Annotated in this window: 51 protein-coding genes, 1 tRNA gene and 3 rRNA genes (2 of these 55 cut by a window edge); 35 read left to right on the top strand and 20 right to left on the bottom strand. The window is 55.0% G+C overall.

Annotated elements, in window-relative coordinates:
• From AC4PCC_RS21010 to uvrD, 7 genes are all read left to right on the top strand, one after another.
• A protein-coding gene (locus AC4PCC_RS21010; RefSeq protein ID WP_492125834.1) for a class I adenylate cyclase crosses the window boundary here: on the top strand, nucleotides 1-1,860 show its 3' portion. 696 nt of this gene lie to the left of the window's left edge; the window shows 1,860 of its 2,556 coding nt (coding positions 697-2,556); its start codon lies off the left edge, out of view; the stop codon is at nucleotides 1,858-1,860.
• A gap of 114 nt (nucleotides 1,861-1,974) precedes the next feature.
• Nucleotides 1,975-2,208 (top strand): LPS translocon maturation chaperone LptM, encoded by a 234-nt coding sequence (gene lptM / locus AC4PCC_RS21005; RefSeq protein WP_492125833.1) that lies wholly within the window; start codon nucleotides 1,975-1,977, stop codon nucleotides 2,206-2,208.
• A 27-nt stretch (nucleotides 2,209-2,235) separates the two neighbouring features.
• Entirely contained in the window at nucleotides 2,236-3,060 is an 825-nt protein-coding gene (dapF, locus tag AC4PCC_RS21000; RefSeq protein ID WP_492125832.1) for a diaminopimelate epimerase, read from the top strand.
• A complete protein-coding gene (locus AC4PCC_RS20995) occupies nucleotides 3,057-3,764 on the top strand; it encodes a DUF484 domain-containing protein (RefSeq protein WP_492125831.1) in 708 nt (235 codons plus the stop codon). Before dapF ends, AC4PCC_RS20995 begins: the two co-directional genes overlap by 4 nt.
• Nucleotides 3,761-4,669 (top strand): tyrosine recombinase XerC, encoded by a 909-nt coding sequence (gene xerC / locus AC4PCC_RS20990; protein ID WP_492125830.1) that lies wholly within the window; start codon nucleotides 3,761-3,763, stop codon nucleotides 4,667-4,669. Before AC4PCC_RS20995 ends, xerC begins: the two co-directional genes overlap by 4 nt.
• A complete protein-coding gene (yigB, locus tag AC4PCC_RS20985) occupies nucleotides 4,669-5,385 on the top strand; it encodes a 5-amino-6-(5-phospho-D-ribitylamino)uracil phosphatase YigB (RefSeq protein ID WP_492125829.1) in 717 nt (238 codons plus the stop codon). Before xerC ends, yigB begins: the two co-directional genes overlap by 1 nt.
• A gap of 62 nt (nucleotides 5,386-5,447) precedes the next feature.
• Nucleotides 5,448-7,610 carry a DNA helicase II gene (uvrD, locus tag AC4PCC_RS20980; protein ID WP_067709743.1) on the top strand — a complete coding sequence of 721 codons (2,163 nt, stop codon included), beginning with the start codon at nucleotides 5,448-5,450 and terminating at the stop codon, nucleotides 7,608-7,610.
• 158 nt (nucleotides 7,611-7,768) lie between these two features.
• Here the strand turns inward: uvrD and AC4PCC_RS20975 are convergent, their stop codons facing one another.
• Complete coding sequence (locus AC4PCC_RS20975) at nucleotides 7,769-8,242, bottom strand: WbuC family cupin fold metalloprotein (RefSeq protein ID WP_492125828.1); 474 nt, start codon at nucleotides 8,240-8,242, stop codon at nucleotides 7,769-7,771.
• A gap of 91 nt (nucleotides 8,243-8,333) precedes the next feature.
• Between AC4PCC_RS20975 and ysgD the strand changes: the two genes are divergently transcribed.
• Together ysgD and corA are read left to right on the top strand one after the other, a co-directional pair.
• Nucleotides 8,334-8,390, top strand: a complete 57-nt coding sequence (gene ysgD, locus AC4PCC_RS20970) for a YsgD/CorL family protein (RefSeq protein WP_369815727.1) — start codon at nucleotides 8,334-8,336, stop codon at nucleotides 8,388-8,390.
• Nucleotides 8,391-8,533: 143 nt separating this feature from the next.
• On the top strand, nucleotides 8,534-9,487 hold the full coding sequence (gene corA / locus AC4PCC_RS20965) for a magnesium/cobalt transporter CorA (RefSeq protein ID WP_492125827.1): 954 nt from the start codon (nucleotides 8,534-8,536) through the stop codon (nucleotides 9,485-9,487).
• Between the two features lie 51 nt (nucleotides 9,488-9,538).
• On the opposite strand, the gene rarD is transcribed toward corA, so the two are convergent.
• Both rarD and AC4PCC_RS20955 read right to left on the bottom strand, forming a co-directional pair.
• A complete protein-coding gene (gene rarD, locus AC4PCC_RS20960) occupies nucleotides 9,539-10,438 on the bottom strand; it encodes an EamA family transporter RarD (RefSeq protein WP_492125826.1) in 900 nt (299 codons plus the stop codon).
• 82 nt (nucleotides 10,439-10,520) lie between these two features.
• Nucleotides 10,521-10,994 carry a thioesterase family protein gene (locus tag AC4PCC_RS20955; RefSeq protein WP_492125825.1) on the bottom strand — a complete coding sequence of 158 codons (474 nt, stop codon included), beginning with the start codon at nucleotides 10,992-10,994 and terminating at the stop codon, nucleotides 10,521-10,523.
• 172 nt (nucleotides 10,995-11,166) lie between these two features.
• Here AC4PCC_RS20955 and pldA point away from each other — a divergent pair, with 172 nt between their 5' ends.
• Nucleotides 11,167-12,045 (top strand): phospholipase A, encoded by an 879-nt coding sequence (gene pldA, locus AC4PCC_RS20950; protein WP_492125824.1) that lies wholly within the window; start codon nucleotides 11,167-11,169, stop codon nucleotides 12,043-12,045.
• A gap of 57 nt (nucleotides 12,046-12,102) precedes the next feature.
• Entirely contained in the window at nucleotides 12,103-13,929 is a 1,827-nt protein-coding gene (recQ, locus tag AC4PCC_RS20945) for an ATP-dependent DNA helicase RecQ (protein ID WP_067709755.1), read from the top strand.
• 60 nt (nucleotides 13,930-13,989) lie between these two features.
• Here the strand turns inward: recQ and rhtB are convergent, their stop codons facing one another.
• On the bottom strand, nucleotides 13,990-14,613 hold the full coding sequence (rhtB, locus tag AC4PCC_RS20940) for a homoserine/homoserine lactone efflux protein (protein ID WP_492125823.1): 624 nt from the start codon (nucleotides 14,611-14,613) through the stop codon (nucleotides 13,990-13,992).
• Nucleotides 14,614-14,727: 114 nt separating this feature from the next.
• On the opposite strand from rhtB, the gene pldB reads away from it, so the two are divergent.
• Nucleotides 14,728-15,720, top strand: a complete 993-nt coding sequence (gene pldB, locus AC4PCC_RS20935; protein WP_492125822.1) for a lysophospholipase L2 — start codon at nucleotides 14,728-14,730, stop codon at nucleotides 15,718-15,720.
• A 69-nt stretch (nucleotides 15,721-15,789) separates the two neighbouring features.
• Nucleotides 15,790-16,590: a sugar/pyridoxal phosphate phosphatase YigL gene (gene yigL / locus AC4PCC_RS20930; protein WP_492125821.1), complete on the top strand. Its 801-nt coding sequence runs from the start codon at nucleotides 15,790-15,792 to the stop codon at nucleotides 16,588-16,590.
• Nucleotides 16,591-16,646: 56 nt separating this feature from the next.
• On the opposite strand, the gene glpQ is transcribed toward yigL, so the two are convergent.
• Together glpQ and glpT are read right to left on the bottom strand one after the other, a co-directional pair.
• Complete coding sequence (gene glpQ / locus AC4PCC_RS20925; RefSeq protein WP_492125820.1) at nucleotides 16,647-17,696, bottom strand: glycerophosphodiester phosphodiesterase; 1,050 nt, start codon at nucleotides 17,694-17,696, stop codon at nucleotides 16,647-16,649.
• Nucleotides 17,697-17,714: 18 nt separating this feature from the next.
• On the bottom strand, nucleotides 17,715-19,064 hold the full coding sequence (gene glpT / locus AC4PCC_RS20920) for a glycerol-3-phosphate transporter (protein ID WP_492125819.1): 1,350 nt from the start codon (nucleotides 19,062-19,064) through the stop codon (nucleotides 17,715-17,717).
• Nucleotides 19,065-19,465: 401 nt separating this feature from the next.
• Between glpT and AC4PCC_RS20915 the strand changes: the two genes are divergently transcribed.
• The gene (locus AC4PCC_RS20915) at nucleotides 19,466-20,320 is read left to right on the top strand and encodes a carboxylate/amino acid/amine transporter (RefSeq protein WP_345829798.1); all 855 of its coding nucleotides are present in this window, start codon (nucleotides 19,466-19,468) and stop codon (nucleotides 20,318-20,320) included.
• A 65-nt stretch (nucleotides 20,321-20,385) separates the two neighbouring features.
• Here the strand turns inward: AC4PCC_RS20915 and AC4PCC_RS20910 are convergent, their stop codons facing one another.
• The 6 genes from AC4PCC_RS20910 to metR form a co-directional block, all read right to left on the bottom strand.
• Nucleotides 20,386-20,631: a hypothetical protein gene (locus AC4PCC_RS20910; protein WP_067709771.1), complete on the bottom strand. Its 246-nt coding sequence runs from the start codon at nucleotides 20,629-20,631 to the stop codon at nucleotides 20,386-20,388.
• A gap of 335 nt (nucleotides 20,632-20,966) precedes the next feature.
• A protein-coding gene (locus AC4PCC_RS20905; RefSeq protein WP_492125818.1) for an IS3 family transposase occupies nucleotides 20,967-22,171 on the bottom strand; the annotation gives its coding sequence in 2 pieces (ribosomal slippage) (nucleotides 20,967-21,844 and nucleotides 21,844-22,171; 1,206 coding nt in all).
• Between the two features lie 418 nt (nucleotides 22,172-22,589).
• Nucleotides 22,590-22,928 (bottom strand): type II toxin-antitoxin system RelE/ParE family toxin, encoded by a 339-nt coding sequence (locus tag AC4PCC_RS20900; protein ID WP_492125817.1) that lies wholly within the window; start codon nucleotides 22,926-22,928, stop codon nucleotides 22,590-22,592.
• Between the two features lie 14 nt (nucleotides 22,929-22,942).
• Complete coding sequence (locus tag AC4PCC_RS20895; protein ID WP_492125816.1) at nucleotides 22,943-23,212, bottom strand: hypothetical protein; 270 nt, start codon at nucleotides 23,210-23,212, stop codon at nucleotides 22,943-22,945.
• Between the two features lie 525 nt (nucleotides 23,213-23,737).
• Nucleotides 23,738-24,208, bottom strand: a complete 471-nt coding sequence (locus tag AC4PCC_RS20890; RefSeq protein ID WP_492125815.1) for a YehS family protein — start codon at nucleotides 24,206-24,208, stop codon at nucleotides 23,738-23,740.
• A gap of 153 nt (nucleotides 24,209-24,361) precedes the next feature.
• Nucleotides 24,362-25,303: an HTH-type transcriptional regulator MetR gene (gene metR / locus AC4PCC_RS20885; RefSeq protein ID WP_492125814.1), complete on the bottom strand. Its 942-nt coding sequence runs from the start codon at nucleotides 25,301-25,303 to the stop codon at nucleotides 24,362-24,364.
• Between the two features lie 135 nt (nucleotides 25,304-25,438).
• Here metR and metE point away from each other — a divergent pair, with 135 nt between their 5' ends.
• Complete coding sequence (gene metE, locus AC4PCC_RS20880; protein ID WP_492125813.1) at nucleotides 25,439-27,709, top strand: 5-methyltetrahydropteroyltriglutamate--homocysteine S-methyltransferase; 2,271 nt, start codon at nucleotides 25,439-25,441, stop codon at nucleotides 27,707-27,709.
• Between the two features lie 115 nt (nucleotides 27,710-27,824).
• On the opposite strand, the gene AC4PCC_RS20875 is transcribed toward metE, so the two are convergent.
• Entirely contained in the window at nucleotides 27,825-28,652 is an 828-nt protein-coding gene (locus AC4PCC_RS20875; RefSeq protein ID WP_492125812.1) for a dienelactone hydrolase family protein, read from the bottom strand.
• A 286-nt stretch (nucleotides 28,653-28,938) separates the two neighbouring features.
• On the opposite strand from AC4PCC_RS20875, the gene udp reads away from it, so the two are divergent.
• From udp to tatD, 9 genes are all read left to right on the top strand, one after another.
• Nucleotides 28,939-29,700: a uridine phosphorylase gene (udp, locus tag AC4PCC_RS20870; RefSeq protein WP_492125811.1), complete on the top strand. Its 762-nt coding sequence runs from the start codon at nucleotides 28,939-28,941 to the stop codon at nucleotides 29,698-29,700.
• A gap of 71 nt (nucleotides 29,701-29,771) precedes the next feature.
• Nucleotides 29,772-31,307 carry a DNA recombination protein RmuC gene (gene rmuC / locus AC4PCC_RS20865; RefSeq protein WP_492125810.1) on the top strand — a complete coding sequence of 512 codons (1,536 nt, stop codon included), beginning with the start codon at nucleotides 29,772-29,774 and terminating at the stop codon, nucleotides 31,305-31,307.
• A 76-nt stretch (nucleotides 31,308-31,383) separates the two neighbouring features.
• The gene (gene ubiE, locus AC4PCC_RS20860) at nucleotides 31,384-32,139 is read left to right on the top strand and encodes a bifunctional demethylmenaquinone methyltransferase/2-methoxy-6-polyprenyl-1,4-benzoquinol methylase UbiE (protein WP_416249956.1); all 756 of its coding nucleotides are present in this window, start codon (nucleotides 31,384-31,386) and stop codon (nucleotides 32,137-32,139) included.
• A gap of 12 nt (nucleotides 32,140-32,151) precedes the next feature.
• Nucleotides 32,152-32,757 carry a ubiquinone biosynthesis protein UbiJ gene (gene ubiJ / locus AC4PCC_RS20855; RefSeq protein ID WP_492125809.1) on the top strand — a complete coding sequence of 202 codons (606 nt, stop codon included), beginning with the start codon at nucleotides 32,152-32,154 and terminating at the stop codon, nucleotides 32,755-32,757.
• The gene (gene ubiB, locus AC4PCC_RS20850) at nucleotides 32,754-34,391 is read left to right on the top strand and encodes a ubiquinone biosynthesis regulatory protein kinase UbiB (protein WP_492125808.1); all 1,638 of its coding nucleotides are present in this window, start codon (nucleotides 32,754-32,756) and stop codon (nucleotides 34,389-34,391) included. Before ubiJ ends, ubiB begins: the two co-directional genes overlap by 4 nt.
• A gap of 110 nt (nucleotides 34,392-34,501) precedes the next feature.
• Nucleotides 34,502-34,753, top strand: a complete 252-nt coding sequence (gene tatA / locus AC4PCC_RS20845; protein WP_416249953.1) for a Sec-independent protein translocase subunit TatA — start codon at nucleotides 34,502-34,504, stop codon at nucleotides 34,751-34,753.
• Between the two features lie 3 nt (nucleotides 34,754-34,756).
• The gene (gene tatB / locus AC4PCC_RS20840) at nucleotides 34,757-35,461 is read left to right on the top strand and encodes a Sec-independent protein translocase protein TatB (RefSeq protein ID WP_492125807.1); all 705 of its coding nucleotides are present in this window, start codon (nucleotides 34,757-34,759) and stop codon (nucleotides 35,459-35,461) included.
• Between the two features lie 2 nt (nucleotides 35,462-35,463).
• Nucleotides 35,464-36,222 carry a Sec-independent protein translocase subunit TatC gene (tatC, locus tag AC4PCC_RS20835; protein WP_067709801.1) on the top strand — a complete coding sequence of 253 codons (759 nt, stop codon included), beginning with the start codon at nucleotides 35,464-35,466 and terminating at the stop codon, nucleotides 36,220-36,222.
• Between the two features lie 82 nt (nucleotides 36,223-36,304).
• The gene (gene tatD / locus AC4PCC_RS20830; RefSeq protein ID WP_492125806.1) at nucleotides 36,305-37,090 is read left to right on the top strand and encodes a 3'-5' ssDNA/RNA exonuclease TatD; all 786 of its coding nucleotides are present in this window, start codon (nucleotides 36,305-36,307) and stop codon (nucleotides 37,088-37,090) included.
• A gap of 91 nt (nucleotides 37,091-37,181) precedes the next feature.
• On the opposite strand, the gene rfaH is transcribed toward tatD, so the two are convergent.
• Entirely contained in the window at nucleotides 37,182-37,670 is a 489-nt protein-coding gene (gene rfaH, locus AC4PCC_RS20825) for a transcription/translation regulatory transformer protein RfaH (RefSeq protein WP_067709806.1), read from the bottom strand.
• A gap of 325 nt (nucleotides 37,671-37,995) precedes the next feature.
• Between rfaH and ubiD the strand changes: the two genes are divergently transcribed.
• Together ubiD and fre are read left to right on the top strand one after the other, a co-directional pair.
• On the top strand, nucleotides 37,996-39,498 hold the full coding sequence (gene ubiD, locus AC4PCC_RS20820; protein ID WP_492125805.1) for a 4-hydroxy-3-polyprenylbenzoate decarboxylase: 1,503 nt from the start codon (nucleotides 37,996-37,998) through the stop codon (nucleotides 39,496-39,498).
• A 23-nt stretch (nucleotides 39,499-39,521) separates the two neighbouring features.
• Nucleotides 39,522-40,223, top strand: a complete 702-nt coding sequence (gene fre, locus AC4PCC_RS20815; RefSeq protein WP_492125804.1) for an NAD(P)H-flavin reductase — start codon at nucleotides 39,522-39,524, stop codon at nucleotides 40,221-40,223.
• A gap of 109 nt (nucleotides 40,224-40,332) precedes the next feature.
• Here fre and fadA read toward each other — a convergent pair whose 3' ends face one another.
• Together fadA and fadB are read right to left on the bottom strand one after the other, a co-directional pair.
• On the bottom strand, nucleotides 40,333-41,496 hold the full coding sequence (fadA, locus tag AC4PCC_RS20810) for an acetyl-CoA C-acyltransferase FadA (protein ID WP_067709813.1): 1,164 nt from the start codon (nucleotides 41,494-41,496) through the stop codon (nucleotides 40,333-40,335).
• Between the two features lie 10 nt (nucleotides 41,497-41,506).
• Entirely contained in the window at nucleotides 41,507-43,693 is a 2,187-nt protein-coding gene (gene fadB, locus AC4PCC_RS20805) for a fatty acid oxidation complex subunit alpha FadB (protein ID WP_492125803.1), read from the bottom strand.
• A gap of 186 nt (nucleotides 43,694-43,879) precedes the next feature.
• Here fadB and pepQ point away from each other — a divergent pair, with 186 nt between their 5' ends.
• From pepQ to AC4PCC_RS20760, 9 genes are all read left to right on the top strand, one after another.
• Nucleotides 43,880-45,211 carry a Xaa-Pro dipeptidase gene (gene pepQ / locus AC4PCC_RS20800; RefSeq protein ID WP_492125802.1) on the top strand — a complete coding sequence of 444 codons (1,332 nt, stop codon included), beginning with the start codon at nucleotides 43,880-43,882 and terminating at the stop codon, nucleotides 45,209-45,211.
• Nucleotides 45,211-45,822 carry an IMPACT family protein gene (locus tag AC4PCC_RS20795; protein ID WP_492125801.1) on the top strand — a complete coding sequence of 204 codons (612 nt, stop codon included), beginning with the start codon at nucleotides 45,211-45,213 and terminating at the stop codon, nucleotides 45,820-45,822. The genes pepQ and AC4PCC_RS20795 overlap by 1 nt, the downstream gene beginning before the upstream one ends.
• Before the next feature lie 30 nt (nucleotides 45,823-45,852).
• The gene (gene trkH / locus AC4PCC_RS20790; protein WP_067709823.1) at nucleotides 45,853-47,304 is read left to right on the top strand and encodes a Trk system potassium transporter TrkH; all 1,452 of its coding nucleotides are present in this window, start codon (nucleotides 45,853-45,855) and stop codon (nucleotides 47,302-47,304) included.
• A 17-nt stretch (nucleotides 47,305-47,321) separates the two neighbouring features.
• The gene (gene hemG / locus AC4PCC_RS20785) at nucleotides 47,322-47,855 is read left to right on the top strand and encodes a menaquinone-dependent protoporphyrinogen IX dehydrogenase (protein ID WP_492125800.1); all 534 of its coding nucleotides are present in this window, start codon (nucleotides 47,322-47,324) and stop codon (nucleotides 47,853-47,855) included.
• A gap of 412 nt (nucleotides 47,856-48,267) precedes the next feature.
• Nucleotides 48,268-49,809: ribosomal RNA gene (locus AC4PCC_RS20780) — 16S ribosomal RNA — on the top strand.
• A gap of 69 nt (nucleotides 49,810-49,878) precedes the next feature.
• Nucleotides 49,879-49,954 (top strand) — tRNA-Glu (locus tag AC4PCC_RS20775).
• A gap of 343 nt (nucleotides 49,955-50,297) precedes the next feature.
• A 23S ribosomal RNA gene (locus AC4PCC_RS20770) occupies nucleotides 50,298-53,202 on the top strand.
• 299 nt (nucleotides 53,203-53,501) lie between these two features.
• Nucleotides 53,502-53,617 (top strand): 5S ribosomal RNA (gene rrf, locus AC4PCC_RS20765).
• Together the 16S, 23S and 5S rRNA genes with 1 tRNA gene alongside form the textbook arrangement of a ribosomal RNA operon.
• A gap of 135 nt (nucleotides 53,618-53,752) precedes the next feature.
• Nucleotides 53,753-54,961: an IS256 family transposase gene (locus tag AC4PCC_RS20760; protein WP_492125799.1), complete on the top strand. Its 1,209-nt coding sequence runs from the start codon at nucleotides 53,753-53,755 to the stop codon at nucleotides 54,959-54,961.
• 310 nt (nucleotides 54,962-55,271) lie between these two features.
• On the opposite strand, the gene AC4PCC_RS20755 is transcribed toward AC4PCC_RS20760, so the two are convergent.
• The 4 genes in view from AC4PCC_RS20755 to AC4PCC_RS20740 are tightly spaced (at most 13 nt apart) and all read right to left on the bottom strand, a layout consistent with a single transcriptional unit that may run on beyond the window.
• Complete coding sequence (locus AC4PCC_RS20755; protein ID WP_492125798.1) at nucleotides 55,272-55,781, bottom strand: hypothetical protein; 510 nt, start codon at nucleotides 55,779-55,781, stop codon at nucleotides 55,272-55,274.
• Nucleotides 55,782-55,794: 13 nt separating this feature from the next.
• A complete protein-coding gene (locus AC4PCC_RS20750; protein ID WP_492125797.1) occupies nucleotides 55,795-56,685 on the bottom strand; it encodes a hypothetical protein in 891 nt (296 codons plus the stop codon).
• 3 nt (nucleotides 56,686-56,688) lie between these two features.
• On the bottom strand, nucleotides 56,689-57,405 hold the full coding sequence (locus AC4PCC_RS20745) for a hypothetical protein (RefSeq protein WP_492125796.1): 717 nt from the start codon (nucleotides 57,403-57,405) through the stop codon (nucleotides 56,689-56,691).
• A protein-coding gene (locus tag AC4PCC_RS20740; protein ID WP_492125795.1) for a TcfC E-set like domain-containing protein crosses the window boundary here: on the bottom strand, nucleotides 57,392-57,671 show its final stretch. It continues 2,285 nt past the right edge of the window; only the last 280 of its 2,565 coding nucleotides appear in the window; the start codon falls outside the window, past its right edge; the stop codon is at nucleotides 57,392-57,394. The genes AC4PCC_RS20745 and AC4PCC_RS20740 overlap by 14 nt, the downstream gene beginning before the upstream one ends.

Here is a 57,671-nt window from a genome sequence, read left to right as displayed (position 1 = left end):
GGTGGTCTGGGCACGCTGTCGGCGGAAGAGTATTTTGGTGCCAGCCTGTGGCAGCTCTATAAAAGCATTGATTCCCCGTATAAAGCCGTGCTGAAAACGCTGCTGCTGGAAGCCTACTCCTGGGAGTATCCGGCGACCCGGCTGCTGGCGATGGATATTAAGCAGCGTCTGCATGATGGCGAAATCGTCTCTTACGGGCTTGATCCCTACTGCATGATGCTGGAAAGGGTCACGCAATACCTCACCAAAATTGATGATACTGCCAGGCTGGACCTGGTGCGCCGCTGCTTTTACCTGAAGGTGTGCGAAAAGCTCTCCATTGAGGGAGAGCAGTCCGGCTGGCGGCGCGAGATCCTGAGCCAGCTGGTGAAGGAGTGGGGCTGGGACGATGCGCGTCTGGAAATCCTTGATAACCGCGCCAACTGGAAAATTGGCCGCGTGCGCGAGGCTCATAACGAACTGCTGGATGCGATGATGCAGAGCTATCGCAACCTGATTCGCTTTGCGCGGCGCAATAACCTGAGCGTTAGCGCCAGCCCGCAGGATATCGGCGTCCTGACGCGTAAGCTCTATGCGGCTTTTGAAGCGCTGCCCGGCAAGGTGACGCTGCTCAACCCGCAGATTTCGCCCGACCTTTCCGAAGCGCATTTGACCTTTATTCACGTGCCTAACGGGCGCGCCAATCGTGCTGGCTGGTATCTCTACAATCAGTCGCCGGATATGCAGTCTATTATCAGCCACCAGCCGCTGGAATATAACCGCTACCTCAACAAACTGGTGGCCTGGGCATGGTTTAACGGTCTGCTGACCCGCAATACGCGGCTGCACATTAAAGGCAATGCCGTATGCGATCTGGCGCGACTGCAGGAGCTGGTGGCGGATGTCTCCCATCACTTCCCGCTGCGCCTGCCGTCCCCTTCGGCGAAAGCGCTCTACAGTCCCTGCGAGATTCGCCATCTGGCGATTATCGTGAATCTGGAATATGACCCGACCGCCGCGTTCCGTAATCAGGTGGTGCATTTCGACTTCCGCAAGCTCGACGTGTTTAGCTTCGGCCAGCAGCAGCAGTGTTTAATTGGCAGTATCGATCTGCTCTATCGCAACTCGTGGAATGAGGTGCGTACGCTGCACTTTAACGGCGAGCAGGCGATGATTGAGGCGCTGAAAACCATTCTGGGCAAAATGCATCAGGATGCCGCCCCGCCGGATGCGGTGGAGGTCTTCTGCTACAGCCAGCACCTCAGGGGGCTGATCCGCACCCGCATTCAGCAGCTGGTATCGGAATGTATTGAGCTGCGTCTTTCCAGTACGCGTCAGGAACCGGGCCGCTTCAAGGCCGTCCGCGTGGCAGGCCAGACGTGGGGGCTGTTCTTCGAGCGCATGAGTGTCTCGGTGCAAAAGCTGGAAAATGCGGTGGAGTTCTATGGCGCCATCTCCAACAACAAGCTGCACGGCCTGTCTATTAAGGTGGAAACGGATCAGTCGCGCCTGCCCTCGGTGGTGAATGGCTATGCCAGCGAAGGCATCATTCAGTTCTTCTTTGAGGACACCAAAGACGACCATGGATTCAACATCTATATTCTGGATGAAACCAACCGGGTCGAGATTTACCACCACTGTGAAGGCAGCAAAGAGGAGCTGGTGCGCGATGTCAGTCGCTTCTACTCCTCTTCACACGATCGCTTCACCTACGGTTCCAGCTTTATCAATTTCAATCTGCCGCAGTTTTATCAGATTGTGCAGGTCGACGATCGTTTTCAGGTGATCCCCTTCCGCAGTCAGACCCTGGCGCAGCTCTGCGCCAACGTATCAGATAATGCCTCCGGCGGGGATTACGCCCAGCACATTCAGATGCACTAAGCCAAACCTGCTTCGCTTCGCCAATTGAGAAACAGGATCACCATTTCAGTTGCTTTTAGCACTTCACCTGCGATGATAGACATCCAACAGGCACTGATAACGAGCAGAATAAGCATGAACAAAGTGATTTGCCGGATGGCGCTGGTGCTGGCTGTGGCCAGCCTGACGGGATGTGGACTAAAAGGGCCACTCTACTTTCCTCCTCAGGAACAGCCAAAAAAGCAAACCAGCGCAAGCGACTATAAGCCAACCCGCGCCGATGCGCAGAAGCAGACAACCACCACCGACCCGACGCAGACCAGTACGTCGTCAGAGACCATTGAATCGGGCACGACGTCGGCTCAGTAAACTATGACATATTCGTCGGAGCAGAAAATGCAGTTCTCGAAGATGCACGGTCTGGGCAATGACTTTATGGTGGTCGATGCCGTTACACAAAACGTCTATTTCTCGCCCGAGCTGATCCGGCGTCTGGCCGATCGTCATCTGGGGATCGGTTTTGATCAGCTGCTGATCGTTGAACCGCCCTACGATCCCGATCTGGATTTCCACTATCGCATTTTCAACGCTGACGGCAGTGAAGTCGCCCAGTGTGGCAATGGCGCGCGCTGTTTTGCCCGCTTTGTTCGCCTGAAGGGGCTGACCAATAAAAAAGATATCCAGGTCAGTACGCAGTCAGGGCGCATGGTGCTCAGCGTGACCCAGGATGAGCGGGTCTGCGTGAATATGGGTGAACCCAACTTTGAGCCCCATCAGGTGCCTTTTCGCGCCAATAAAGCCGAAATTCTCTACCTGATGCGCACGGCCGAGCAGACGGTGATGTGCGGCGTGGTGTCGATGGGAAATCCTCACTGCGTGCTCCAGGTCGACAGCGTTAAAACCGCGCAGGTCGCGATACTGGGGCCGGTGCTCGAAAGCCACGAGCGTTTTCCCGAGCGGGTTAACGTCGGCTTTATGGAGATTGTTGACAGCGGGCATATCCGCCTGCGCGTCTATGAGCGCGGCGCGGGTGAGACGCAGGCCTGCGGCAGCGGCGCCTGTGCGGCCGTGGCGGTTGGCATCCAGCAGGCGCTGCTGGCAGAACAGGTTCGGGTCGATCTGCCCGGCGGCAGCTTAAATATTACCTGGAAAGGTCCCGGTCATCCGCTCTATATGACCGGCCCTGCCACTCACGTTTATGACGGGCTTATCCACTTATGAAAAATGTCGGGGAACAACAGGTTACCAGCGAACTGATGCTGGACGATCGTGCCGTTAGCGATTACCTGCTGCAAAATCCGGACTTCTTTATACGCAATGCGCGGCAGGTTGAGCAGATGCTGGTGCCTCACCCCGTACGCGGCAGCGTATCCCTGGTGGAATGGCAGCTGGGCCGTCAGCGGCATCATATCAGCCAGCTGGAAGAAGAGATCACCCTGCTGATGGAGCAGGCCAGCGCCAATCAGCAGCTGTTCGATCGTCTGCTGACGCTTCAGGCCCGTCTGGCCTCTGCCCCCAACCTGCATGAGATGCTTAACCGCCTGCATCGCTGGGCGCGCGAACTGGGACTGGCCGGGGCGAATGTGCGTCTGTTCAGCGAAAAGTGGCGCATAGGCGCACCTTCAGATTTTACCCAGCTTGCGCTGTCACGCCAGGCGTTTGAACCCGTTCGTATTCAGCGGCTCGGCAATAAGCAGCACTTCTTAGGCAGCCTGAATGGCCCCGAACTGCTGCTGCTGCTGCCGCAGGCGAAGGCGATTGGCTCGGTTGCCCTGTCGCTGATGGGCGAGCAGGGCGATCTGGGCGTACTCATTTTCAGCAGCCGCGACACCCAACACTACCAGTCCGGCATGGGGACGGTACTGCTCCAGCACCTCTCCCTGATGCTGCCCGAACTGCTGGCGCGGTGGGTTGAGCGCGTATGAGTAGCGATGCGCCTCTACTTAACGCCGTAGAGGGCTTTCTGCGTTATCTTAAGGTTGAACGCCAGCTAAGTCCGCTGACGCAAATCAACTACCAGCGCCAGCTGGCCGCCTGCATCGCCCTGCTGGAAGAGATGAAACTGCCCGACTGGCAGCAGCTTGATGCCGCCCGGGTTCGTTCACTGGCGGCCCGCAGCCGCCGCGCCGGTTTAAAGCCTGCCAGCCTGGCGCTGCGCCTCTCCGCGCTGCGCAGCTTTCTCGACTGGCTGGTCGCGCAGGGGGTGATAAAAGCCAACCCGGCAAAAGGCGTTGCGACACCGCGCGCGCCGCGCCACCTGCCTAAGAATATTGACGTGGACGATGTAAATCGCCTGCTGGAGATCGACATTAACGATCCGCTGGCGGTGCGCGATCGGGCCATGCTGGAGATCATGTACGGCGCCGGGCTTCGTCTCTCTGAACTGGTCGGGATCGACACCGGCCATCTTGATCTGGCATCGGGTGAAGTCTGGGTGGTGGGCAAGGGCAGTAAAGAGCGCCGCCTGCCCATAGGCCGGACGGCGGTAATCTGGATGGAACACTGGCTGGCGCTGCGCGAACTCTTTGCCCCCGAAGACGGCGCGGTCTTCCTGTCAAAGCAGGGCAAGCGCATCTCGACGCGCAACGTGCAGAAGCGTTTTGCCGAATGGGGCGTAAAGCAGGGCCTCTCCAGCCATATTCATCCACACAAGCTGCGCCACTCCTTTGCGACCCATATGCTGGAGTCCAGCGGCGATCTGCGCGCCGTCCAGGAGCTGCTGGGGCACGCCAACCTGAGCACGACGCAAATCTATACCCATCTCGACTTCCAACATCTGGCGTCGGTCTACGATGCTGCCCATCCCCGTGCGAAACGAGGAAAATCCTGATGCACTTTTACCGCCCGCTGCGACCTGTGGCGGCGATGTCGTTCGATCTCGACGACACGCTGTACGATAATCACCCGGTTATCCGTCGTACGACCCAGGAATCCCACGCTTTTTTACAGCAGTATCATCCCGCGCTTAACGGGTTTAGCGTAGAGAACTACCAGCAGCTGCGCGACAGCCTGCGCGAGCAGGAGCCGGACATCTATCATGACGTCAGCGAATGGCGTCGTCGCGCCATTGAGCTGGCGATGCGCCAGGCAGGGCTGAGCGACAGCGAAGCGGATAAGGGATCGCGGGTGGTGATGACGCATTTCACCCACTGGCGAAATCAGATTGCGGTGCCGGATGAAACCCACACCACGCTTGCCGCACTGGCGGAAAAGCTGCCGCTGATAGCGATCACCAACGGCAATGCCGATCCGCATCTGTTTGGCCTGGAAGACTATTTTACCTTTATTTTGCGAGCTGGCCCGCACGGGCGCGCCAAGCCGTACCAGGACATGTATCACCTGGCTGCAGAAAGGCTTAATCTGCCGCTGGAAAGCATTTTGCACGTGGGTGACGACCTGACCACGGACGTGGCGGGCGCGGTGCGCAGCGGCATGCAGGCCTGCTGGATTAACCTGCGCGGCGGCAATCTGATGCATATTGATGACGCCCGCCTGCTGCCCACGCTGGAAATTTCACGGTTGGCATCGCTGACCACGCTGATATAATATGCTGGTTAAATATCCAGTGGGGCGCGTGGCGCTCCTTTTCTCTTTTTCTGGTGGTGCCTGTGGACGTTTCTGAGTTGCTGGACAGTTTGAATGACAAACAACGCGAGGCCGTTGCCGCGCCGCGCAGCAACTTACTGGTGCTGGCGGGGGCAGGCAGCGGTAAAACCCGCGTGCTGGTGCACCGCATCGCCTGGCTGATGGCGGTGGAGAACTGCTCTCCCTATTCAATCATGGCGGTGACCTTCACCAACAAAGCGGCAGCCGAAATGCGCCACCGCATCGAACAGCTGATTGGCACCAGCCAGGGCGGTATGTGGATCGGCACCTTCCACGGCCTGGCGCACCGCCTGCTGCGCGCTCACCACCTGGATGCCAGTCTGCCGCAGGACTTCCAGATCCTCGACAGCGAGGATCAGATGCGCCTGCTCAAGCGTCTGATCAAGGCGATGAATCTGGACGAAAAGCAGTGGCCTGCCCGTCAGGGGATGTGGTACATCAACGGCAAAAAAGATGAAGGGCTGCGACCAAAGCATATTGAAAGCTACGGGAATCCGGTTGAACAGACCTGGCTGCGCATCTACCAGGCCTATCAGGAAGCCTGCGATCGGGCAGGATTGGTGGACTTTGCCGAACTGCTGCTGCGGGCGCATGAGCTGTGGCTCAACAAGCCGCATATCCTCAATCACTACCGCGAGCGCTTTACCAATATTCTGGTGGACGAATTCCAGGATACCAACAATATCCAGTATGCCTGGATACGCATGCTGGCGGGCGATACCGGCAAAGTGATTATCGTGGGTGACGACGATCAGTCGATCTACGGCTGGCGCGGCGCGCAGGTTGAGAATATCCAGCGCTTCCTCAACGACTTCCCGGGCGCGGAAACAATCCGCCTTGAGCAGAACTACCGCTCGACCAATAATATACTGAAGGCAGCCAATGCCCTGATCGCCAACAATACCGGTCGGCTGGGCAAAGAGCTGTGGACCGACGACAGCGACGGTGAGCCGATTGCCCTCTACTGCGCCTTTAACGAGCTGGATGAAGCCCGCTTTGTAGTCAACCGCATCAAGGTATGGATGGAAAACGGCGGTGCGCTGAACGACTGCGCCATTCTCTATCGCAGTAACGCCCAGTCGCGCGTACTGGAAGAAGCCCTGCTGCAAACCAGCATGCCCTACCGGATTTATGGCGGAATGCGCTTCTTTGAACGTCAGGAAATCAAAGACTCGCTGGCCTATCTGCGGCTGATCGCTAACCGTAATGACGATGCGGCCTTTGAGCGCGTGGTGAACACGCCAACGCGCGGCATTGGCGATCGTACACTTGATGTTGTCAGGCAGACCGCCCGTGAACGGCAGTTAACGCTGTGGCAGAGTACGCGCGCGCTGTTGCAGGAGAAAGCGCTGGCCGGACGCGCCGCCTCGGCGTTACAGCGCTTCAGCGAGCTGGTGGATTCGCTGGCCCAGGAAACCAGCGAGCTGCCGCTGCACGTTCAAACCGACCGGGTGATTAAAGATTCGGGCCTGTGGTTAATGTACGAACAGGAGAAGGGCGAAAAAGGCCAGGCGCGAGTTGAGAACCTTGAGGAACTGGTCAACGCCACCCGGCAGTACAGCTATCAGGATGAAGATGAGGATCTGATGCCGCTACAGGCTTTTCTCTCGCATGCCGCGCTGGAGGCGGGCGAAGGTCAGGCAGATAAATGGCAGGACGCGGTGCAGCTGATGACCATGCATGCCGCGAAGGGCCTGGAGTTTATGCAGGTGTTTATCGTCGGCATGGAAGAGGGCATGTTCCCCAGCCAGATGTCGCTGGAAGAGGGCGGCAGGCTGGAAGAGGAGCGTCGGCTGGCCTACGTCGGCGTCACGCGCGCCATGCAGAAACTGACGCTGACCTTTGCGGAAACCCGCCGCCTGTACGGTAAAGAGGTTTTCCACCGTCCCTCTCGCTTCGTTGGCGAACTGCCTGAGGAGTGTGTGGAAGAGGTTCGCCTGCGCGCCAGTATCAGCCGTCCGGTCAGCCATCAGCGCATGGGGACGCCGGTCACGCAAAATGACAGCGGGTTTGCCCTGGGCCAGCGGGTACGCCACGCTAAGTTTGGTGAAGGAACCATCGTCAACCTGGAAGGCAGCGGCGATCACAGCCGTCTCCAGGTGGCGTTTCAGGGGCAGGGTATTAAGTGGCTGGTGGCCGCCTATGCGAAGCTGGAAACGGTCTGAGTTACACGTTTCCTTTGCCTTCTACGCTTTAACGGATAAGGCGAGTCTCTGCGCCCTGTCCGTTGGGCGGGCCTGTCTGCTTAACGGGTAAATCTCAGCGACTTACCCGTAGGTGTGGCTTACCCAACGAATCTCAGCGACTTACCAGCAGGTGTAGCTTACCCGCCGAACCGATCGCCCGGCTGGGCATGTGCATACCATGCCATCACCGCTTCCGTGCCCTCAGCGCCCTCTGGCGGTGCCCAGTGCATACAGTCATCTTCCGTTAGTGGCTGATACGGCCCGTGCTTAACTTCAAAGATCACGCCACCCGCATCCAGCGACAAAACCGCATGCCAGGTCAATGCCGGGATCTCCTGTAGCAGAACCTCTTCACCCAGTACGGTGCGATGAGTCACCACGCCTTCATCATTAAACTGCAACATCACAAAACGCCCCTTCAGCGGCGTCAGCAGTTCCCAGGTCTGGGGGTGACGGTGCGGGCGAATGTAAGTGTCGGGCTCCATGGCAATTGCCAGACGCTGAACCGGGTCGCTCAGCTCTTCGTGCAGCGTACGGTGCGCGCGAAGGCGCGGAACGCTGGCGGCCTGCCCGCTCATTTTCACCAGGTCTGCATGCGTAATTTGTTTCATTTTGATCCTTCTATGATTGTGGGCCACAGGTTGACGGCATTTTCAGCACAGCGTAACATGCGCGCACCATTACCCTAAGAGGACATTCGCCTTGGACACACCCAGTAGATACTGGCTCATTGACCTGGATAACAGGTACAACTCCTAAGGCTATCCTCTTCTGCCGATAGCCTTCGTGGTTGTTGGCGACCGCCCTCCCGTCGCTCTGAGTCAGATTCACTCGCTGACCGAAACGCTTGTTTCCCGTGTTCCAACGCTAGTCCCATGTTACTGCAGATTGGGAGTACAGCTATGCTGAGCGCATTTAAACTGGATCAAAGCCGCTTAACCCGCCTTGAGCTTGAGGAACCCAACGATCAACTGGTCAGTTCGGTATGGGTTGATCTGATCGAGCCTGACGATCAGGAACGCACACGCGTCCAGTCCGAGCTGGGCCAGAGCCTGGCTACCCGCCCTGAGCTGGAAGATATTGAGGCCTCCGCACGTTTCTTCGAGGACGAAGACGGCCTGCACATCCACTCCTTTTTCTTTTATGAAGATGCAGAAGACCACGCCGGAAACTCCACGGTCGCGTTTACCGTTCGCGAAGGCCGCCTCTATACCCTGCGTGAACGTGAGCTCCCAGCGTTTCGCCTCTACCGCATGCGCGCGCGTAATCAGGTGCTGATTGATGGTAATGCTTATGAACTGCTGCTGGACCTGTTTGAAACGAAAATCGAACAGCTGGCGGATGAAATTGAAAACATCTACAGCGATCTCGAAAAGCTCAGCCGGGTCATTATGGAAGGACAGCAGGGCGATGAGTTTGACTCTGCGCTGTCAACGCTGGCAGAACTGGAAGATATCGGCTGGAAGGTTCGCCTCTGCCTGATGGATACCCAGCGCGCGCTTAATTTCCTGGTGCGTAAGGCCCGGCTGCCGGGTAATCAGCTTGAGCAGGCGCGGGAAATTCTGCGCGACATTGAATCGCTGCTGCCGCATAACGAATCCCTGTTCCAGAAGGTGAACTTTCTGATGCAGGCGGCGATGGGCTTTATTAATATCGAACAGAACCGCATCATCAAAATTTTCTCGGTGGTCTCCGTGGTGTTCCTGCCGCCAACGCTGGTGGCCTCCAGCTATGGCATGAACTTTGAGTTTATGCCTGAGCTGAAGTGGAGCTTTGGCTACCCCGGCGCCATCGCTCTGATGATCCTGGCGGGGCTGGCGCCTTACGCCTACTTCAAGCGCAAAAACTGGCTCTGACGCCGCCATGCGGATGCCATTCACCCCGACTGTCAGGGTGAATGGCATCTGTCAGACAGGCAGCGGCTGCCTGCGCCTGAACGTCCATATCGCATCAAAAATAAACACCGCCAGCGCGGCCCAGATAAAGCTGAAGGAGAGGACTTTATCCGGCGTCATCTGTTCGCCGTAAAAAATAACGGCCAGCAGGAACATCAGCGTCGGGCCAAGATACTGAAAAAAACCGACCGTGGAGAGGCGCAGGCGCGTGCAGGCGGCGGTAAACAGCATCAGCGGGACGGTGGTCACCACCCCTGCGGCAATCAGCAGCAGGTTGAGATGTAAGGTATTCTGGCTCAGATGGCTGGTATGGCTGTCGGCCACGCCGAAAAGATAAATGGCGGCCGCCGGGAGCAGCCAGGTGGTCTCAATCAGCATGCCGGTCTGGGCATCCACGCCAATTTTCTTGCGCAGCAGGCCGTAAAAGGAAAAGGTCACCGCCAGGCCCAGCGCAATGACCGGTACCGAGCCAAACTTCCACAGCTGAAGCAGGACGCCGCAGGCGGCCAGCATCACCGCCAGCCACTGAGCCCGCCGGAAACGCTCCCCCAGAAACACCATCCCCACCAGCACGTTGAGCAGTGGATTAATGAAATAGCCCAGGCTGGCCTCCAGCAAATGCTGGTTATTAACCGCCCAGATAAACAGCAGCCAGTTACCGGCTATCACCGTGGCGGAAAGCGCCAGCAGCAGCACTTTCTTCGGCTGACGAAGCGTCAGCTTTACGCTCTCCCAGTTCCGGCAAAGGCTAACCAACAGCAGCATAAAGAAAAATGACCAGATTACCCGGTGCGTCATGATTTCAGTGGGCGGCACCTCCTGAATCAGCTTGAAGTAGGCAGGTGCTACACCCCAAATAAAATAGGCACACAGGGCGAACAGTACGCCCTGTCGCGTTTGTTGCGCGTCCATGAAAATTTACTCCGTTAAATGAGTGGGTAATAGGCAGATTTTGTTGGTAAAAGCTGCACGGGCAGACAAGCTTTAATTTTTATTAGCCGACAAGATAGGTTGCCGTCGCGCTGGCGATGTAGACCCCCGTGTCGTTGTGCAGCTCCACCCGGGCAACGGCCACTTTGTTCCCCGCGCGTAGCAGGCTGCTGCTGGCGATAAAACGCTCTCCCCGGCCCGGCCGCAGATAATCCACGCGCATATCAATGGTGCCCATGCGCGAAAGTCGCTGGCGCAGCTCATCTTCGGTGATGCTCTCCTGACGGGTGAGGGCGCTGCTCACGCAGATTAACCCTGCGGCAACGTCCAGTACGGCGGCAATCACCCCACCGTGCAGAATGTGTTGTGCCACGTTGCCCACCAGCTTTGTCTGGTTGTCAAAACTGAGTTCGGCATAGTCCGGTTCCAGACGATCCAACCGCAGGCCCAGTGCCTGATTGAACGGCATATCATAGACAAATATATCTCCGATCAGGCGGCGGGCGGCGTCCTGAGGCAGAGAGACGGCTGAGGTCATAAGGCGTTTCCTTTGTGGCAAAATGGCACAGAGAGAGGGGCAACGGCATCACTGTTTTACGCTCAGCCCCTGCCGCGTTTTACTTTACACAATCAGCACTAATGTCCCCCGACGTTTCTGTGTAGAATGGCGTGCTTTTTACCCACATTACGTTCAATTCTGGAGAACACATATGGCTATGCTGAAAGGATTGCTGATGACAGCACTCCTGTTTCCCTCGTTAGTGCTGGCACAGGAAGCGACGGTCACGGAAGTACATGACCAGCCTGCCGTGCGCGGCAGTATCATTGCTAACCTGCTGGAAAAGCATGACAACCCCTTTGTGCTTTATCCCTATGAAAGTAATTACATCATTTATACCGATACCAGCAGCATCAATAAAGAGGCGATACAGTCTTATAGCTGGGCGAATAAGGCGAAGCACGACGAGGCAAAGTTTCAGCTGAGCCTGGCGTTTCCACTGTGGCGTGGAATTGCGGGCGACAACTCGGTGCTCGCGGCCTCTTATACTCAGGATTCCTGGTGGCAGATCTCTAACCGGGGCGGCTCATCCCCCTTCCGCGAAACGAACTATCAGCCGCAGATTTTCATCGGCTGGGCAACGGATTACTCGTTTGCGGGCTGGACGCTGCGCGATGTGGAAACGGGCCTGAACCATGAGTCCAACGGGCGTTCCGATCCAACCTCCCGCAGCTGGAACCGCGTATACGCCCGGCTGATGGCGCAGAACGGCAACTGGATGGTGGAAGCGAAACCCTGGTACCGCATTCCAGAAAGTGAAAATAATGATGATAACCCAGATATCACTAAGTACATGGGGTATTATCGCCTGACGGTAGGCTATCAGTGGGGCGAAAGCATCTTCAGCGTGAAGAGCAACTATAACTGGAACACCGGTTACGGCGGCGCGGAGATGGGCTGGAGTTATCCACTCAGTGAGCATATGCGCTTCTACACCCAGCTGTTTAGCGGCTACGGTGAATCACTGATTGACTACAATCATCGCCAGACGCGTATTGGCGTCGGCGTGATGCTGAACGACCTGTTTTAATGCTCTCGGGGTGGGCCGCCTGGCGCTGGCCCGCTCATCATCAGATTTGGGGAATATGTGTCTACGGCAGCAGTAATAAATCAGGAAGCGTTGGCGGAACAGGTACTACAGGATACCTTCGGCTACCAGCAGTTTCGCCCCGGACAACAAACGATTATTCAGGCCTCGCTGAAAGGGCGAGATTGCCTGGTGGTCATGCCTACCGGCGGCGGTAAGTCGCTGTGCTATCAAATCCCCGCGCTGGTCCGTGAAGGCCTGACGCTGGTGGTCTCCCCCCTTATTTCACTGATGAAAGATCAGGTGGACCAGCTGCTGGCCAACGGCGTAGCGGCGGCCTGTCTGAATTCAACGCAGACGCGTGAAGAGCAGCAGGAAGTGATGGCGGGCTGTCGCACCGGGCGGATCAGGCTACTCTATATTGCGCCCGAACGTCTGATGATGGATAACTTCCTCGACGGCCTGATGCACTGGAATCCGGCGATGCTGGCCGTGGATGAAGCGCACTGCATCTCCCAGTGGGGGCACGATTTCCGGCCGGAGTATGGCGCGCTGGGGCAGCTGCGCCAGCGGCTACCGGACGTACCGGTGATGGCGCTGACCGCCACCGCCGATGAAACCACCAGAAACGATATTGCCCGGCTGCTTCAGCTTAACGATCCGCTGATTCAGGTCAGCAGCTTCGACCGCCCCAACATCCGCTATACGCTGGTAGAAAAATTTAAGCCCACCGAACAGCTGATCCGCTACGTGCAGGATCAGCGCGGCAAGTGCGGGATTATTTACTGCAACAGCCGCGCCAAGGTTGAGGATACCGCGGCCCGTTTGCAAAGCCGGGGTATGAGCGTAGGTGCCTATCATGCCGGTATGGACAATGCTCACCGCGCGCAGGTACAGGAAGCTTTCCAGCGCGACGATCTGCAAATCGTGGTGGCAACGGTCGCCTTTGGCATGGGCATCAATAAACCCAACGTGCGCTTTGTGGTGCACTTTGATATCCCCCGCAATATCGAATCCTATTACCAGGAGACGGGGCGCGCCGGGCGTGACGGCCTGCCGGCCGAAGCGCTAATGCTTTACGATCCGGCAGATATGGCGTGGCTGCGTCGCTGCCTGGACGAAAAAGCGCCCGGGCCACTACAGGACATTGAGCGTCATAAGCTAAATGCGATGGGGGCCTTCGCCGAGGCGCAGACCTGCCGCCGCCTGGTGCTGCTCAACTATTTTGGTGAAGGCCGTCAGCAGCCCTGTGATAACTGTGATATCTGCCTCGATCCGCCGCGTCGCTACGATGGTCTGGTAGAGGCGCAGAAAGCCCTCTCAGGGATTTACCGCGTCGGGCAGCGCTTTGGCATGGGCTACATTGTTGAGGTGCTGCGCGGGTCGAATAACCAGCGGATCCGCGACATGCAGCACGACAAGCTGCCGGTCTACGGCATTGGGCGGGAGCAGTCCAACGAGCACTGGGTCAGCGTGCTGCGTCAGCTCATCCATCTGGGTCTGGTGACGCAAAATATCGCAATGCACTCTGCGCTACAGCTTACCGAAGCGGCCCGGCCCGTGTTACGCGGCGAAACGCCGCTGATGCTGGCCGTGCCGCGCCTGGTCAGCGTGAAACCACGCAGCGGCAGTCCGAAGTCGTTCGGCGGTAATTACGATCGCAAGCTGTTTGCCAAACTGCGAAAGCTACGCAAAGCGATTGCCGACGAAGAGAATATCCCGCCGTACGTGGTCTTTAACGATGCCACGCTTATCGAGATGGCGGAGCAGATGCCCGTTACCGCCTCGGAAATGCTCAGTATCAACGGCGTGGGGCAGCGAAAACTGGAGCGTTTTGGAAAGTCTTTCCTGATGATGATTAAAGAGCATATTGATGATGAGGACTGACGCTTAATCGGGTTTGTCTACCCGGTGAACGAAAGGTCAATCGGGTTCAGCCTGTTCGCTTTATGCCATGCGTCGCGCAGAAGCTAACAGGACACCCACCGCCATAAACATTCCGCCAAAAATTCTGTTCAGCAGCGTCATCTGCCGGGGGCCCTTAATCCAGCCCGCAATGCGCGTTGCCAGCGTGGCGTAGCCAATCATCACGATGATATCGACCACCACGGTAGTGACGCCCAGAATCAGGTACTGCCTCAGCTGCGGCTGATGGGGAATGATAAACTGGGGAAACAGCGCGGCCAGAAAAACGATACTCTTCGGATTGGTCAGATTGACGAGGATCGCCCGCTTAAACAGCCTGCGGCGCGGCATCGCTTTCGCTACCGCCTGAAGATCGATGCCTCCGCCTGCACGCCACTGCTGAATGCCCAGCCACACCAGATAAGCGGCACCGGCCCACTTGAGTATTTCAAACGCCAGTACCGAATGGGAGAAGAGCGCGCCCAGCCCGATCCCAACCAGCAGAATGTGCAGCGACAGACCCACCTGAAGACCGGAAATAGAGGCGGCGGCCCCGCGAAAGCCGTGGCTGATGCCGGTGCTCATGGTATTTATCGCGCCGGAACCCGGCGACAAGCTTAAAACAGTGGTGGTTAAAAGGTAGGTCATCCACCATTCAACGGTCATTGGTTAAGGCTCCCTGGACAGGCAGAAGTATGACACAATACGACATATTAAAGGGTTGCGCTACGGGCTGACACGGGGTCATGCAGAGCGTTTGAAGATGTGAGCGATGAGCGGATGAAAAACCATCGTAACGGCTGGCCAACGCGGGAAAAAGCGTTTGCGGCATTTGCCACCGGGCCGCTGCTGGCGTTCTGGCAGACGCGTGAAGAAGGTGAATTTACCGGCGTAAATAACATCCCTATCCGCTACGTTCGCTTTCATGCGGCGCACCACGACAAGGTTATTTTACTCTGTCCCGGACGTATCGAGAGCTACGTGAAATATCCCGAGCTGGCCTGGGATCTTTTTCACTGCGGTTATGACGTGCTGATCCCCGATCATCGCGGTCAGGGACGATCCGGGCGGCTGCTGTCGGATCCCCATCGCGGACATGTGGACGCGTTTGAACACTATGTTGACGACCTGGAAACGCTCTATCTGAAAGAGATTGTCAGCCGCCACTATCGGCATCGCTATGCGCTGGCCCATTCGATGGGCGGTGCCATCCTGACGCTGATGCTGGCCCGCCAGCCCAAAGCCTTTGATGCGGTGGCGCTGGCGTCGCCGATGTTTGGCATCTATCTGTCGATGCCTCACTGGGTGGCTCAGCGTATTCTGAACTGGACGGATAAGCGTCCCGGTCTGCGCGAAGGTTATGCGCCCGGCACCGGAAAATGGCGGGCGCGGCCGTTTGGCCTCAACGACCTGACCCATAGCCGCGAACGCTACCGGCGAAATTTGCGCTTCTATGCCGACGATCCGCAGCTGCGCGTCGGGGGACCCACCTGGCACTGGGTGCGCGAAGGCATTCAGGCCGGTAAAAGTATTCTCAGTAAAGCCAAAGAAATCTCAACGCCGCTGCTGCTGCTGCAGGCCGGCGAAGATAAGGTGGTTGATAACCGGGCCCAGGATCTGTTTTGCCGGGCCATGACTGCCGCGGGTCAACCCTGCGAAGGGGGAAAACCGAAGGTTATCGTCGGTGCGCGTCATGAGATCTTGTTTGAAAAAGACAGCATGCGTGCCGAAGCACTGGATGCCATCGTGGCTTTTTTTGCCCGGCATCCCTGATTGCCCCACTCAGATATCACTCTTAACCGACAGGTAACGCTGTCCGCTAACCGATTAACCAGAGGTTTTATGTACCCTATTGTTGCTTCCGATCTTGATGGCACCCTGCTGTCGCCCGACCACCGTTTATCCTCTTTCGCCCGCGAAACGCTTCAGCTTCTGACGCAGAAAGGCGTGCATTTTATCTTTGCTACCGGCCGTCATTATATTGATGTGGCGCAGATGCGCGACAGCCTGGGTATTGATGCCTTCATGATCACCTCGAACGGTGCACGGGTACATAACATCGCGGGCGAGCTGGTTTTCAGCCAGAACCTGGATGAGGATATCGCCCGTGAGCTGTTTGCAATGCACCACGATCACCAGGATATTTTCACCAATATCTACCGTGATGAAGAGTGGTTTCTTAACCGGCACCGGCCGGAAGAGATGGATTTCTTTCGTGAGTCAGACTTCAACTATCAGGTTTATCAGCCTGGCGCACTGCCCACGGATGGCATTAGCAAGGTCTTCTTCACCTGTGGTAAACCGGAATTGCTGATCCCCCTCGAAGAGGCGCTGATTGCTCGCTGGGGCGATCGCGTGAACGTCAGCTTTTCGCTGCCGACCTGCCTGGAAGTGATGGCGGGTGGCGTATCAAAGGGTCACGCGCTGGACGCCGTTTCCCGCTCTCTGGGCTATTCACTGAAAGAGTGCATTTCGTTTGGTGACGGCATGAACGATAAAGAGATGCTGAGTATGGCGGGCAAGGGCTGCATTATGAGCAATTCTCACCAGCGCCTGAAGGATCTGCTGCCGGAACTGGAAGTGATTGGCAGCAACGCCGACAACGCCGTATGCCACTATCTGCGTCAGCTACATCAGGTTTAAGCCGCGCGGATTTCCGCCCCGGTGAGGGGCGGGAAGAGGATTAACGACGAACCGCGTTAGCGATGCAGGAAACTAACGGCTTTATCCGGGAAGTCGGTAAACAAACCGTCGACGTTCGCCTGATTATAGAGCACGTCATACAGCTCGTTGACGCTACCGGCCCAGGCGGGAAGCTGATCTGCCCGCACGGTATACGGATGGACGACCAATTTGCTTTCGTGAGCCTCTTTCACCATATCCGTCAGGCGCACGTGGCCTTGCGTTGACCCCTCTGCCACCAGCATATGGTAGTCGGGGCCAATGCCATCAGCATACTGCGCAATGGTTTTCATCGCGCCGGGCCTGAACATCCAGTCGTAGCTGTAGTTCACCCATTTTCCATTCTGCTGCTCCTGCGTCTCTTTATCCGCCGTTTCTGCAATCAGCTGTACCATGCGCAGATTCATCCCTCTGGCAGGCTCCAGCTCGGTTTTAATCCGCTTGACTTCGTTGTAATCAAAGCATTGCAGATAAACATTGTCGCTCTTGCGGGTGTAGCCGTACTGTTTCAGGACGTCGAGCACCTTCGCGGAGATATCTTTACCTGCTTTGCGGTGAAACCAGGGGGCTTTGATTTCGGTGTAGAGGCCAATATTTTTACCGGTTGAGTGATTTAGTCCCTGAATAAATTCGATCTCCTCTTCAAAGGTATGTACGCGGAAATCTGACTTGCCCATAGGGAAACGGCCGGGGAAGGTCTGTGACTTCTTGCCGTTTTTAATGCTAAAGCCTTCGGTAAACTTAAGGCCTTTGATTTCAGCCAGGGTGAAGTCGATAGCATAATAGCGCCCGTCGCTGCGCGCGCGGTCAGGATAGCGTTCGGCAACGTCGGTAACGCGGTCAAGGTAGTGATCGTGCAGCACCACCAACCGATCGTCCCGGGTCATGACCAGGTCCTGCTCAAGGAAATCGGCGCCCTGCGCGTAGGCCATCGCCTTGGCAGGGAGCGTGTGTTCGGGCAAATAGCCGCTTGCGCCGCGATGGGCAATCACCACCTTATCCTGCGCAGCCACCGCACAGAAGGCGGCGCTCATCATCACGGCGGCCAGTAGCGTATTTAGTTTCATCTGCTTCTCCTTTTGCTGTTAGTCAGCCTGGCTGAGCTGCTGTTTGTGTTTTTTCTCACTGAGCATGGTCAGCACCAGCAGAAGTACCGCCATCACACAGCCGCCCACCATAATGATAAAACCACCATTCCAGCCGAAGTAATCTACCGTGTAGCCCACAATGGCGCTGGCCGCGACCGACCCGCCAAGATAGCCAAACAGGCCGGTAAAGCCGGCTGCGGTGCCCGCCGCTTTCTTCGGTGCCAGCTCCAGCGCATGGAGACCGATTAGCATGACGGGGCCGTAAATCAGGAAGCCAATGATAATCATGCAGGCCATATCAATGCCCGGATTACCGGCCGGGTTCATCCAGTACACCACGGTGGCAATGGTCACCAGCACCATAAAAAATACGCCGGTCGCGCCCCGGTTCCCTTTAAAGACTTTGTCTGACATCCAGCCGCACAGTAGCGTGCCAGGGATCCCGGCATACTCATAGAGGAAATAGGCCCATGAGGACTTATCCAGGGCGAAATGCTTGACCTCTTTCAGGTAGGTGGGCGACCAGTCGAGAATGCCGTAACGCAGCAGATAGACGAATACGTTCGCCAGCGCGATGTACCACAGCAGTTTGTTAGGCAGAATGTACTGCATAAAAATTTGCCGGGCGGTCAGCTCCTGCTCCTGCTTTTCGTTGTAGTCTGGGGGATAGTCGTTTTTGTACTCTTCCACCGGCGGCAGCCCGCAGGACTGAGGCGTATCGCGCATCAGGGCAAAGGCAAAAATCGCAATGACGATGGCGCCGAATGCTGGCATATAGAGTGCCGCTTTCCAGTCGTTAAACCAGGCCATCCCCAACAGAAAGAGCAGAGGCGGAATTCCGCCACCGACGTTGTGGGCGCAGTTCCAGACGGAAACCACTCTCCCGCGCTCCTTCTGTGACCACCAGTGCACCATGGTCCTTCCGCACGGCGGCCATCCCATTCCCTGGAACCAGCCACAGAGAAACAGCAGCACAAACATGACCATAATGCTGGAGGTGGCCCAGGGGACAAATCCCATAAACAGCATGACCACGGCGGCCAGGATCAGCCCGGCAGGCAGGAAAACGCGCGGATTAGAACGGTCAGAAACGGACCCCATGATGAATTTCGAGATGCCGTAGGCAATAGAGATGCCTGACAGGGCGAAGCCCAAATCGCCGCGCGAGAAGCCCTGATCGACAAGATAAGGCATTGCCAGCGCAAAGTTCTTACGCACCAGATAATAGGCGGCATAGCCGAAGAAAATTCCCAGGAAAATTTGCCAGCGCAGTTTGCGGTATAGCGGATCAATTTGCTTCTCATCTACCCGTGGCTGGTGCGCAGCTGGCTTAAAAATACTTAGCATTTGGCCTCCGATGGCGCGGTTTATCTATTTTTGACGCCCTGAGGCGCCTGGCGGGAACGGTCGAACCTTCCGTACGACTCAATGTTCCATATCGCGCAAAGGATAGGGGAGAGGGGCTAAGCGAACCGTGAAGAAGGGCGCAAATGTTACAATTTTATGTCAAATAGATGTTTTATGTGTCTGTTGTCACTTGTTCAGAAGGTTCTGATGAGGCAAAAAAGTGAAATCAGTCACAGATAAAAGGCGAGCGCCTGACAGGCTGCTCGTTTATGAACATTTTATGAGCGCAAAGAGTCTATGGATTTTTCGGTTGGTTAATGCTCAGTTGTAAACCAAATATTTTCCTGTGCTCCCTGAGTTTTCGCTACACTACGGCCCCTTTTACTGCCGAGTTAATCATTGTGACGTTACTGATTGTCACCACAGTCCTGTGGGCCTTTTCTTTCAGCCTGATAGGCGAGTATCTGGCGGGGCAGGTTGATAGCGTATTCTCCGTGCTGATCCGCCTGCTGCTCGCGGCAGTCGTTTTCCTGCCCTTTTTACGTTTTCGCGGCCACCGGATTTCGACCATCCTGCTGTATATGGCGGTAGGCGCGATGCAGCTGGGCATTATGTATCTGATCAGCTTTCAGGCTTTTCTCTATCTCAGCGTATCGGACTTTCTGCTGTTTACCGTACTCACTCCTCTTTGGGTGACGTTGATTTACGATTTGCTAAGGGGGCGTGGCATACGTGCGGGCTATCTGTTTAGCGCCCTGCTGGCGGTGGTGGGCGCGGCCATTATTCGCTACGACAAAATAAGTGACCATTTCTGGTTCGGCCTGCTGCTGGTCCAGCTGGCGAATATCTGCTTTGCGATTGGCCTGGTGGGGTACAAGCGTCTACAGGAAGTTCGGCCCGTGCCGCAGCATACCGCGTTCTCCTGGTTCTATCTGGGCGCGGCCGCTGTCGCCGTCGTGGCCTGGTTTCTCTGGGGTAATCCGCACCGGCTTCCCACGACGTCATTCCAGTGGGGAATACTCATCTGGTTGGGCGTGGTAGCTTCTGGCCTCGGCTACTTTATGTGGAACTATGGTGCCACTCAGGTTGACGCCGGGACGCTGGGGATAATGAATAATATGCATGTGCCAGCCGGGCTGTTGGTTAATCTGGCTATCTGGCAAAGGCAGCCGCACTGGCCGAGTTTTCTGATCGGTGCCGCAGTCATTTGCCTGTCGCTCTGGGTACATAAAAAGTGGATTGTTAATAAAGGATAGCGTGGAGCGTGGCCTGATAAAGCCGGGGAAAGGGTCACCTTCCCCGGTGAAAGACTGCGTTTTTATTATTTGATCAGCTTACTGATACAGTCAGCGATTTTGCTTAGCTTTCCTTCAATACTGGCACCAATACGGCCGCCCAGATCTTTACCTGCCTCATTGAACTGCTGTTCGGTATAACCCAGATCGGCTGCACAGGTCAGCGTATTAAAGATATCTGAGAAAAATGAACCAAATATTCCGGACATTTTTTCCTGAACTTTACCTGCGCCGCTGACGGTTGCTACTTCAGTGCTGCTTAAAACTCGCATAATTATTGCCTCAATCCTTGATATAAAAAATTAGCGTATCCACCCTACTGGGTGAGCATTCATGTTATTAGGGGATGGGGCAGGATTAAATAGTATTTAATCCAAATAGTTATATCTGTTAAGTGGGTGTAAATATGAAGCAAAAAAGGAGCGATACTACTGATAGTTACCGTATTAAGTTCCATGCATGTCGCTGAAAGTGTTGTAAACACCCTCGAAACAGAAGCTGATGCATTGCCGTCGCTGAACGACCATGCCCTCTTAAACTGTACTGTATCCCTGCTTTGAATGGTTTTTATGGATTTGACCCTATATATCCAGACGTTTTTGCTCTCTTACGATTGCGATAACTTCCTGCGTATATATTCCCGCGGTGAGCGATATCCCAGTGCACTATGCGGATGATGTTCGTTGTAATGACTGAACGCCACCGCCAGATTCATCACCGCTGCCTGACTGTCCGGTTTCGGCATGATGCTGATGTAGTCCCGTTTTATCGTCTTCACGAAGCTTTCTGCTATGCCGTTGCTTTCCGGGCTTCGCACTGCTGTCGTGCAAGGCTCCAGTCCCAGCAATCGGGCGAACGCCCGCGTTTCATGAGCCCTGTAGGCTGAACCGTTATCCGTCAGCCACTCCAGCGACTCTGTTGGCAACTGCCTTCCGAAGCGTTTTTCCACCGCACCCAGCATGACATCCTGCACCGTTTCTTTGTCATAGCCTCCGGTGCTCGCTGCCCAGTCAATGATCTCCCTGTCGCAGCAGTCCTGCGCGAAGGTCACCCGCAGCTTTTCGCCATTATCACAGCGGAACTCAAAGCCATCTGAGCACCAGCGCCGGTTACTTTCAGCTACTGCTACGCGCCCCTTATGGGCCCGCTTACGGCAAGGATCAGCGGGTTTACGTTCAAGAAGCAGATTATGTGTTCTCATAATGCGATACACCCGCTTCGCATTAACCACAGGCAGGCCGTCCCGCTCTGACTCCCGTCGCAGCAGTGCCCACACACGGCGATAACCATACGTCGGCAGGTCAGCCACCGCCATGTTTATCCGGGACAATACGGTGGTATCGTCAGAACGGGGCTGCCGTCTGTGATCCTGCCAGTCAGATGGCCGGTGAACCCGGATGCTCAGTTGCGCACGCGACACACCAATACTCCGGCAGACGTCGGTTAGTCGTCGTCCCCGGGCAACAAGGGCGCATGCGCAATCCATTTTTTTGCCCGACCGAACTCCACGGCCTCTTTAAGGATCTCGGCTTCCATCGTCTTTTTGCCCAGAAGGCGCTGGAGTTCGCGGATTTGCTTATTGGCGGCAGCGAGCTCGGAGGCCGGCACCACTTCCTCGCCCGATGCAACAGCCGTCAGCGAGCCGTCTTCATATTGCTTGCGCCATTTGAATATCTGGTTTGCATTGATGCCATGCAGGCGCGCGACATGAGACACGGTCATACCGGGTTCCATAGTCTGCTGAATAATGGCAATTTTTTCCTGCGGTGTACGACGCCGACGCCGCTCAGGTCCTGATAACACTTCAACCATCTTATTATTCTGACTGGTGTTAAACATAGTTCCAAGACTACCTCTTATTTTAAGAGAGGCGAAGTGTCTGGTGATCTATGGGGCTAATCTATTTTATACTGAGGAAATGCCAGTTTTTGGGGGGATTACCGTACGGCTGGCCCTCAAATCCTAAAAAACACTCATGCCTAAGTATGGCTCGATCATCTGTGGCGGGCACGGGATGAACTAACAATTATGCGCTATCCGGTATACGGTTCCCGCTGGCATGTTTTGCATAATACCGTCAATGTGACGCCTGGTAGGTAACAGGAAAACTCTTCTTGTTCTGGCGGCCGGCAAGCGGTGGGGGGAGTTGTAACGTACTGGATAACACCAGCAGATATGAAAGCTGCCGGTGAAATTTTCGCCTACAGCCCGACTATCCAGGCGTTAAGCGTTAATGCAGAAGGTTATAACGATAAAGCTGTTTTTCGAAATCTTGCTTCATACTCACAAACAACAGAATCTCTATATTGTGGCCGTCAAAATCATAAAGTACGCGGTACTCTCCATCGACATCAAGCCTTTCACGCAGCAACATCCCACGATCCTGAAGCCAGATGTTATAGCGGTATCGCTCCGGGTCTTCACAGATTTTATGGAGGGACTCATCAAACAGATTATCGACAAAATCAGCAGCAGGCTGCTTTCCGATATAACTGCTTTTATATGACTCAATATCCTGCAGGCATTGATACGCCGTAGGCGCTACAACCAAATTGAGCTTCTGCGACACTTAACACCTCCCTGTCACTCTCTGGCTTCACGCAACTTCCTCCTTACTTCATCAGGAGTCATGCCTTTGCCGTTTGCGATTTCCCTTTTAGCCATAGCTGCCAGCTTAAAAAGGGCGTTAATGTTTCTTTCTTCTTTCATTTCACGTAATTCAGCATCACGCTCTGCGGCAGTCTGGATAAAGAGTTCAGCAACTCCGTTTTTTGTTACGTAAACACCTCCTGTAAAAGTTTCAGCATTTCCAAGACTGTCTCTTGCGAGCTTCTGGGACATGGTTTGTGACATTGCGATACTCCGTTAGTTGGATATGGCACTGGCGAGAACAGCGGCATCTCCGGGACAGATAGTTTGCTGGATTGATTAAGCCTGATGGGTAAGCCTGTTGCTACTTACCAAACTTCGCGGAGGCACATAGGTGACCATTAGCATGCTCTCCATTCGGATACTGTATCACTGTGGTACTTTGGTGTACAAATTTATCCACCGCGATTCAAAAAACCCTGAAACAAGCGTTTAATTATTACTGCTCAGGAGGAGACACGGCACTCATGGCAAGAACGCTGTCCGACCCTGGTCAGCAATAGCGGACACTCAGTTAATAAAATGTGCTGGCGTGAAACGTGCAGCAGAGGGCCGTAAGCGGTCAGACTGGAGCCGGTATTTTACCGTGCTCAGGAAGGGGACCGGTTCACTCTGCTTCGTATAATGGTAGCTGATCACCACATAACGGTAGATTCAAGGGAGGGGGAAAAGGCGGTCAGGGTTAACCGGCGTGAGCAGCATGACGCTGCCCACGCGGCGGCGCGAGATTTACTTCGCTGCCGGACGAATTTTCTTCGTTAAACCTTTTAAAAAGTTTCGCAGAATCTGATCGCCGCATTCACGGTAGTTTTTATGCCCCGGTTTGCGGAAAATCGCCCCAATTTCCGATTGTCCGACCGCAAAGTCAGCCAGTTTTAATATCTCAAGAATATCGGTTGTTTTTAAATCGAACGCGACCCGGAGCTTTTTCATGATGATGTTATTGGTCATCTTCCGCTCAATAGAGGGCGCAGGGGCATCTTCACTCTTGCCGCGACGGGAGAAAATCAGCCCGTTGAGAAAATAGCCCATAATGACATCCGGGCAGGCGCGGAAACCCGCGTCGTCATCTTTTTTCAGGAAGCTGTTTACTTCAGCTTCGGCCACTTCACTTTCTGCCAGCGCCAGAATGCTGACTACCTGGGCATCGCTTAAATTCAGCATGTAGCGCACGCTGCGCAGAACGTCGTTATTTGTCATAGCAATCTCATCAGGGAACAAAAGCTGTTGGGCGCATTATAGAGACAAATGGCAGCAGAAACAGGAAAAACGCCAGCAGGGCGTTTACAGGATGGGTTCAGCAGGCCCGGTGCTCAGGCCGTATTCGGCCGGTCAGTGACCGGCTAAAGGTGCTCAGGATGAGATAATCGACTGGGGCAGGGGCGTGCCGGGAAGGGAGGCATCCTTCACGCGCGGCAGGTTATCGCAGGCGTGCTGGCGAGCCGATCGAATAAACGCCTCCACAACCGGCTGACGCTGCTCACCGTCCCTGACCGCCGCATATAAGCGGCTCCAGAGGCCTTCACCCAGGGTTTTGGTCACCACCAGACCCTGATGTTCAAAACTCTCCACCACCCAGTGCGGCAGCGCGGCAATCCCCATTCCTGCAGACACCATCTGGATCAGTAACAGCGTATTGTCCACGCTTTTCAGGGCCGGACTGATGCCTGCGGGCTGAAGAAAATGGCGCCAGATATCCAGTCGCTGGCGCTGGACCGGGTAGATCATCAACACCTCATTCGCGAGGTCTTCAGGTGAAATATGTTCACGCCGGGCGAGAGGGTGATCGGGAGAGATCACCAGACGGACTTCAAAATCAAACATCGGCGAGTAGAACAGGCCGCTGCGCGGCAGAATATCCGATGTCAGCACCAGATCCAGCTCCCCCTGCTGCAGGGCGGGCTGCGGGTCGAAGGTCACCCCCGATTTGAAATCCATCACCACCTGCGGCCAGTTTTGGCGAAAGTTATTCAGCGCCGGGGTAAGCCACTGAATGCAGCTGTGACATTCAATCGCAATACGCAGCGTCGTCTGATGCGGCTCGTGGCAGGCCTGTAGCGCCTGTTGGATCTGTGGCAGGACCTGTTCGGCCAGATTGAGCAGGATCTCCCCCTGCGGGGTAAAGCGCAGGGGCTGACTTTTTCGCACGAATAAACGAAACCCCAGCCGCTGTTCCAAATCACTGAACTGATGTGACAGGGCGGATTGTGTTTGATGGAGCTGTGCTGCCGCTGCGGCCAGCGAACCTGTCGTTCGTAGTGCCTGGAGCGTTCGCAGGTGTTTGAGTTCGATCATGAGAGTCCTTCACATCGACAGTGAACATTTTGCGCTTGTGGTGACTACAGTACCTGCGGATTATAGATGTGTAAACATCTGGACGTCTAAAAGCCTGATTGCAGCGACAGCGGGCGACAAACGAGGAAAGTACTGATGACCATTCTTAACCATACACTCGGATTCCCTCGCGTCGGTCTGCGTCGCGAACTGAAAAAAGCCCAGGAAAGCTACTGGGCAGGCAACAGCACCCAGCAAGAATTACTGGCCGTTGGCCGTGAGCTGCGCGCCCGTCACTGGCAGCAGCAGCAGGAAGCGGGCGTGAACCTGCTCCCGGTGGGTGATTTTGCCTGGTACGATCATGTGCTGACCACCAGCCTGCTGTTAGGCAACGTACCGGCTCGCCATCAGAATAAAGACGGCTCGGTCGATCTCGATACGCTGTTCCGGCTGGGCCGCGGCCGCGCGCCCGGCGGTGAGCCTGCCGCCGCTGCCGAAATGACCAAATGGTTCAATACCAACTACCACTATATCGTGCCTGAGTTCACCAAGGGCCAGCAGTTCAAACTGAGCTGGACGCAGATCCTCGACGAAGTCGACGAAGCGCTGGCGCTGGGCCATAAAGTGAAACCCGTTCTGCTGGGGCCGGTAACCTATCTCTGGCTGGGGAAAGTGAAGGGTGAGCAGTTTGATCGCCTGAGCCTGCTGAAGGACATCCTGCCGGTTTACCAGCAGGTGCTGGCCGGGCTGGCAAAACGCGGTATCGAATGGGTACAGATCGATGAACCTGCGCTGGTGCTGGAGCTGCCACAGGCGTGGCTGAACGCATTCAAACCGGCCTTTAATGCTTTGCAGGGCAAAACCAAACTGTTGCTGACCACCTATTTCGACAGCGCGGGAACCAACATTGAGACTATCCGCGCGCTGCCGGTACAGGGTTTACACGTCGACCTGGTGCACGGTAAGGATGATATTGCACAGCTGAATAGCCAGATCCCAGCCGACTGGCTGCTCTCTGTCGGGGTCATTAATGGCCGTAACGTCTGGCGTGCCGATCTCAGCAGCTGGTTTGAACGTTTGCAGCCGCTGATCGGCCAGCGCAATCAGCTGTGGATTGGTTCATCCTGCTCACTGCTGCACAGTCCAATCGATTTGAGCACGGAAACCCGTCTGGATGAGGAAGTGAAAAGCTGGTTCGCCTTTGCCCTGCAAAAATGCGCCGAGCTGTCACTGTTAAGCAAGGCGCTGAATAATAACGATCCGCAGTCACTTGAAGCCTGGAGCGCACCGGTTCGCGCGCGCCATCACTCTGCCCGGGTGCATAATGCGACGGTGGGTAAACGCCTGGCGGGCATTACGGCTGAAGACAGCCAGCGTCACAGCGGTTATCAAACGCGCGCCACAGCCCAGCGTGCCCGTTTTAAGCTGCCGACCTGGCCTACCACAACAATTGGTTCATTCCCGCAGACCACCGAGATCCGCAGCCTGCGCCTGGACTTCAGGCAGGGTCGCCTGGACGGTAGCCACTACCGCGCCGGCATCGCTGAACATATCAAACAGGCGATTAAGGAGCAGGAAAGCTTAGGTCTGGACGTGCTGGTGCATGGCGAAGCCGAGCGTAACGATATGGTGGAGTATTTTGGTGAAAATCTGGATGGCTTCGCCTTCACTCAAAATGGCTGGGTCCAGAGCTATGGTTCCCGCTGCGTGAAGCCGCCGGTGATTATTGGTGATATCAGCCGTCCACACCCCATTACCGTGGAGTGGGCGAAATATGCCCAGTCCCTGACGGGTAAGCCAGTCAAAGGCATGCTAACCGGCCCGGTCACCATTCTTTGCTGGTCTTTCCCACGCGAGGATGTTTCCCGCGAGACTATCGCCAAACAGATTGCGCTGGCGCTGCGTGACGAAGTGGAAGATTTGGAGAAAGCGGGTATCGGCATAATTCAGATTGATGAGCCTGCCCTGCGGGAAGGTCTGCCGCTGCGCCAGTCTGACTGGGCCGCGTATCTGGCATGGGCCGTGGACGCCTTTCGCCTGAACGCCGCGGTGGCGCAGGATGATACGCAGATCCACACGCATATGTGCTACTGCGAGTTCAATGACATCATGGACTCCATCGCGGCGCTGGATGCGGACGTGATTACCATTGAAACCTCACGCTCTGATATGGAACTGCTGGAATCATTTGAAGAGTTCGACTATCCGAACGAAATTGGTCCGGGCGTTTACGATATTCACTCCCCGAACGTGCCTGACGTGGAAGGCATTGAGGCGCTGCTGCTGAAAGCCGCAAAGCGTATTCCAACCGAACGCCTGTGGGTGAATCCGGATTGTGGCCTGAAAACCCGTGGCTGGACCGAAACCCGCCAGGCGCTGGCGAATATGGTTAAGGCGGCGCAGAACCTGCGTAACGCTAAAGCATGAGCAGGGCGTTAGCGTTAGCAAGGCAGAATGCTAACGCCTGATTGCGGCTTAGCGCGACAAAGGTCGCTAATGGCTAAGGCCCCGGGGATCGGGCGATCTCCGGGGCTTTACTGTCCTATTCCACGCCGTACTGGCGGAACCAGGCCAGCATCCGCTGCCAGCCGTCTCTGGCTGACTCCTGATGATAGCTGGGTCGGTAATCGGCATTAAAGGCATGACCGGCATCCGGGTAAACCACAATTTCTGCGTCCGCATTGGCCGCGCGCAGCGCCTGACGCATGGTTTCTACGCTTTCAAGCGGGATCCCGTCATCCTTGCCGCCGTACAGTCCCAGTACCGGCGCGTTAAGGTCCACGGCCACATCAACCGGATGCTTCTGCTGCTTCAGGTTTTTTTCACTCACCAGTTTGCCGTACCAGGCAACGCCTGCTTTCAGCTGCGGGTTATGCGCGGCATAAAGCCAGGTAATACGCCCACCCCAGCAGAATCCGGTAATCGCCATATTGCGCATATCACCGCCGTTGCGTGATGCCCAGTTTGCCACATGGTCAAGATCGGCCAGCACCTGGGTATCAGGCACCTTGCTGACCAGCTCGGAAAACAGGGTCGGAATGTCGCTATATTCTGAGGGATCCCCCTGGCGGAAATAGAGTTCTGGCGCGATAGCCAGATAACCCTCAACCGCCAGGCGGCGACAGATATCCCGAATATGCTCATGGACGCCAAAAATTTCCTGAACCACCAAAACGACCGGGAGCGGACCTTTCGCGTGGCGGGGTCGGGCATGGAAGGCGGGCATATTTTCGCCCTGAGTAGGAACAGAGGTTTCGCCGGACAGGATATCGGCGCTGTCGGTCAGGATCGTGGTGGAAGCGGTGGGCGATACCGCGGGAGTGAACCCATTGTTGCTCAATTTTTGAGTCATATTATCTTCGGTTTTCATTGTCCTCTCCGTGCATGCGTTAGCGCAATCAGCTAACTATAGCCAGGATTGCGTCCAGACCAGGTGACCGGGCTTTACTTCTCTTTAACACTGGCAGCGCGGAGCCAACAGGGTCAATCGGTTCCCTGACGGGGTGGAGAGTCCTAAAATGCGACATATATCACTCTTATCGTTATTTTTCCTGTAACTTTCATTATGTGTAGTGAGATTAGTCACATAAATAGGTGCGACATTCTTTTATCGTACTGCATTGTTACCTATCCTTTTTCTCTAGCAGGAGTATCACATGGCGCAGTCAGATGTTTTCCACCTCGGTATTACCCGGGCTGACCTACAGGGCGCGACGTTAGCGATTGTGCCGGGCGATCCTGAGCGGGTGAAAAAAATAGCCGCCCTGATGGAGAATCCTGTGCACCTGGCTTCTCACCGTGAATTCACCACCTGGCGCGCAGAGCTTAACGGTAAAGCCGTGGTTGTTTGCTCGACGGGTATTGGCGGGCCTTCAACCTCTATTGCCGTGGAAGAGCTGGCGCAGCTTGGCGTGCGCACGTTTCTGCGCGTAGGTACCACCGGCGCAATTCAGCCGGATATCAACGTCGGCGACGTGCTGGTCACCACCGGTTCGGTTCGTCTGGACGGTGCCAGCCAGCACTTTGCGCCGCTTGAATTCCCGGCCGTGGCGGATTTCAGCTGCACCACTGCCCTGGTGGAGGCCGCTAAGGCCGCCGGTGCTAAAACGCATATCGGTATCACCGCCTCGTCTGACACCTTCTATCCCGGTCAGGAGCGCTATGACACCTTTTCAGGCCGCGTGGTGAGCCGCTTCCAACATTCGCTGAAAGAGTGGCAGCAAATGGGCGTGCTGAACTATGAGATGGAGTCCGCCACGCTGCTGACCATGTGCGCCAGCCAGGGCTTAAGGGCAGGTATGGTTGCCGGGGTGATCGTTAACCGCACGCAGCAGGAAATTCCTGATGCAGAAGCGATGAAGCGCACCGAGACCGACGCCGTACGTATCGTTGTTGAGGCAGCCCGCCGCCTGGTGTAACGTTTTGTCTGGACATTCATACAGTGCGCCTCTACCTTTTCCTCCAGACATGATCGGGACGGAGGACGCCTGTGGATGCAACAATGATATACAGCGTAGGGATCGGGCTGGCTGGCCTGCTGGCAGGCTGGCTGTTAGCCTGGTTTCGTAGCGAGCAGCGCTTTTCCCGCCAGGAAACCGAACGGCAATTACTGATGCAGGCGGCCGAACAGCTCCGACAGGAGCGCGATCGCCTGCATCAGCAGCTTGAAAATCAGCAGCAATCGCAAAAACAGTCTGAGGCAGAATTACGCCAGCTACACGGTGGGCTGTCGGCTGCGCAGGAAAAATTGCATCACCTTGAACACTGGCGTAACGAAAGTGAGCAGCTCAGCCGGGAGCTGCGTAATCAGCTGGAGGTTAACAGCGCTCAGGAAGTTGAACTGAGAGAGATGACTATCCGTCTTGAAGAGACGCGCATGGCCGCGGAAGAGAAGCAGCGCCTGCTGGTTAACAGCGAGCAGCGGCTTAACGCCCAGTTTGAGAACCTGGCAAACCGCATTTTCGAGCACAGTGGCCGCCGGGTGGACGAGCAGAACCGACAAAGTCTGAACGGTCTGATCACCCCGCTGCGTGAACAGCTGGAGGGGTTCCGTCGCCAGGTGCAGGAGGGGTTCGGCCAGGAAGCCCGCGAGCGCCACACGCTTTCCCACGAGATCCGCAACCTGCAACAGCTTAATGCGCAAATGGCGCAGGAAGCGATCAACCTTACCCGCGCGCTGAAAGGCGATAACAAAACGCAGGGTAACTGGGGCGAAGTGGTGCTCAGTCGGGTGCTGGAAGCCTCGGGACTGCGTGAGGGGCATGAGTACGAGACGCAGGTCAATATCCAGCTGGAGCAAAATGCCAGGATGCAGCCCGATGTCATCGTCCGACTGCCGCAGGGTAAAGACGTGGTGATTGATGCCAAAATGACCCTGGTGGCCTACGAGCGCTACTATAACAGCGAGGATGACGCCTCGCGCGAAGCCGCCATTACGGAACATATCACCTCAATCCGCGGGCATCTGCGCCTGCTCAGCCGAAAAGATTATCAACAATTACCCGGTTTACGCTCGCTCGATTATGTGTTGATGTTTATCCCCATCGAACCGGCTTTCCTGCTGGCCATTGACCGCCAGCCGGAGCTGATTAACGAGGCGCTCAACCAAAACATTATGCTGGTGAGCCCGACCACGCTGCTGGTGGCGCTGCGCACCATCAATAACCTGTGGCGCTATGAACATCAGAGCCGCCATGCGCAGCGCATTGCCGACCGCGCGGCGAAGCTTTACGACAAGATGCGGCTGTTCGTGGATGATATGACGTCGATGGGGCAGAGCCTGGATAAGGCGCATGACAGCTACCGCCAGGCGATGAAAAAGCTGTCCGAAGGGCGCGGGAATCTGATCGCCCAGACCGAAAGCTTTCGTCATCTGGGGGTGGAGGTGAAGCGGCCAATCAATCCCCGTCTGGTCGATCAGGCGATGCCGGAATCGCCTGAAGATCCCGGCGATGACGAAACGGATGAGCCGATCGAAACAGAAGCCGCGATGGGCTTTAATCCCGCAGCAGGCGTAAGTGAATAAGCGGCCAGGCAACGTGCCTGACCTGCGGGACTCTGATACACTTGATTGATAATTGATTGCAGAGCAGGCAAAACAAATGGCAGATGAATCAAAGGACACCACCCATTTCGGCTTCCGTACCATAGCGAAAAGCGACAAAGAGGAAATGGTCGCTGACGTTTTCCACTCCGTTGCGGCTAAATATGACCTGATGAACGATCTGATGTCGTTTGGCATCCACCGCATCTGGAAGCGATTCACCATCGACTGTAGCGGCGTGCGCCGGGGCCAGCGCGTGCTGGATCTGGCGGGTGGAACGGGCGATCTGACGGCGAAATTTTCGCGTCTGGTGGGTGACACCGGTGAGGTGGTGCTGGCGGATATCAACAGCTCAATGCTGAAGGTCGGCCGCGAAAAGCTGCGTAACAACGGCATTATCGGTAACGTCAGCTACGTCCAGGCCAATGCGGAAGCGCTGCCCTTCCCGGACAACTATTTCGACTGCATTACCATCGCCTTTGGCCTGCGCAACGTGACGGAAAAAGAGAAGGCGCTGGCGTCGATGTTCCGCGTACTGAAACCGGGTGGCCGCTTGCTGGTGCTGGAGTTCTCGAAACCGGTGCTGGAACCGCTTAATAAAGCGTATGACGCATACTCATTCCATATCCTGCCGCGCATTGGCGAGCTGGTGGCGAAAGACGCCGGAAGCTATCGCTATTTAGCCGAGTCCATCCGTATGCATCCGGACCAGGAAACGCTTAAGCAGATGATGGCGGACGTGGGTTTTGAAAATACCACCTACCACAATCTTACCGGTGGCATTGTTGCACTGCATCGTGGATTCAAGTTTTAAACAGGAAAGCGAATGACCTTAACGCCGCTGTTAACCGCAGGGCTGGAAACGGCGCTAAATAAGATACTGTATCGCGACCGTGGCCTGAAAGCGGCGCGCCAGCGCCTGTCCGGCAAAAGCCTGCGCATTGAGCTGGCTGAAATAACGCAGCCCTTCATTTTTATCTTCAGTGAGAAGCAGGTTGATGTGCTGTCTGAATGGGGTGATACGCCGGATTGCACGGTGAAAACGCGCCTTGCCACGTTGCCTAAGCTGCGTAATCGTCAGCTGCTCACCGGGCTGATCCGCAGCGGGGAGCTGGAAGTCGAGGGCGATTTGCAGGTGGTGCAACATTTCTCGGCGCTTATCGATCTGGCTGAGCTCGATCCGGCTGAATATCTGTCGCCGTGGATGGGCGATGTTGCTGCTCACGGTATCAGCCAGTTTGGCCGTCGCGGCCTGCAATTTATCCAGGGTGATATTCAGCGTAAGCAACGTTATCTGGGTCAGGCGCTGACCGAAGAGTGGCGTCTGGCGCCCGGCGCGCTGGAGCTTGCCTGGTTTGCCGAAGAAGTTGACGCCGCCGGGCGCGCTCTGGCGGCACTGGAAGCGCGTATCGACAAGCTGGAGGTCAAATGAGTTTCGGAGAACTCCGCCGTCTTTACTTTATCATCAGCGTATTCCTGAGCTACGGTCTGGACGAATTTATCCCTAAAACCCGCCTGGCGCTTCCGCTGATCCTCTGGCGCAGATGCCTGTTCTGGATCCCCAACCGCCATAAAAATAAGCCGGTTGGCGAACGCCTGCGGCTGGCGATGGAGCAGCTTGGCCCGGTGTGGATCAAGCTTGGCCAGATGATGTCCACGCGTCGCGATCTGTTCCCGCCGCTAATTGCCGACCAGTTGGCAATGCTCCAGGACCGCGTGGCGCCGTTTGATGGGGTACTGGCTAAGCAGCAGATTGAAGTCTCGCTGGGCTGCCCGGTTGAAACCCATTTCGACGATTTTGACATTACGCCGCTGGCCTCTGCCTCCATCGCTCAGGTTCATACCGCCACGCTGCGGGAGAGTGGTCAAAAAGTGGTGATCAAAGTGATTCGCCCGGACATCCTGCCGGTGATTAAAGCGGATATGAAGCTGATCAACCGCATGGCGCGCTGGGTCCCACGACTGCTGCCGGACGGGCGACGCCTGCGACCGCAGGAAGTGGTGGCGGATTATGAAAAAACGCTGATTGACGAGCTTAATCTGCTGCGTGAGGCGGCCAATGCGATTCAGCTGCGACGCAATTTCGACAGCAGCAAAATGCTCTATGTGCCGGAAGTCTACTCGGATTACTGTAGCGAAAACATGATGGTTATGGAGCGCATCTACGGTATTCCCATTTCGGATGTCGTGGCGCTTGAGCAGCACGGCGTCAATATGAAGCTGCTGGCAGAGCGTGGCGTGCAGGTGTTCTTTACCCAGGTGTTCCGCGACAGCTTTTTCCATGCGGATATGCATCCGGGCAATATCTTTGTCAGCTATGACCATCCTGAAGACCCGCAGTATATTGGTATCGACTGTGGAATTGTGGGGTCGCTGAACAAGGAGGATAAGCGCTATCTGGCGGAAAACTTTATCGCCTTCTTCAACCGCGATTATCGTAAGGTCGCCGAGCTTCACGTTGACTCTGGCTGGGTTCCACCCGATACCAACGTCGAAGATTTTGAGTTTGCAATTCGCACCGTCTGCGAGCCGATTTTTGAAAAGCCCCTGGCGGAAATCTCCTTCGGCCATGTGTTACTGAATCTGTTCAACACCGCGCGCCGCTTCAATATGGAAGTTCAGCCGCAGCTGGTGCTGCTGCAAAAAACGCTGCTCTACGTTGAAGGGGTAGGGCGACAGCTCTATCCCCAGCTCGACCTGTGGAAAACGGCAAAGCCCTTCCTTGAGGAGTGGATTAAAGATCAGATCGGCATTCCGGCCATCGTCCGGGCGTTGAAAGAGAAAGCGCCTTTCTGGGCGGAAAAGCTGCCTGAGCTGCCGGAGCTGTTCTACGACAGCCTGCGCCAGCATAAACATTTGCAGCACAGCGTCGATAAGCTCACTAACGATCTGAAAAACGAGCGGGTGAGGCACAACCAGTCCCGCTATCTCTTCGGCATTGGCGCGACGCTGCTGCTGGCCGGGACGGCGGTTTTACTGACCCGGCCTGACTGGGATCTGTTCTCCGCAGCAATGATCGCCGGTGGTCTGGTGAGCTGGCTGATAGGCTGGCGCAGAACGGACTGATTGTCACGAAAGGTAAAGAGGCCCCGGCCGTGGGGGTTAGCGCATCGTCACCGCGGCCGTAGCTGTTATATACTGCAAAACGGGCATTACAACTCATCTGAGGCAAAATTATGGGCGGTATCAGTATCTGGCAATTATTAATCATTGCCGTCATCGTAGTTCTTCTGTTTGGTACCAATAAACTGCGTAATCTGGGTTCCGATCTCGGTTCTTCCATCAAAGGCTTTAAGAAAGCCATGGGCGATGAAGACGAGAAAGAGAAAGAAAAAACTCATGCTAATGATGCTGATTTTAATGCCACTCTGGCAGACAAACAGCAGACGGAAGCGAAGAAAGAAGACGTTAAGAACGACAAGGTATAATCCGTGTTCGACATAGGCTTTAGTGAACTGATACTGGTTTTCGTTATCGGACTGGTGGTGCTGGGTCCACAGCGTTTACCTGTGGCGGTGAGAACCGTCGTGGGCTGGATCCGCGCGCTTCGTTCGATGGCATCCAGCGTACAAAATGAACTGGCGCAGGAACTTAAGCTACAGGAGCTACAGGACAGCCTGCGTAAAGTGGAAGAGGCCAGTAAGAACAGCCTCACTCCCGAGCTGAAGGCCTCGATGGAGGAGCTGAAGCAGTCGGCTGAATCCATGAAACGTACCTACCTGGGCGAGAATGAAAAAGCCGACGATGTGGCTCACACTATTCATAATCCGCTGGTGAAAAACGCGGAAGCGGCGCACGAGGGCGTCACGCCAGCAGAAGCCGAACATCACGTGAGTGCGCCCGTTCAGGCACCTGAGCAGGCTAACGCTCATCCTGCTGTCGCGCCTGAGGCTGCTGTCAACGTTCAGCCCGAGCCCGGTGCTGCCGTTCAGCCACCTGAGCAGCCTGAGGTTTATGTGCAACCGGCATCAACGGTCGGGGTGACCGCGCAGGCCTCTGAGCAAGCCGCTGCGCCCGCTCAGTCACCTGCACCCGTCAGCGCGGCATCCGCAACCACGGCAGCAGTGACGGGCGATGCTCCTCACCTCTCAAGCCGTGCCCCTGCATCCACCACTCAACCGGGCAATAAGCGATAACCATGGCCGTTGAAGATACCCAACCGCTTATCAGTCATCTGATTGAACTGCGTAAGCGCCTGCTGAACTGTATTATTGCCGTATTGGGCATTTTTATGTGCCTGGCCTGGTTTTCCAACGATATCTATCAGCTGGTCTCTGCCCCGCTGATCAAACAGATGCCGGCTGGGGCCAGTATGATTGCCACTGACGTGGCTTCACCTTTTTTTACCCCGATCAAACTGACGATCATCGTCTCGGTCTTTCTGGCCGTACCGGTGATCCTCTATCAGATTTGGGCTTTTATCGCGCCAGCGCTCTACCGGCATGAACGCAAACTGGTTATGCCGCTGCTGTTTTCCAGTTCATTCCTATTCTATATCGGCATGGCTTTCGCCTATTTTATTGTCTTTCCGCTGGCCTTTGGCTTTTTCGCCAAGACGGCACCGCAGGGTGTACTGATTGCCACCGACATCAACAATTATCTCGATTTTGTGATGTCGTTATTTATGGCCTTCGGCGTCTCTTTCGAGGTACCGATTGCCATCGTCCTGATCTGCTGGACCGGTCTGACGACCCCGGAAGATTTGAAAAAAAAGCGCCCGTACGTGTTGGTGGGTGCCTTCGTGGTGGGGATGCTGCTAACGCCGCCTGACGTTTTCTCGCAAACGCTGCTGGCTATTCCGATGTACTGCCTGTTCGAGATTGGCGTTTTCTTCGCACGCTTCTACGTGGGCAAACGGCGCCGGGACGATCTACAGGAAGAGGACGAAGCAGAGTGACAGAGAGGCTCTGATCCAACGCCTTGCGTTCAACTCATTTTCGTAAACCGCCCGTCAGGGCGGTTTACGTTTGGAATACGGTATGTTTGATATTGGTGTAAATCTGACCAGTACCCAGTTCGCGAAGGATCGTGACAGCGTAGTAAAACGTGCTCAACAGGCGGGGATTACCGGCCTGCTGCTGACCGGTACCAACGCACTGGAAAGCCAGCAGGCACAAAGCCTTGCCTCCCGCCGCCCCGGCTACTGCTGGTCTACCGCCGGTGTCCATCCTCATCATGCCGCCGAATGGTCTGCTGAAACGGCTGCCACGATCAAAAGGCTGGCGGAGAGTGAGCAGGTGGTGGCCATCGGCGAGTGCGGTCTGGACTTCAACCGCAATATTTCTGAGCCTGAGCAGCAGGTTTATGCATTCAATGCGCAGCTCAAGCTGGCTGCTGAACTGGCGATGCCGGTTTTTCTCCACTGTCGTGAAGCCCATGACCGCTTTCTCGACGTATTGACGCCATGGCTGCCAATGCTGCCGGGTGCGGTGGTTCACTGCTTTACCGGGACACAGTCAGAGCTGGAAGCCTGTCTGGCGGCCGGCCTCTATATCGGTATTACCGGTTGGGTGTGTGATGAACGGCGCGGTACAGAATTGCGTAGCCTGATGCCGTTAATTCCGGCCGACAGACTGCTGCTGGAAACGGACGCGCCCTGGCTGCTACCCCGCGATATGCGACCCAGGCCCCCCTCAAGGCGCAATGAGCCCTGCTTCCTTCCTCATATTGTGCAGCAGGTTGCCGCGCTAAGGGGAGAAGACGCGGAGAGTCTGGGTCAGCAGTGTGACCGCAACGCGCGCCGGTTATTCCGGCTGGCGGAGTAGGGCTGGATGGCCTTAATGGGCAGATAGTAGCGGAGTTAGTTAGCGAGCCATAAGCTCGGCCAGCGCGATACGTTGAGGGAGCAGATAAGCGTTACAGCTTCTGGAATTGCAGATTGTCCACGCTGCGTACAATCTGCTTATTGAGCAGGTTAAGCAGCAGCATTGATCGCGCCTCGCCGTCGGGTTCGGTGAAGATGGCTTTGAGTCCTTCAAAGGCACCGTCGGTGATCAACACCATGTCACCCGGCAGCGGCAGGTCAGGATCAAGCAGGCACGCAGCGGGCTGCGTCTCCAGCGCGGTAATGACATCCTGCGGCACGGTGGCGGGCTGCGTACCAAAGCGAACAAAATGGCTGACGCCCCGCGTAGCGCTGATGGTAGTGGTGTGGATCGACTCGGGGTCGAACTCAATAAAGAGGTAGTTAGGAAACAGGGGTTCTTTCACCTGAGTACGCTTTCCGCGAACCAATTTCTCTAGTGCAATCATCGGGCTGAGACAATGCACCGCCTGGCGCTCAAGATGTTCTTTTGCGCGAAGCAGCTGGCCACGTTTGCAGTAAAGTAAATACCAGGATTCCATAACGTCACTTTTTGATAATCAGGCCGCTAAGAATACCAAACTCGCCGCGAGAGTCATAGCTGGTTCAAGGTGAGATGCGGCCTGAACGGCATTCTGTCTGGCCCAAACCTGTTATGCAATCCTGTAAATTAACGGAATAACGTCGAAATAACTGGTACTGATATTTGTTGATGTGAATAGTGGTTGAATGTGTTTATGCAGATGCCGGTTGGAAATGTAATCCCTTTGCTGTCTACGAGCGACCTCGCACTGGCTTCGAAAAACTCAGCACAGCGTCCGAATCATCCCTATAATGGCCAATTCACTGACCAATTGATGAGAAGTCATGAAATACCACGACTTACGCGATTTTCTGTCACTGCTTGAGCAACGCGGGGACCTGAAACGTATTAAACACGAGATCGACCCCTGCCTGGAAATGACTGAAATTGCCGACCGCACGCTGCGGGCGGGCGGGCCTGCGCTGCTCTTCGAAAACCCCAAAGGCTACAGTATGCCGGTACTGTGCAATCTTTTCGGTACGCCGGAAAGGGTGGCATTGGGGATGGGACAGGAGAGCGTTTCGGCGCTGCGTGAAGTAGGACGCCTGCTGGCCTTTCTGAAAGAGCCCGAGCCTCCGCGCGGATTCCGTGACTTCTTTGATAAAATGCCGCAGTGGAAGCAGGTGTTGAACATGCCGACCAAACGCCTGCGGGACGCCCCCTGCCAGCAACAAATATGGCAGGGCGACGAGGTGGATTTACATCAGATCCCGGTGATGAAGTGCTGGCCTGAAGATGCGGCGCCGCTGATCACCTGGGGGCTGACGGTAACGCGCGGCCCACATAAAGAGCGGCAAAACCTGGGTATCTATCGCCAGCAGGTCATTGGTAGGAACAAACTGATTATGCGCTGGCTTTCTCATCGCGGCGGCGCGCTCGATTTTCAGGAGTGGTGTCAGCAGCATCCCAGTGAGCGTTTCCCGGTTTCCGTCGCGCTGGGGGCCGACCCCGCTACCATTCTCGGTGCCGTTACGCCGGTTCCGGATACGCTGTCCGAATATGCCTTTGCCGGGCTGCTTCGCGGCACGAAATCCGAAGTGGTTAAGTGTATCTCCAACGACCTGGAAGTCCCCGCCAGCGCTGAGATTGTGCTGGAGGGATACATTGAGCAGGGCGAGCTGGCCCCGGAAGGCCCCTATGGCGATCACACCGGTTATTATAATGAAATAGATAATTTTCCGGTTTTCACCGTAACCCATATTACACAGCGCCGCGATGCCATCTATCATTCAACCTATACGGGACGTCCACCCGATGAACCCGCCGTGCTGGGTGTGGCGCTGAACGAAGTCTTTGTTCCCATTCTGCAGAAGCAGTTTCCTGAAATTGTTGATTTTTACCTGCCTCCTGAGGGATGCTCATATCGCCTGGCGGTGGTAACCATTAAAAAGCAGTATGCGGGGCATGCCAAGCGGGTAATGATGGGAGTCTGGTCTTTCCTGCGGCAGTTTATGTATACCAAGTTTGTTATTGTTTGCGATGATGACGTCAACGCTCGCGACTGGAATGATGTTATCTGGGCCATTACCACGCGTATGGATCCGGCACGAGATACGGTTCTGGTAGAGAATACGCCCATTGATTATCTGGACTTCGCCTCGCCGGTTTCCGGGCTGGGTTCTAAGATGGGACTTGATGCAACCAACAAGTGGCCGGGAGAAACCCAGCGCGAATGGGGACGTCCGATTCAAAAGGATCCCGCAGTAACCGCTCATATTGATGCGATCTGGGATGAACTGGGCATTTTAAGTGACAGGCCTGCGCGCGACGCTGCGCCCGGCAAATGAATTCGACCCGACAGAGGGAACGCATGACAACGTTAAGCTGTAAAGTGACCTCGGTAGAGGCGATTACCGATACCGTATACCGAGTTCGTATGGTGCCGGAAGCTGATTTCAGCTTCAAAGCGGGCCAGTATTTGATGGTCGTGATGGATGAGCGCGATAAACGCCCGTTTTCGCTGGCCTCCACGCCGATGGAAAAAGACATTATTGAACTGCATATCGGCGCGTCGGATCTGAATCTCTATGCCATGGCAGTGATGGAGCGTATTCAGGAACAGCGGAAAATAACCGTGGATATTCCCCACGGCGACGCCTGGCTGCGCGAAGAGGGCGATCGTCCTCTGGTGCTTATCGCCGGTGGCACGGGCTTTTCCTATGCGCGCTCCATTCTGCTGACTGCGCTATCACAGCGCCCCGACCGTCATATTGCCCTGTACTGGGGTGGACGTGAGCTCAAGCACCTGTACGATCTGGAAGAACTGGACGCGCTGGCGGTCAAACACCCCAACCTGAAAGTCATCCCGGTTGTCGAGCAGCCTGAAGCCGGCTGGGAAGGGCGTAACGGAACGGTGCTAACCGCAGTAATGAATGATTATGGCAGTCTTGCCGATCAGGATATTTATATTGCAGGTCGTTTTGAAATGGCCAAAATCGCCCGGGAACGCTTCTGTGCCGAACGCGCTGCAAAAGAAGAGCGCATGTTTGGTGATGCTTTCGCCTTTATGTAAAGATCGCATCTCTGGTGATGTCCTCGCCGTTATATAAAGACCGCATCTCTGGTGAAGCCCTCGCCTTACTATTAAGGTTGAGGGCGTGCCAGTGGCGTTCTTCCCCTTATCAGGCTCTTTCAAAGATCGTCGCGATCCCTTGCCCCAACCCAATACACATTGTCGCCAGGCCAAACTGCGCATCGCGACGCTCCATCAGATTAAGCAGGGTGGTGCTGATCCGCGCACCGGAACAGCCAAGCGGATGACCCAGTGCGATAGCGCCGCCGTTCAGATTCACTTTATCATCCAGCACTTCCTCTAATCCCAGATCCCTGATGCAGGGTAGCGTCTGCGCGGCAAAGGCTTCGTTAAGCTCGAAAATGCCGATGTCACTGACGTTCAGACCCGCCCGTTTCAGCGCCAGCCTGGAAGCGGGAACCGGCCCGTACCCCATGATTGACGGATCGCATCCAACCACGGCCATTGATTTAATCCAGGCTCTCGGCTGCAGGCCCAGCTCCCGCGCACGCGTTTCACTGAGGATCAGCATGGCTGCCGCGCCATCTGACAGGGCAGATGAGCTGCCTGCCGTTACCGTGCCGTTAACCGGATCAAAGGCAGGGCGCAACGCAGCCAGACCGGCCACGGTGGTATCCGCACGAATCACCTCATCCGTATCATAGCGCTTCAGTATACCTTCAGCATCATGCCCGCTGGTCGCGACGATCTCACTGGCAAAATGGCCCGCCTGCGTGGCATTCCAGGCCCTCTGATGTGAGCGGGCCGCAAAGGCATCCTGCATTTCCCTGCTGATATGATGCATGCGCGCCAGCATCTCGGCCGTCAGCCCCATCATTCCCGCAGCTTTGGCGACGGTTTTACTCAGGCCCGGATGAAAGTCGACGCCGTGACTCATGGGGACGTGGCCCATATGTTCAACGCCGCCAATCAGGCAGGCGGTGGCATCGCCGACCATAATGGCGCGTGCCGCGTCATGAAGGGCCTGCATTGAGGATCCACAAAGACGGTTAACCGTGGTAGCCGGGACGCGGTGGGGGATTTCTGCCAGCAGGGCAGCGTTACGCGCGATGTTAAACCCCTGTTCCAGGGTTTGCTGGACGCAGCCCCAGTAAATATCATCCAGATCTTCCGCCTGTAGGGCGGGATTACGGCTCAGCAGGCTTCGCATCAGATGGGCCGAGAGATCTTCCGCCCTGACGTGGCGATACGCGCCGCCTTTAGAGCGCCCCATTGGCGTACGGACGGCATCAACAATGACTACTTTTTCCATTTTGCTATCCTTATGCCGTTTTCAGCGCGGCGTCGTGGAGTGATTCTGCCCGGGGATACCAGCTCTCATTATTCCTGGCCTTGTCAACCAGGCCCAAAGGCGGGGTATAGAGTGCGCCAAGGTGAGAAAGCTGTTCCGCCTGAACAATGACGCATGCACTGCCGAGCGTGTCGAGATAGCGAAAAACGCCGCCGTGGAACGGGGGAAATCCCAGTCCGTATACCAGGGCGATATCCGCTTCAGCCGGAGAGGCAATAATTTTCTCCTCCAGGCAGCGAATAACCTCATTAATCATCGGGATCATCATGCGTGAGATAATTTCCTCGTCGGTAAAGACGCGCGTGGGCTGGCATACGCTGCGCAGCAGTGCTTCTGCCGCAGGATCGGCGATCTTCTTCTGCTTACCCCGACTGTCAGTTTCCCAACGATAAAAACCCAGCTGGTTTTTCTGACCAAAGCGTTTGGCATCAAACAGCACATCAATCGCGTCGCGATACGTTTTGCTCATCCGGTCAGGAAAGCCTTCTGCCATGACATGCTGTGCATGGTGCGCCGTGTCGATACCGACCACGTCCAGTAACCATGCCGGCCCCATTGGCCAGCCAAACTGTTTCTCCATCACCTTATCAATCTGACGGTAGTCCGCTCCGTCGCGGAGCAGCAGGCTGAAGCCAGCAAAATAGGGGAACAGCACGCGGTTGACGAAGAAACCAGGACAGTCATTAACGATAATGGGCGTTTTCCCCATCTTACTGGCCCAGGCGACGATCTTGGCCAGCGTTGTCTCGGCGGTTTTTTCACCGCGAATCACCTCAACCAGTGGCATACGGTGAACGGGGTTAAAGAAATGCATACCGCAGAAGTTTTCTGGCCGCTGAAGCGCGTTAGCCAGCTGGCTAATAGGAATGGTGGAGGTATTCGAGGCCATAATGGCGTCCTGGCGAATATGTCCTTCGGTTTCGGCCAGCACGGCGGCTTTAACCTGAGGGTTTTCCACCACCGCCTCAACCACGATATCGGCACGCTCAAAGTCGGCATAGTGAAGAACAGGCTGGATGGTACCCATTATGCGGGCCAGTTTTATCCCGTCGATCTTTCCGCGCGTCAGCTGCTGATTCAATAATCTTCCCGCCTCTTTCATCCCCAGTTCAAGGGAGGTGGGATTGATATCCTTCATCGTAACCGGAACGCCTTTCCAGGCAGACTGCCAGGCAATGCCGCCGCCCATGATGCCTGCCCCCAGCACCGCCGCCTGCTTTGGCGTGTCGACATTGCGCGTCAGCTTTTTCGCCTTCGCCTTGACGGCCTGATCGTTAAGGAAAATGCCGACCAGCGCGCGGGCTTCATTCGATCCCGCCAGCGGCACAAACGCCTGCGTTTCCAGCCTGAGTGCCTCATCACGCCCCAGGCCAGCGGCAGCTTCAATCGTTTTTACCGCCGTCAGCGGGGCGGGGTAGTGTTTACCGGCGGTTTGCAGCACCAGGCTTTTTGCAATGTTAAAGCTCATCGTGGCTTCGGTTTTGCTGAGCTTGAGCTTCGCAAGCTTAGGCTGACGGCGCGCGCGCCAGTCCTGCCTGCCCGCGATGGCGTCGCGCAGAATAGCTAACGCGGCGTCCTGTAATTTATCGTCATTCACTACGGCATCGACCAGCCCCAGCGCCAGCGCACGCGCGGCGTCAACGTCTTTCCCGGCGGTGATAATTTCCAGCGCGCTGTCAGCGCCGAGCAGGCGCGGTAGCCTGACCGAACCGCCAAAGCCGGGCATGATGCCCAGTTTGGTTTCCGGCAGGCCAATGCGGGCGTCCGCGGTGGCAATGCGGAAATCCGTTGCCAGCACACATTCACAGCCTCCCCCCAGCGCGTAGCCGCGGATGGCGGAAAGCGTAGGAACCGGCAGATCCTCCAGCCGGTTAAATATGCCGTTAGCGATGTTCAGCCATTCGGTCAGTTTCTCTGGGGGGGCGGCAAACAGCGACAGGAACTCGGTAATATCCGCACCCACAATAAAAGCGGGCTTGCGCGTGCTCAGCAGGAGCGCTTTCAGTTCCGACTGGTTTTCAAGCACCGTAATCGCCTCGCCAAGGCTGGTAACGGTGCGGGTATCCAGCTTATTGACGGAACCGGGCGCATCAAACGCCAGCTCGGCGATGCCATCTTCCAGCCAGTTTAGGGTCAGGGTGTCGCCTTGGTAGAGCATGTCTTTCTCCTGAGCAGCGATAAGGGGATCTGGTCATACCAGATGATCGAGAGTGTGGAAGGGATGTTAATTATTTGCAAACGAGAGTTTGCTTATTTGCAAACAAGATCACAGCCGTAGCAAAACGGCATCGTGGAACAGGCTGTGTTAAGATGCGATCAATTTCGCGATAACGGAGTGAAGGCTGTGGAAACGTTGGTAAACCTTTATCATGATCATATAAAAGTCCTGCAAACCCGCGCCCAGCAGGTGCTCGCACGTTTTGAACTCGATGCCATGCTGATCCACTCGGGAGAGCTGTTAACGGTCTTCCTGGATGACCATACCTACCCCTTTAAGGTAAACCCACAGTTTAAAGCCTGGCTGCCGGTTACGTCGGTACCTCACTGCTGGCTGTGGATAGACGGGGTAAACAAACCTAAGCTTTGGTTCTATTCTCCCGTGGACTACTGGCATAAGGTTGAACCCCTGCCGCAAAGCTTCTGGACCAGTGAGATGGAGATCGTTGCGCTGAGAAATGCCGACGATATCAATCAGCTACTTCCCGCTCAGCGCCAGAACGTTGCCTACATTGGCCCGGTGCCGGAGCGCGCTTCGCAAATCGGCATTAAATCGGCATCGGTCAACCCGCAGGGCGTGATTGATTTCCTGCACTATCACCGTGCTTACAAAACCGATTATGAGCTCCACTGCATGCGTCAGGCACAGAAGAGCGCCGTAACCGGACATCGCGCGGCGAAAGAGGCTTTTCTTTCGGGCATGAGCGAGTTTGACATCAATGTCGCCTATCTCAGCGCGACAGGGCACCGCGATATTGACGTTCCCTATGGCAATATTGTTGCCCTAAACGAGCACGCGTCCATTCTGCACTACACCCAACTCGACCATTTGCCGCCCGAGCAGTCGCGCAGTTTTCTACTCGATGCTGGCACCGAATACAACGGCTACGCGGCGGATTTGACGCGAACCTATGCCGCTCACGGCGACAGTGAATTTGCCCAGCTGATTAAAGATATGAATAGCGAAGAGCTGGCGCTGATTGGCACCATGAAAGCCGGCGTGCGCTATACCGAATATCATCAGCAAATGCATCAGCGACTCGCCAGACTGTTAGTTAAGCATCAGCTGATCAAAGGGCTAAGCGAAGAGGCTATCGTTGCTAACGATCTGACCGGGCCGTTTATGCCGCATGGCATTGGTCATCCGCTTGGGCTTCAGGTCCATGATGTTGCGGGCTTTATGCAGGATGATTCCGGTACGCACCTCGCTGCTCCCCGCCAGTATCCCTGGCTGCGCTGCACGCGGATCATGGAGCCGCGTATGGTGGTGACCATTGAACCCGGCCTCTATTTTATCGACTCCCTGCTGGCACCCTGGCGTGAAGGTAAGTTCAGTCAGCACTTTGACTGGGGGCGTATTGATGCGCTGAAACCCTACGGCGGTATCCGTATTGAGGATAACATCGTGATTCACCCGCATAGCGTGGAAAATATGACGCGCGATCTTAAACTGGCCTGATGAACGCCTATGACATTCCCGCCGAGCCTTTAAGCTTTAGCGAGGAGATTAAGAAAAGCCGTTTTATTACCCTCATTACCCATACCGATGGGTTAGAGGCCGCCCGCGCCTGCGTGCAGCAGGCCAGGCGGGACCATCCTGCCGCGCGACACCACTGCTGGGCCTGGGTTGCGGGCGCGCCCTCAGATTCCCAGCAGCTGGGCTTCTCAGATGATGGTGAGCCTTCAGGGACCGCGGGAAAACCGATGCTTGCTCAACTAATGGGTAACAACATTGGTGAAATCACCGCGGTGGTGGTGCGTTACTATGGCGGCATCCAGCTTGGTACGGGTGGACTGGTCAAGGCCTACGGCGGCGGTGTACAGCAGGCGTTAAAGCTGTTGGTGCGTCAGCAGAAGGTCCCGATGCTCAACTTCTCCCTCACCTGCGACTATGCTCAGCTGGCTGAGATTGAGAGGATGATAATTCGCTTTCATGGTCAACTGTTGCAAAGTGACTTCGTGCAGCACGTCGCACTCACGCTGGCATTGCCCCATTCGCAGGTTGCCGGCTTTGCCCAGAACCTTACCGATTTCAGCAGAGGGGCGCTGGCGCTGGCGCCGCTCAAATAATTTCAATACTGTCAGGAAAGGAAAGGCTGAATGCATTTTCGTGCCATTACCCGCATTGTGGGTTTGCTGGTTATTTTGTTCTCGGGAACCATGATTGTCCCCGGCCTGGTCGCACTCCTCTATCGGGATGGGGCGGGACGAGCCTTCGCGCAGACCTTTTTTATGGCGCTGATCATCGGATCGCTATTGTGGTGGCCTAACCGTAAACAAAAGAGTGAGCTTAAACCCCGTGAGGGCTTCCTGATTGTGGTGCTGTTCTGGACCGTTCTGGGCAGCGTAGGGGCGATGCCCTTTATCTTCGCTGAACACCCTAATCTCTCCGTGACCGATGCCTTTTTTGAATCCTTCTCAGGACTGACCACCACCGGGGCGACCACGCTGGTGGGTCTCGATTCGTTGCCTAAGGCGATCCTCTTTTATCGGCAGATGCTGCAATGGCTTGGCGGTATGGGGATTATTGTGCTGGCGGTTGCCATTCTGCCTATCCTCGGCGTCGGGGGGATGCAGCTTTATCGTGCCGAAATGCCCGGACCGCTGAAGGATAACAAAATGCGCCCGCGCATTGCCGAAACGGCCAAAACGCTGTGGCTGATCTATGTGTTGCTGACGGTTATTTGTGCCCTGGCGCTCTGGCTGGCTGGCATGCCGTTATTCGATGCCATAGGACACAGCTTTTCAACTATTGCCATCGGCGGCTTTTCTACTCACGATGCCAGCATTGGTTATTTTAACAGCCCAACCATTAATACCATTATTGCCATCTTCCTGCTGATCTCCGGCTGTAACTACGGTCTGCATTTCTCACTGCTGAGTGGCCGAAACCTCCGGGTGTACTGGCGCGATCCTGAGTTCCGCATGTTTATCGGCGTTCAGATTACGCTGGTCATTATCTGTACTCTGGTGCTGTGGTGGCATAACGTTTATGCCAGCGGGATGCAGACGCTTAATCAGGCGTTTTTTCAGGTGGTATCGATGGCCACCACCGCAGGCTTTACCACGGACAGTATCGCCCGCTGGCCTTTATTCCTGCCTGTCCTGCTGCTGTGCTCTGCATTTATAGGGGGCTGCGCCGGTTCGACAGGTGGGGGACTGAAGGTTATCCGTATCCTGCTGCTTTTCAAACAGGGGTCACGCGAGCTGAAAAGACTGGTTCATCCCAATGCGGTTTACACCATTAAGCTGGGGCCGCGCGCGCTGCCGGAACGCATCCTTGAAGCCGTATGGGGATTTTTCTCGGCCTATGCGCTGGTGTTCCTGCTGAGCATGCTCGCGATTATCGCCACGGGCGTCGATAATTTCTCCGCTTTTGCGGCAGTAGCGGCTACGCTAAATAACCTTGGGCCGGGATTAGGGGTGGTGGCGGATAACTTCACCACAATGAATGATACGGCGAAATGGATTTTGATCCTGACGATGCTTTTTGGCCGCCTTGAGGTCTTTACGCTGTTAGTCCTGTTCACGCCTACTTTCTGGCGCGAATAACCGAGTTGAGTACATATATGAAAGCGTTAATCCTTTTTTCCAGCCGTGATGGCCAGACCCGGCAAATTGCGGCAACGATCGCAAACACGCTCAAAGAGCGTCAGGAGTGCGACCTCGTCAATATTTTGCATGCGTCTACGGTTGACTGGTCGCAATACGATCGCGTACTGATTGGCGCATCAATCCGTTATGGGCACTTCCATCCTCAGGTTGCCAAATTCGTTAAGCAAAACCTTGCCGAAATGCGTCAGCGAGTAAGCGGCTTCTTCTCGGTGAACCTGACGGCCCGTAAACCCGAAAAGCGCACGCCTCAGACGAATGCCTACACGCGCAAGTTTTTGTTGCAGTCGCCCTGGGAGCCAGACTGCTGCGCGGTCTTTGCCGGCGCGCTGCGCTATCCACGCTATGGCTTCTTTGATCGCATTATGATTCAGCTCATTATGCGGATCACCGGCGGTGAAACCGATGCCAGTAAAGAAGTTGAGTACACAAACTGGGATCAGGTGAACCGTTTTGCTCATGAATTTGCTGCATTAACCGGCAAAATGTAGTTAAAAGAGGCGCTTTGTTGAAAAATGACGCTGTCAGTTATTTATTTCTAATAAACACTTGTCAGCCGTCAGGAACTCCCTATAATGCGCCTCCATCGACACGGAACAACGGCTTACAGGCCACCGGGTTGAGAGGGTCAGGAAGCTGAACCGCCGGAGAAAAACTTCCCAAAAAGAAGTTGACTCTGAAGGAGGAAAGCGTAATATACGCCACCTCGCAGCAGGCCGCCAAGGCGCCAGCCGCACCGCTCTTTAACAATTTATCAGACAATCTGTGTGGGCACTCGCAGGATTGATATCAGCGCCGCAAGGCGCAAAAAATATCAAGTCTTAAGAGTGAACACATAATGAAATTCATTATGACGTTTTACACTTGAGCATCGCTTCACTTGTTGAAGCAAATCGAACTTTTAAATTGAAGAGTTTGATCATGGCTCAGATTGAACGCTGGCGGCAGGCCTAACACATGCAAGTCGAACGGTAGCACAGGAGAGCTTGCTCTTTGGGTGACGAGTGGCGGACGGGTGAGTAATGTCTGGGAAACTGCCCGATGGAGGGGGATAACTACTGGAAACGGTAGCTAATACCGCATAACGTCTACGGACCAAAGTGGGGGACCTTCGGGCCTCACACCATCGGATGTGCCCAGATGGGATTAGCTTGTTGGTGAGGTAATGGCTCACCAAGGCGACGATCCCTAGCTGGTCTGAGAGGATGACCAGCCACACTGGAACTGAGACACGGTCCAGACTCCTACGGGAGGCAGCAGTGGGGAATATTGCACAATGGGCGCAAGCCTGATGCAGCCATGCCGCGTGTATGAAGAAGGCCTTCGGGTTGTAAAGTACTTTCAGCGGGGAGGAAGGGAGAGAGGTTAATAACCTCGCTCATTGACGTTACCCGCAGAAGAAGCACCGGCTAACTCCGTGCCAGCAGCCGCGGTAATACGGAGGGTGCAAGCGTTAATCGGAATTACTGGGCGTAAAGCGCACGCAGGCGGTCTGTCAAGTCGGATGTGAAATCCCCGGGCTCAACCCGGGAACTGCATTCGAAACTGGCAGGCTAGAGTCTTGTAGAGGGGGGTAGAATTCCAGGTGTAGCGGTGAAATGCGTAGAGATCTGGAGGAATACCGGTGGCGAAGGCGGCCCCCTGGACAAAGACTGACGCTCAGGTGCGAAAGCGTGGGGAGCAAACAGGATTAGATACCCTGGTAGTCCACGCCGTAAACGATGTCGACTTGGAGGTTGTTCCCTTGAGGAGTGGCTTCCGGAGCTAACGCGTTAAGTCGACCGCCTGGGGAGTACGGCCGCAAGGTTAAAACTCAAATGAATTGACGGGGGCCCGCACAAGCGGTGGAGCATGTGGTTTAATTCGATGCAACGCGAAGAACCTTACCTGCTCTTGACATCCACGGAATTTGGCAGAGATGCCTTAGTGCCTTCGGGAACCGTGAGACAGGTGCTGCATGGCTGTCGTCAGCTCGTGTTGTGAAATGTTGGGTTAAGTCCCGCAACGAGCGCAACCCTTATCCTTTGTTGCCAGCGATTCGGTCGGGAACTCAAAGGAGACTGCCGGTGATAAACCGGAGGAAGGTGGGGATGACGTCAAGTCATCATGGCCCTTACGAGCAGGGCTACACACGTGCTACAATGGCGCATACAAAGAGAAGCGACCTCGCGAGAGCAAGCGGACCTCACAAAGTGCGTCGTAGTCCGGATCGGAGTCTGCAACTCGACTCCGTGAAGTCGGAATCGCTAGTAATCGTGGATCAGAATGCCACGGTGAATACGTTCCCGGGCCTTGTACACACCGCCCGTCACACCATGGGAGTGGGTTGCAAAAGAAGTAGGTAGCTTAACCTTCGGGAGGGCGCTTACCACTTTGTGATTCATGACTGGGGTGAAGTCGTAACAAGGTAACCGTAGGGGAACCTGCGGTTGGATCACCTCCTTACCTGAAGATACTTTCCCGCGTAGTGTCCACAACAGATTGTCTGATAGAAGTAATGAGCAACAGTACAGAGTCCCCATCGTCTAGAGGCCCAGGACACTGCCCTTTCACGGCTGTAACAGGGGTTCGAATCCCCTTGGGGACGCCATCTCCTGATAATGAGTGAAAGACATTATCAACCGTATCTCAAAGCTGATTCTGCCTGATGGCGAGTCATGTTTGAGATAACTGCTCTTTAATAATCCGGAACAAGCTGAAAATTGAAACGACGTATCGTTTTCATTCTCCGTAATAAGAATGAAACAACACGATATGGTCGGGTCTCTCAAATGCTTACTCCTCAGAAAGCTGAGGGCTGAGTGAACGGCTGAAATGCAAGGCGCCCGGCGCACAGCAACGCGGAGTGGACTTTATGTCCATGAGCAGTTGCGAGCACCGGAGCAACGCCGCAGTTCAGACGGGTCACGCAGCCAGAATCTTCTGGGTTGTGAGGTTAAGTGACTAAGCGTACACGGTGGATGCCCTGGCAGTCAGAGGCGATGAAGGGCGTGCTAATCTGCGATAAGCGCCGGTAAGGTGATATGAACCGCAACAACCGGCGATACCCGAATGGGGAAACCCAGTGTGTTTCGACACACTATCGCAACATGAATACATAGTGTTGCGAGGCGAACCGGGGGAACTGAAACATCTAAGTACCCCGAGGAAAAGAAATCAACCGAGATTCCCCCAGTAGCGGCGAGCGAACGGGGAGGAGCCCAGAACCTGAATCAGTTTGTGCATCAGTGGAAGCGTCTGGAAAGTCGCAGGGTACAGGGTGACACTCCCGTACACAAAGATGCACTTGCTGTGAGTTCGAAGAGTAGGGCGGGACACGTGATATCCTGTCTGAATATGGGGGGACCATCCTCCAAGGCTAAATACTCCTGACTGACCGATAGTGAACCAGTACCGTGAGGGAAAGGCGAAAAGAACCCCGGCGAGGGGAGTGAAACAGAACCTGAAACCGTGTACGTACAAGCAGTGGGAGCACCTTCGTGGTGTGACTGCGTACCTTTTGTATAATGGGTCAGCGACTTATATTCTGTAGCAAGGTTAACCGTATAGGGGAGCCGCAGGGAAACCGAGTCTTAACTGGGCGTTAAGTTGCAGGGTATAGACCCGAAACCCGGTGATCTAGCCATGGGCAGGTTGAAGGTTGGGTAACACTAACTGGAGGACCGAACCGACTAATGTTGAAAAATTAGCGGATGACCTGTGGCTGGGGGTGAAAGGCCAATCAAACCGGGAGATAGCTGGTTCTCCCCGAAAGCTATTTAGGTAGCGCCTCGTGAACTCATCTCCGGGGGTAGAGCACTGTTTCGGCTAGGGGGCCATCCCGGCTTACCAACCCGATGCAAACTGCGAATACCGGAGAATGTTATCACGGGAGACACACGGCGGGTGCTAACGTCCGTCGTGAAGAGGGAAACAACCCAGACCGCCAGCTAAGGTCCCAAAGTCATGGTTAAGTGGGAAACGATGTGGGAAGGCACAGACAGCCAGGATGTTGGCTTAGAAGCAGCCATCATTTAAAGAAAGCGTAATAGCTCACTGGTCGAGTCGGCCTGCGCGGAAGATGTAACGGGGCTAAACCATGCACCGAAGCTGCGGCAGCGACACTTATGTGTTGTTGGGTAGGGGAGCGTTCTGTAAGCCGTTGAAGGTGGACTGTGAGGTCTGCTGGAGGTATCAGAAGTGCGAATGCTGACATGAGTAACGATAAAGCGGGTGAAAAGCCCGCTCGCCGGAAGACCAAGGGTTCCTGTCCAACGTTAATCGGGGCAGGGTGAGTCGACCCCTAAGGCGAGGCCGAAAGGCGTAGTCGATGGGAAACAGGTTAATATTCCTGTACTCGGTGTTACTGCGAAGGGGGGACGGAGAAGGCTATGTTAGCCGGGCGACGGTTGTCCCGGTTTAAGCGTGTAGGCTGGTGTTCCAGGTAAATCCGGAATGCCTTAAGGCTGAGGCGTGATGACGAGGCACCACGGTGCTGAAGTAACAAATGCCCTGCTTCCAGGAAAAGCCTCTAAGCATCAGGTAACAACGAATCGTACCCCAAACCGACACAGGTGGTCAGGTAGAGAATACCAAGGCGCTTGAGAGAACTCGGGTGAAGGAACTAGGCAAAATGGTGCCGTAACTTCGGGAGAAGGCACGCTGGTGCGTAGGTGAAGCGACTTGCTCGCGGAGCTGAAGCCAGTCGAAGATACCAGCTGGCTGCAACTGTTTATTAAAAACACAGCACTGTGCAAACACGAAAGTGGACGTATACGGTGTGACGCCTGCCCGGTGCCGGAAGGTTAATTGATGGGGTTATCGCAAGAGAAGCTCCTGATCGAAGCCCCGGTAAACGGCGGCCGTAACTATAACGGTCCTAAGGTAGCGAAATTCCTTGTCGGGTAAGTTCCGACCTGCACGAATGGCGTAATGATGGCCAGGCTGTCTCCACCCGAGACTCAGTGAAATTGAACTCGCTGTGAAGATGCAGTGTACCCGCGGCAAGACGGAAAGACCCCGTGAACCTTTACTACAGCTTGACACTGAACATTGAGCCTTGATGTGTAGGATAGGTGGGAGGCTTTGAAGCGTGGACGCCAGTCTGCGTGGAGCCAACCTTGAAATACCACCCTTTAACGTTTGATGTTCTAACCTGGCGCCATAATCTGGCGTGGGGACAGTGTCTGGTGGGTAGTTTGACTGGGGCGGTCTCCTCCTAAAGAGTAACGGAGGAGCACGAAGGTCAGCTAATCACGGTCGGACATCGTGAGGTTAGTGCAATGGCATAAGCTGGCTTGACTGCGAGAGTGACGGCTCGGGCAGGTGCGAAAGCAGGTCATAGTGATCCGGTGGTTCTGAATGGAAGGGCCATCGCTCAACGGATAAAAGGTACTCCGGGGATAACAGGCTGATACCGCCCAAGAGTTCATATCGACGGCGGTGTTTGGCACCTCGATGTCGGCTCATCACATCCTGGGGCTGAAGTAGGTCCCAAGGGTACGGCTGTTCGCCGTTTAAAGTGGTACGCGAGCTGGGTTTAGAACGTCGTGAGACAGTTCGGTCCCTATCTGCCGTGGGCGCTGGAAGATTGAGAGGGGTTGCTCCTAGTACGAGAGGACCGGAGTGAACGCACCACTGGTGTTCGGGTTGTCATGCCAATGGCATTGCCCGGTAGCTAAGTGCGGAAAAGATAAGCGCTGAAAGCATCTAAGCGCGAAACTTGCCTCGAGATGAATCTTCCCTGACCCTTTAAGGGTCCTGAAGGGACGTTGAAGACTACGACGTTGATAGGCCGGGTGTGTAAGCGCAGCGATGCGTTGAGCTAACCGGTACTAATGACCCGTGAGGCTTAACCTTACAACACCAGAAGCGTTCTGGTGAGCGTTGAGAGACAGAAAGACAATTTTCAGCTTATCCGGAAAGAATTAAGCTGTTCTGCATATTACGCATGCGGGACAGAGCAGGAGATTTTATCTGCCCTGCGGACCTTATTCCGCGGAGTGTGATTTAAAAGATTAGCGGGAACGAAAGAGTTTGTGCTGAAGCAGTGCGGCAAACGCAGCGAAGGAAGGAGCATACTGAAGTATGTGACCGAGTTTGCAGGTGCGGCCAGTGCAGCAGCAGCGCAAAATATTCGTTCCGTGCACCAAGATTTGCCTGGCGGCTGTAGCGCGGTGGTCCCACCTGACCCCATGCCGAACTCAGAAGTGAAACGCCGTAGCGCCGATGGTAGTGTGGGGTCTCCCCATGCGAGAGTAGGGAACTGCCAGGCATCAAATAAAGCGATAACCCTGACCTCACGGTCAGGGTTTTTTGCGTTATGGGGCAGGAAATCGAGCCTGTAATTTAAATTGTGTAATTGCCTGTTTTTGATATGTTCCCGACATCACGGAGACAGGTAATTATTATGGATGAACAAAAACTCAAGGCGCTTGCTGCCGAACTGGCAAAAGGCCTCAAAACTGAAGCGGATCTCAATCAGTTTTCTCGTTTACTCACGAAACTCACGGTCGAAGCCGCTCTCGGCGCGGAACTAACTGAACATCTGGGGTACGAGAAAAACCAGCTTAAAAAGGGCACCAACGCCCGCAATGGCTATTCCTCTAAAACGTTGCTCAGCGATGACGGTGAGATTGAGATGAAGACGCCACGCGATCGCGAAGGCACCTTCGTGCCGCAGCTTATTCGCAAAAATCAGACGCGCATTACGCAGATGGACCGGCAAATCCTCTCGCTTTACGCTAAAGGCATGACCACGCGGGAAATCGTCGCCACTTTCAAAGAGATGTACGACGCTGACGTGTCGCCCACACTCATTTCGAAAGTCACTGATGCCGTTCAGGAGCAGGTCACCGAATGGCAAAATCGTCCGCTCGACTCGCTGTATCCCATTGTTTATCTTGACTGTATCGTAGTGAAAGTTCGTCAGGATGGTAGCGTAATAAACAAGTCAGTGTTCCTGGCGCTCGGGATCAATACCGAAGGCCACAAGGAGCTGCTGGGCATGTGGATAGCGGAAAACGAAGGGGCGAAATTCTGGCTGAGCGTGCTGACAGAGCTGAAAAATCGGGGTCTGGAAGACATTCTCATCGCCTGTGTTGATGGCCTGAAAGGTTTCCCGGACGCGATAAACAGCGTGTATCCACAGACACGGGTACAGCTGTGCGTGGTGCATATGATCCGCAACAGCCTGAAATACGTCACGTGGAAAGACTACAAGGCCGTCACGCGTGACCTGAAGGCGATTTACCGCGCTCCGACGGAAGAAGGAGGTCTTGCCGCGCTGGATGCGTTCGCCAAATCCTGGGACGAACGTTATCCACAAATCAGTAAAAGCTGGCGGGCTAACTGGGTGAACCTGAGCACGTTGTTCGCTTATCCGGAAGATATTCGCCGTGCGATTTACACGACGAACGCCATTGAATCGCTGAACAGCGTAATCAGGCAGGCGATCAAAAAACGGAAAGTGTTCCCGACGGATGAATCAGTGCGTAAGGTAATCTGGCTTGCAACGGAAGCGGCGGCAACGAAATGGACGATGCCGGTCATCAACTGGCGGCTGGCGATGAGTCGATTTATTATCGAATACGGTGACCGCCTGAGCGGCCACCTCTAATGTTGGGCAATTACACAGAATTATTTACAGCCTCGAGAAATCGGTTCTCGGGTATAATGAGATTTCCTTACAGCTCACTAAACCTGTAAAATTTAACCTACCCACGCTACCCACGCTACCCACGCTACCCACGCTACCCACGCTACCCACGCTACCCACGCCACCCACGCCACCCAGCTTCTCCAGACTCCAATATTTTCATACCGGCGTCCGGGAGCAGAGGATAGTAATGCCTGTAAAATCTTTCAGTATGATTTATCCAGGCGACTACAAAGTATGAATATAACTTCGGTGAGAGTAATACTATTTATTACACCGATGGCGTCACAATTATACTAAAAGTGCCACTGTAGGATCCTAATGGGTAAGTTTCGGTCCGCTGAGACGAGATGAAACGCACTTTAACGCCTTTCTGCAGGTCAGGAACATCAGAGAGTGAAGGGTATACAGGCAGGTTGTTATAACCAAATGAAGTTGATGATTCGCCTCCATCAATTCGGACCCAGGTAGTATTAATACGCATGCGGTCGTTATTTTCTGAGGTCAATTCGTTATTACCTGGGCCAGATAATGAGAGAGAAACACTACTGGCATTGCCAATAAATTGAAAGGCTGGCGTCGTAGCGGTCATATAGCCTGCCATATCCTGTAACTTCAGGCTGAATGCCGAGTTGGTCACATCCTTGCTATCAACGTAGATCCTGACGCTGGTGCTAATTTCTGCAAGTAATTCAATTGACGTTTTAACGGATATGGCTGACCGCCCCGGCGCTACAGCAGCGAAAATGAGCAGCACTCCTGTTATCATTCTGTATTTCATATCTCTGTTCCTGTTAGCTTTCGGGAGTAATGATGGCTGTGAGCGTGTCGTGTAGTCGTGTACCTGCAGGAATCCCACGGATCTCTTTACCCATTAAAATAAACTGAACTTCAAGCTGGGCGCTACTCACCTCTCCGGCGGGTAAGACGCCACGATAAATACTGTCTGGTGCTATGGCCACATCTGCAATAACGATTTTATAGGGCACGAAATTCTCTCCGGGTGTCGATCGCAGACGCCACTGATTATGTTGTTGCTGTAACGATTCAAAACTAAGCTTGTATGAAAGTGGCTCGCTATTTGCCATGTCCGTTTTTGTTAAACGCAGACGTACCGAACTTTTAGCATCCTGAAACGGGCCGACTTCGCCAAATATCAAAGCCGATTTATCAAAGCTGGCGGAGACAGTCGATGCTGTCTTTTGCAAAACAAGGAGATCAAGATAAAGCGGGGTTAGTATGCTGTTTTCGCCTTCTACGCTAAAGATGAAGCTGCCCAGCTGTATCCGTGGTGATAGTGCCTGCCGCATTAAGGCGGAACCACGGGCCCGGGAGAACGCGTTTGCATGGAAGTGTATCCATCGATCCCGGGGAGAAGCGGCAAGCTGTAGGGGTTGGCCACAGCGAAGCGGAGTATCTGGTGAAGAGGAATGTATCGATAATGCCAGCGAGGCAGCGATCAACTCATTGTTTTCACAACGCCCGTCACCGGCGGGTTGCAGCTGCAAAATTACCGTTTTGTTGGCGGGTTGCAATAATGAAAGCGACCCTGAACGCCCACCGCTATGTTGACCCTCGCTAAAGAGACGCAGGGAGCCATTGGGCTGGGGCTGTACGACTATGGCTCCATTGGCAAGTGCAGCCAGGGGAGCCAGTAACAGGGTCGTGAAAAGAGACAAACGCATGATCTATTCCTTATGCTCGCACATATCATAAACCTGCAATTTGCCATCCATCTCAAAGGAAAGATGCCTGCTAACCGTTAGCGATCTTGCGTGATTGGGATAAACGTTAAATGACTTACGGTCCTTGCGCCCATCAATAACCAGGTTACGCAGTTCGCTACGTACATTGCCCGTTGCACTGAGCGTCCATGCATTACCTTTGCAGCTCAGACTAATACCTGCGGTATGTTTGCCAGGTGGTAAATAACGTAGTAAGACGTCATAGCCAACAGCGAAACGCACTTTACCTTTATCAGACTCCTGCTCCGGGTAACTCGGACGGATACGCAGCCGGTATACCGTCTCATATCCGACAGGCTTGAGCGGCAGGATACGAACCTTACGCTCCTCACCATAGGGAACAACGAGTTTAGTCGGTGAGAACAGCAGAGTCGGATCGGCAGTTCCCAACTCTTTAACTCTATTTTCATTGGTGTCTCCCGGATTAGTCACGCGGAAAAGCTCGATGGTGACAAACTCATAGCGCTGGCTATTACTGTCTCCTCCCTGTGCCTCAGTATCAGACGATCTGAATGCCGACTTTACGGTAATAAAGTTATCTCTGGGTCTGTCCTGACGAATATCCTTAACGATTGGGAAAACTTCTATCGCCTGTACGGCAGCAGAAAAAAACAGGATTACGTGACTAATAAAAAACAGTGACCATTTATTCAATTTCACAATTAACCTCACGAATTTGCATTACGCCTTGCATCATTTTTATCTCCTCTTCCATAAGTGGACAGCGATATGTTTGACCCTCTTTCTTTAAGGTCAGAGAGGTCAGTTTTTGCCGGCTTTCGAGCTGGAAATCTCCGATAAAAAACCCTTCCTCATCCGATAAAGCATTTGCACCCACTATTCTGGCGAAGTTTAAAGGACGGCCTGAAAAATAGAGACGACCTGTGACGGTAAGGTTCTGTGTGGCTGCGAGTTTGACATGATAG

The organism is Erwinia sp. L03-1, from assembly GCF_058686115.1.
Note: the sequence above shows the minus strand (reverse complement) of the source record. Positions and strands in the feature narration are given on the sequence as shown.

Bases quoted from the DNA above. Each gene is read 5' to 3' on its own strand.
- AC4PCC_RS20995 (WP_492125831.1), top strand. From the start codon at position 3,057: ATGAAAAATGTCGGGGAACAACAGGTTACCAGCGAACTGATGCTGGAC.
- tatD (WP_492125806.1), top strand. From the start codon at position 36,305: ATGTTTGATATTGGTGTAAATCTGACCAGTACCCAGTTCGCGAAGGAT.
- yigL (WP_492125821.1), top strand. From the start codon at position 15,790: ATGTACCCTATTGTTGCTTCCGATCTTGATGGCACCCTGCTGTCGCCC.
- AC4PCC_RS20910 (WP_067709771.1), bottom strand. From the start codon at position 20,631: ATGCGAGTTTTAAGCAGCACTGAAGTAGCAACCGTCAGCGGCGCAGGT.
- metR (WP_492125814.1), bottom strand. From the start codon at position 25,303: ATGATCGAACTCAAACACCTGCGAACGCTCCAGGCACTACGAACGACA.
- pldA (WP_492125824.1), top strand. From the start codon at position 11,167: ATGGCTATGCTGAAAGGATTGCTGATGACAGCACTCCTGTTTCCCTCG.
- yigB (WP_492125829.1), top strand. From the start codon at position 4,669: ATGCACTTTTACCGCCCGCTGCGACCTGTGGCGGCGATGTCGTTCGAT.
- glpQ (WP_492125820.1), bottom strand. From the start codon at position 17,696: ATGAAACTAAATACGCTACTGGCCGCCGTGATGATGAGCGCCGCCTTC.
- rhtB (WP_492125823.1), bottom strand. From the start codon at position 14,613: ATGACCGTTGAATGGTGGATGACCTACCTTTTAACCACCACTGTTTTA.
- AC4PCC_RS20760 (WP_492125799.1), top strand. From the start codon at position 53,753: ATGGATGAACAAAAACTCAAGGCGCTTGCTGCCGAACTGGCAAAAGGC.
- dapF (WP_492125832.1), top strand. From the start codon at position 2,236: ATGCAGTTCTCGAAGATGCACGGTCTGGGCAATGACTTTATGGTGGTC.
- udp (WP_492125811.1), top strand. From the start codon at position 28,939: ATGGCGCAGTCAGATGTTTTCCACCTCGGTATTACCCGGGCTGACCTA.
- AC4PCC_RS20875 (WP_492125812.1), bottom strand. From the start codon at position 28,652: ATGAAAACCGAAGATAATATGACTCAAAAATTGAGCAACAATGGGTTC.
- trkH (WP_067709823.1), top strand. From the start codon at position 45,853: ATGCATTTTCGTGCCATTACCCGCATTGTGGGTTTGCTGGTTATTTTG.
- tatC (WP_067709801.1), top strand. From the start codon at position 35,464: ATGGCCGTTGAAGATACCCAACCGCTTATCAGTCATCTGATTGAACTG.
- xerC (WP_492125830.1), top strand. From the start codon at position 3,761: ATGAGTAGCGATGCGCCTCTACTTAACGCCGTAGAGGGCTTTCTGCGT.
- AC4PCC_RS20895 (WP_492125816.1), bottom strand. From the start codon at position 23,212: ATGTCACAAACCATGTCCCAGAAGCTCGCAAGAGACAGTCTTGGAAAT.
- ubiE (WP_416249956.1), top strand. From the start codon at position 31,384: ATGGCAGATGAATCAAAGGACACCACCCATTTCGGCTTCCGTACCATA.
- rfaH (WP_067709806.1), bottom strand. From the start codon at position 37,670: ATGGAATCCTGGTATTTACTTTACTGCAAACGTGGCCAGCTGCTTCGC.
- AC4PCC_RS20955 (WP_492125825.1), bottom strand. From the start codon at position 10,994: ATGACCTCAGCCGTCTCTCTGCCTCAGGACGCCGCCCGCCGCCTGATC.
- corA (WP_492125827.1), top strand. From the start codon at position 8,534: ATGCTGAGCGCATTTAAACTGGATCAAAGCCGCTTAACCCGCCTTGAG.
- AC4PCC_RS20750 (WP_492125797.1), bottom strand. From the start codon at position 56,685: ATGCGTTTGTCTCTTTTCACGACCCTGTTACTGGCTCCCCTGGCTGCA.
- ubiB (WP_492125808.1), top strand. From the start codon at position 32,754: ATGAGTTTCGGAGAACTCCGCCGTCTTTACTTTATCATCAGCGTATTC.
- metE (WP_492125813.1), top strand. From the start codon at position 25,439: ATGACCATTCTTAACCATACACTCGGATTCCCTCGCGTCGGTCTGCGT.
- rarD (WP_492125826.1), bottom strand. From the start codon at position 10,438: ATGGACGCGCAACAAACGCGACAGGGCGTACTGTTCGCCCTGTGTGCC.
- ubiD (WP_492125805.1), top strand. From the start codon at position 37,996: ATGAAATACCACGACTTACGCGATTTTCTGTCACTGCTTGAGCAACGC.
- tatA (WP_416249953.1), top strand. From the start codon at position 34,502: ATGGGCGGTATCAGTATCTGGCAATTATTAATCATTGCCGTCATCGTA.
- fadA (WP_067709813.1), bottom strand. From the start codon at position 41,496: ATGGAAAAAGTAGTCATTGTTGATGCCGTCCGTACGCCAATGGGGCGC.
- hemG (WP_492125800.1), top strand. From the start codon at position 47,322: ATGAAAGCGTTAATCCTTTTTTCCAGCCGTGATGGCCAGACCCGGCAA.
- pldB (WP_492125822.1), top strand. From the start codon at position 14,728: ATGAAAAACCATCGTAACGGCTGGCCAACGCGGGAAAAAGCGTTTGCG.
- lptM (WP_492125833.1), top strand. From the start codon at position 1,975: ATGAACAAAGTGATTTGCCGGATGGCGCTGGTGCTGGCTGTGGCCAGC.
- fre (WP_492125804.1), top strand. From the start codon at position 39,522: ATGACAACGTTAAGCTGTAAAGTGACCTCGGTAGAGGCGATTACCGAT.
- AC4PCC_RS20795 (WP_492125801.1), top strand. From the start codon at position 45,211: ATGAACGCCTATGACATTCCCGCCGAGCCTTTAAGCTTTAGCGAGGAG.
- glpT (WP_492125819.1), bottom strand. From the start codon at position 19,064: ATGCTAAGTATTTTTAAGCCAGCTGCGCACCAGCCACGGGTAGATGAG.
- AC4PCC_RS20975 (WP_492125828.1), bottom strand. From the start codon at position 8,242: ATGAAACAAATTACGCATGCAGACCTGGTGAAAATGAGCGGGCAGGCC.
- AC4PCC_RS20755 (WP_492125798.1), bottom strand. From the start codon at position 55,781: ATGAAATACAGAATGATAACAGGAGTGCTGCTCATTTTCGCTGCTGTA.
- fadB (WP_492125803.1), bottom strand. From the start codon at position 43,693: ATGCTCTACCAAGGCGACACCCTGACCCTAAACTGGCTGGAAGATGGC.
- AC4PCC_RS20890 (WP_492125815.1), bottom strand. From the start codon at position 24,208: ATGACAAATAACGACGTTCTGCGCAGCGTGCGCTACATGCTGAATTTA.
- ubiJ (WP_492125809.1), top strand. From the start codon at position 32,152: ATGACCTTAACGCCGCTGTTAACCGCAGGGCTGGAAACGGCGCTAAAT.